Source organism: Pseudomonas sp. MCal1 (assembly GCF_026341415.1).
Classification (GTDB): domain Bacteria; phylum Pseudomonadota; class Gammaproteobacteria; order Pseudomonadales; family Pseudomonadaceae; genus Aquipseudomonas.
In genome coordinates, this window is record NZ_JAKUMP010000011.1 from 56,330 (window position 1) to 112,971 (window position 56,642).

Genomic DNA, 56,642 nt, shown 5'->3' on the forward strand with positions numbered 1-56,642 from the left:
GAAAAAACGCGTGGTGCTGATGGCCAGCCGCGAATCCCACTGCCTGGCTGACCTGCTGCACCGCTGGCACAGCGACGAGCTGGATTGCGAGATCTCCTGCGTGATCTCCAACCACGACGACCTGCGCAGCATGGTCGAGTGGCACGGCATTCCTTATTACCACGTGCCGGTCAATCCGCAGGACAAGCAACCGGCCTTCGACGAGGTGTCGCGTCTGGTCAAGCAGCACGATGCCGAAGTGGTGGTGCTGGCGCGCTACATGCAGATCCTGCCGCCGGACATGTGCCGCGAATACGCGCACAAGGTCATCAACATTCACCACAGCTTCCTGCCGTCGTTCGTCGGTGCCAAGCCGTACCACCAGGCTTCGATGCGCGGTGTGAAACTGATTGGTGCGACCTGCCACTACGTGACCGAAGAGCTGGACGCCGGCCCGATCATCGAACAGGACGTGGTGCGCGTGAGCCACAGCGACAGCATCGAAGACATGGTGCGTTTCGGTCGTGACGTCGAGAAGATGGTGCTGGCCCGTGGCCTGCGTTATCACCTGGAAGACCGCGTGCTGGTGCACGGCAACAAGACCGTGGTGTTCTGATTCAGGTTCGCTCCCGCGCAGAGCGCGGGAGCGATCCATGGACCGTGAGGAATGACCGATGAGCGATCCACTGGACAAAGCCACTTCCAAGGCCCCCGCCACCTTGGGTGAGGGCTGCCTGAGCCGCTATGACCCGGATGACCTGAGCCCGGAGGATGGCACGGAGTTTCCCGGCGCTGCCGAACTGTGGGAACAACTCAAGGACGAAGAGGATGACCTCAAGAAGCCTGTCTGACGCTCAGCAGCTTTTTCAGCAACGGCCGTCCCAGCATCAATAGAAACACCGGGCCACCGACCAGCAGATAGAAGTAATACGTCACCACCCGCCAGATCAGGATCGCCGCCGCGGCGGTCGATTTGCCGACCATCGGCGCCAGCAGTGCCGCCGAGGTCAACTCCGCCGCACCGGCACCGCCCGGCAACAGGCTGAATTGCCCCGCACCCAGCGAAAGCATCTGGATCAGAAAGGTCCAGGCCCATTGCACATCCGCCCCCAGACCGCGCAACGCCAGATAAAGCACGCTGTATCGCAACGACCAATGCACGCAGGTCAGGACGAACACCTTGATCAATGTCTGCCAGGGCAATTTCAGCGCATCGGTGAAAGCCGCCAGAAAGTGCAGCAACTGCCGCGCCCAGCGCCGTCGGGTACGCGGTTCGACGTTCATCCCCGCCAGCAGGCGCCCGCTCAGGCGGATCAATCGACGGTGATAGCGCGCGACCAGCACGCAACTGAACAGGCCGCCGGTCAACGACAGGGCACTGACGATCAACAGCCATTCCATGCGGTCGCTGAGATGCTGGAACAGCGCGTAGATCAAAATCCCGCTCAGGGCGCAGAGAAAGAACAGCAGATCGCTCAATTGATCCATCGCAAACACGGCGCTGCCCCGGGCCGGACGAACGCCGCTGCGCGCCAGCAGCGCCATGATTGTCAACGGCCCCCCGCTGCCGCCGGGCGTGGCGCACCAAGCGAATTCGGCAGCCATCACCACCCCGAGACTTTTGACGGGCGTGACCCGGTCACGCTGATCGCCGAGCAGCAGCCGCAGGCGCAAGGTGTTGATGCCCCAGCACAACAGAACCATGGCGAACATGATCAACAGCCAACGCAGTGGAAATGCCTGCAGGCGCTCCCAGGTTTCGCCGCCCCCGAGCAGGACGGGAACCGCCACGGCCACCAGCAGGCCGATCAGCAAAAGAATGCCGCGGCTCAAGCGGCACGCTCGGCTTGAGTGCGCTGGCGCGTCAGCCAGTCGATTTTGGTCATGGGCACGCGTCCCTCCGCCAGCAGTCGTTCAAGGGTGCGCCACCAGTAATCCCGGGAAAACCGGTGGCGCATGTCCACCGGGTGCAAGCCTAGACGAATCACCGGCGCCTGACGCCAGCGCTGCTCACGCTGTTCGCTGATGATCTTCGACACCCCGCGACGCCAGGCACTGCGCGCGCTCCACACCAGTCCGGGGGCCTCGACCGCGGAGAAATCCGGCAAGTGATAAAGATGCTGCGGATCGCTGGTGTAGCGCAGCGGCAATTCGCGCAGTGCCTGGCGGGTGCCGGCGCTCATCAACCAGGCCGGGGCCACGAAACCGTGCAGTGGCCAGCCGTGGCGTCGAAACAGATCGATGCCCGGGAGCAGGCGGGCGAGGGCGGCTTCACGGGACAACTGATAGAACTCGCCTTCATGAGTGTAGATCCGGCGCATGAACCAGTCGCGCGCCGTGTGCGGGCCAGGCTCGGTGTCTTCATGAAAGTGGCCGTGCAGGGCCAGTTCATCGCCGCGAGCGACCCGCTCGTCGAGCATCCGACAAAACGCCGGATCGGCTTCAAGTGCATCGTGTCGATGGAAGTCCGGGACCACCAGCCACGTGATCGGAACATTGCCCAGCCGGTCAACGGCTTCGACGACCCCCCGATAATCAGCCCACGTGGAGGGCGCCACGTCGTGCAGCACCAGCATCAGCGCCGGGCGCTCGCGAGATTCAGCCATTGGCCACCCACGGAGCCGAATCGCCGAGCACGGCGTGGTAATGGCCCAACAGGCTATCGACCACCGTGTCCCAGGCGTAATGTCGTTCGACGTGTTGGCGCGCCTGTTGACCGAGTACGCCAGTCCCGCGACTGAACAGTTCGCGCACCGCATTGGCCATGGCTTGCGCATTGTTCGGCGCGCAGAGCAGGCCGCAGGATTCGCTGACGATTTCCTCGAATGCCCCGGCCGCCACCGCCACCACCGGAATGCCGCAGGCCATGGCTTCCAGAATCACCAGGCCGAAGGTTTCCTGATCGCCGGCGTGCAGCAAAGCGTCGGCACTGGCCATCAGTCGCGCGACCTGTGCGGCCGGGCAGAACCGGTCGATCACGCTGACGTTGTCCGGGACGGACGCCGGCATCGACGAGCCGACCAGCAACAGGTGATAGCGCGGGCCCAGGCGTTTCATGCAATCGAGCAGCACCGGCAGATTTTTTTCCTTGGAACCGCGACCGGCAAAGATCAACAGGCGCGTGTCCTCGGCTATCCCCAGTTCGCTGCGCAACCCGGTATCGCGGGCATCAGGGTGGAAGGTGTGCAGGTCAACGCCCAGCGGTTGCACGTAGACGTTGCGCACACCCAGCCCGCTGAGCTTGTCGGCCATCACCTGGCTGGGCGCCAGCACCCGGTCGAAATTTCCGTACAACTTGCGCACATAGGCGTCGACATTCGGCGTGACCCAATGGCCCATGCGGTTTCCCACCAACAGCGGCAGGTCGGAATGGTAGAAACCGATCACCGGCACATCGAGTTGTCGACGCGCATCGAGTGCGGCCCAGGCGGTGAGGTACGGATCGCCGACTTCGATCAGATCCGGCTGCAGATCCTGCAGCACCTTGCGCCAGGGGGCCAGGCGCACGGGGAAGCGATAGCCTTTGCCGAAAGGCAGGGCGGGGGCAGGAACGGTGTAGACGCCGTCACGTTCGCCGAAATGCGCGCCGGGAATCAGCAGGCTGTGGCGGATGCCGGGTTTGACCGCCAACCGACGGTGCTTGGCATCCAGATAGGTGCGCACGCCGCCGCTGGCCGGGGCGTAGAACATGGTGATGTCGGCGATATGCACGGTGAACGGCCCTCCGCGTTGATCTCCCTTGGTTGACCCTTATCAAGAATAGATGTTCGGTCGGGGTTTCGCGGTGAGGCGCAAGGCCGGTTGCGGAGGGGTTGTTGGTCGTCTTCGTCAGATGGCAACGAACCGATGAAGACGACCGGCAGAACGGCTTTAAATACGGAAACTACCCACCAACTGCTTCAGTCGCGAAGCCTGCTGCTCCAGATCCGAGCAAGCACGCAACGTCGCCTGCAGGTTCTCGACACCTTCCTGGTTCAGCGTATTGATCTCGGTGATATCCACGTTGATCGATTCAACCACGGCAGTCTGTTCCTCGGTCGCGGTCGCCACCGACTGGTTCATCCCGTCGATTTCACCGATGCGCTGGGTCACGCTGTTCAAGCGCTCGCCGGCAAGGTTGGCGATGTCCACGCTGTCCTGGCTGTGGCGCTGGCTGTCGCTCATGGTGCTGACGGATTCGCGGGCGCCGACTTGCAACTCCTCGATCATGGTCTGCACCTGCTGCGCCGATTCCTGGGTGCGGTGGGCGAGGTTGCGCACCTCGTCCGCCACCACCGCAAAACCGCGCCCGGCTTCACCGGCCCGCGCTGCCTCGATGGCGGCGTTGAGCGCCAACAGGTTGGTCTGCTGGGAGATGCTGGTGATCACTTCCAGAATCTGGCCGATGTTCACGGTCTTGCTGTTCAGCGATTCGATATTGCTGCTCGATGCGCTGAGCATGCTCGACAGCTGATTCATCGCCTTGATGCTGCGATCCACCACTTGCTGACCGTCTTCGGCCAGGTTGCGGGCGTCGCTGGCCTGGGTCGAGGCCTGGGCTGCGTTGCGGGCGATTTCCTGGGCGGCGGCGCCGAGCTGGTTGATCGCCGCGGCCACGCTGTTGGTGCGCGAGGCTTGCTGGTCGGAGTTGTACATCGACGAGTTCGAGGCCGCGACCACGCGCAGGGCGACTTCGTTGACCTGGCCGGTGGCCGACGACACTTCGCGGATGGAGCCGTGGATACGCTCGACGAAACGGTTGAACGCGGTGCCGAGTACGCCGAATTCATCCTGGTTCTGGATGGTCAGGCGCTTGGTCAGGTCGCCTTCGCCGTCGGCGATGTCCTCCATGGCGCGGGTCATCACGTGCAGCGGCTGAATCAGGAAACGGATCAGCATGCCGAGCAGGGCGATGATGATCGCCACTGCAATTACGGTGGCAATCACGGCCGAGGTGCGGAATTCGCTGAGCATCGAGAAGGCTTTGTCTTTGTCCACCGACAGGCCGATGTACCAGTTCACCGACGGCAGGCCCTTGATCGGGGTGAAGTTGACGATGCGGGTCTTGCCGTCGACGGTGATTTCAGTGAAGTCGCTGCTGATGCGCGGGGTGTCCTGCGGATAGGCTTCCTTCAGTGACTTCATCACCAGGGCCTTGTCCGGGTGCACCAGAATCTTGCCGTCGGCGCTGACCAGGAACGCGTAACCCATGCCGGAGAAGTCCCGGGCGCTGAGGGTGTTGATCAGGGTCTGCAGGCTCAGGTCGCCGCCCACCACGCCCACGCTTTGGCCGGCCTTTTTCGCGGCGGTGGCGATGGAAATGATGGTCTGGCCGGTGGCCGCGTCGATGTACGGTTCGGTCAGGGTCGACGTGCTGCTGCTTTCCGCGCCTTTATACCAGGGGCGAACGCGTGGATCGAAACCGTCCGGCATCTTCGCATCCGGGCGGATGGTGAAGTGCCCGGTGGCATCGCCGAGGTAGGAGGCCATGAAAGTCGACGTCAGGGCTTTCTGTTCCAGCAGGCTGGCGACGGCGGACGGCTCGGGGTTGATGGCAATGTTCTGGGCAGCGTTCTCGATCAGCAGGATGCGGCCGCTCAGCCAGGTCTGGATGTTGTCGGCTGTAACCTCGCCCATCTCGTTGAGGTAATTGTCCAGGTCTTCGCGGATCGCATTGCGCTGCAACCAGTCGTTGTACAGCGTGAACGAAGCGAAGGCGGCAATGACAATGAGGGCCGCGGCAAGCAAAATTTTATGGCTGAAACGCAGATTTTTGTTCATGGCTTGGGGTTCCGCTAAGGTCTTAATGTCCAAGGCGTGCTTTTATAAACGCGCGCAGAATGGGCAGGGGTGAAAGCGCACTGATATTTCCTTCTCTCCTTAGGGAAATCTCAGACCGGACTTTTGATCGGGTCTCTCACTCTCTCTATCGGCCATGCTCGACAAAGATTAACCATTGGGTGACCAAATGCCTGACTCCTTGCAACTCGTAATCGGCGCCGATCTCGCCGGGCAACCGATCGCTCAGGCGATGCGCCTGGCCAACCGTCATGGACTGGTAGCCGGGGCCACCGGTACCGGCAAGACCGTTACTTTGCAGCGTCTGGCCGAGGCGTTCAGCGACGCTGGGGTCGCGGTGTTCGCCGCCGACGTCAAGGGCGACCTGTGTGGTCTCGGTGCCGCCGGCAATCCCCAGGGCAAGATCGCCGAGCGCATCGCCGGCATGCCGTGGCTCAAGCACACGCCTCAGGCGTATCCCGTGACCTTGTGGGACATCCACGGTCAGTCCGGTCATCCGTTGCGCACCACGTTGAGTGAAATGGGCCCTCTATTGATCGGGGCCTTGCTGGAACTGACCGACAGCCAGCAATCGGCGTTGTACGCGGCGTTCAAAGTGGCCGATCGCGAAGGGTTATTGCTGCTCGATCTCAAAGACCTGAAAGCGCTGCTCAACCACCTCAAGGACAATCCGCAGCTGCTGGGCGATGACGCCGCGCTGTTCACCACCGGCTCCAGCCAGGCGCTGTTGCGGCGTCTGGCGACGCTGGAACAGCAGGGCGCCGAAGCGTTGTTCGGCGAGCCGGCGCTGCAACTGGAAGACATTCTGCACCCGGCCGCCGATGGTCGCGGGCGGATTCATTTGCTGGATGCCAGTCGTCTGGTGCATGAGGCGCCGAAGGTCTACGCGACCTTCCTGCTGTGGCTGCTGGCCGAGCTGTTCGAGCAACTCCCGGAACGGGGCGATGCCGACAAGCCGCTCCTGGCGCTGTTTTTCGATGAGGCGCATTTGTTGTTCGGCGATACGCCGAAGGCTTTGCAGGAACGGCTGGAGCAAGTGGTGCGTTTGATCCGCTCCAAGGGCGTCGGCGTGTATTTCGTCACCCAGTCGCCGGGTGACCTGCCGGATGATGTGCTGGCGCAGCTGGGGCTGCGGATCCAGCACGGCCTGCGCGCGTTCACCGCCAAGGAACAGAAATCCCTGCGGGCGGTGGCGGACGGTTTCCGGCCGAATCCGGCGTTCGACACGTTGTCGGTGCTCACCGAACTCGGGATTGGCGAAGCGTTGGTTGGCACATTGCAGGAAAAGGGCACGCCGGAAATGGTTCAGCGTGTGCTGGTAGCACCGCCGCAATCGCGGATCGGGCCGTTGACCGAGACGGAACGCACGGTGCTGATCGCCGGTTCGCCGTTCAAGGGGCGGTACGACAAACCGATCGACCGCGAGTCGGCCTATGAAATTCTGATGGGCCGCAAGGGGCTGGCACCGGAGGCTGAAGCGGCGCCGGGTAAACCGGCGGTTGAGGAGCCAAGTCTGGCAGACAGGGCCGGAGAGTTCCTCGGCACGGCGGCGGGGCAGGCGCTCAAATCGGCGATGCGTCAGGCGGCGAATTCGCTGGGCAAACAGTTGGTGCGCGGTCTGATGGGGTCATTGCTGGGTGGCAGCAAGCGCCGCTGATCAATAAGGCTCAGGTTTTGGGTTTGGCGTGGGCGGCCAGTCGTTCCAGGGCCGCTCGCAGATTTGGATCGCTGATCCCTTCGGCGGTGGCCTGGATGGTCGCCGCCGCATCCGTCGACAGATCGATCGTGGATCCGCTCGTCTCGCGCTGGAGGGTCGGTGGCCGCACGGCGAACTTGATCCGCGTCAGATTGGCGAACTCGTCGAACATCTGCAGTTGTCGTTGCAGACGCTTTTGCTGATAGCGCAGACGCGTGGCCCAATGGCCGTCGGTGACAATCAGCAACAGCTCGCCTTCGCGCCACTTGGCCACGTGGCAGTGTTCACGGGCGGCGGGTTGCAGCTGGCTTTCGAGCAGACGTTGCAGATGGGCCAGACGTTGGGCATGACCGAGGATGGCTTTCAACGGCCTGGCTTCGCGTAGCAGAACGGCGGGCGCTCTGGCTGTGAGAGGGCGAAATGCCATGATCTAGGACCTGAAGTTGCAGAGGCGCCATGGTAGCAGATGGCACCCATTTCACTCGCCCATTGCTTTTGTCACTGCTTTGCCCATTAAATCAACGACTAACTTCTTCGCTGTACGGCTTGAAGTTGAGCAAAACGCCCCTATTTTAAGTGAGCCCCGTCAAAGCGCAGTGCCAGCATCGTGGAATATCCCCACTTTCCTCACCACCGTTTCCGGGTAGAATGCTCGTTCGCATGCGGCCATGAGGGCTGCACGGGCGACTCACGGGGCCGCCCTCCATCCCTTTAGTGTGGAAGATCCTGCCGATATGTTTGCGCCTTTGTTAAAGAAACTTTTTGGAAGCAAGAACGAGCGTGAAGTCAAGCGCATGCTCAAGACGGTGCAGCTCGTCAATGCCTTCGAAGAGAAGATGGTCGCCCTCTCGGACGATCAACTGCGCGCCAAGACCGCAGAGTTCAAGGACCGCATTGCCAAGGGGGAGACCCTCGACAAGCTGTTGCCGGAAGCCTTTGCGGTCGCCCGCGAAGCCGGCAAGCGTGTCATGGGCATGCGCCACTTCGACGTCCAGCTGATCGGCGGCATGACCCTGCACGAAGGCAAGATTGCCGAAATGCGCACCGGTGAAGGCAAGACCCTGGTGGGTACCCTGGGCGTTTACCTCAACGCGTTGTCCGGCAAGGGCGTGCACGTTGTGACCGTGAACGATTACCTGGCCCGCCGCGACGCCAACTGGATGCGTCCGCTGTATGAATTCCTCGGTCTGAGCGTCGGCATCGTGACGCCGTTCCAGCCGCCGGAAGAGAAGCGCGCCGCCTACGCTGCCGATATCACCTACGGCACCAACAACGAATTCGGGTTCGACTACCTGCGCGACAACATGGCGTTCAGCATGGAAGAGAAATTCCAGCGCGAACTCAACTTTGCCGTGATCGACGAAGTCGACTCCATCCTCATCGACGAAGCGCGTACCCCGCTGATCATTTCCGGTCAGGCCGAGGACAGCTCCAAGCTGTACATCGAGATCAACAAGCTGATCCCGAAACTCAAGCTGCACGTCGAAGAAGTCGAAGGCGAAGTCACCCAGGAAGGCCATTACACCGTCGACGAAAAGACCCGTCAGGTCGAACTCAACGAAGCCGGTCACCAGTTCATCGAAGACCAACTGACCAGCATCGGCCTGCTGGCCGAGGGCGAGAGCCTGTACTCGGCGCATAACCTGAGCCTGCTGACTCACGTTTACGCCGGTCTGCGTGCGCACAAGCTGTTCCACCGCAACGTCGAATACATCGTGCAGGACGGTCAGGTCGTACTGGTCGACGAACACACCGGCCGTACCATGCCCGGCCGTCGTTTGTCCGAAGGCCTGCACCAGGCCATCGAAGCCAAGGAAAACCTGAACATTCAGGCCGAGAGCCAGACCCTGGCATCGACCACGTTCCAGAACTACTTCCGCCTGTACGAAAAACTGGCCGGCATGACCGGTACCGCCGACACCGAAGCGTTCGAATTCCATCAGATCTATGGTCTGCAGGTCGTCGTGATCCCGACCAACAAGCCATTGGCCCGTAAGGACTACAACGACCTGGTGTTCCTGACCGCCGAAGAGAAATACGCGGCGATCGTCAATGACATCAAGGAAAGCATGGCTGCCGGCCGTCCGGTGCTGGTGGGTACTGCGACCATCGAAACCTCCGAGCACATGTCCGCATTGCTCGTGAAGGAAGGCATCGAACACAAGGTCCTGAACGCCAAGTTCCACGAAAAAGAAGCTGAAATCATCGCGCAGGCCGGTCGTCCGGGCGCACTGACCATCGCTACCAACATGGCCGGTCGTGGTACCGACATCCTGTTGGGCGGCAACTGGGAAGTTGAAGTCGCGTCGCTGGAAAACCCGACGCCTGAGCAGATTGCCCAGATCAAGGCCGACTGGCAGAAGCGTCACCAGCAAGTGCTGGAGTCCGGCGGTCTGCAGGTGATCGCGTCCGAGCGTCACGAATCCCGTCGTATCGACAACCAGCTGCGTGGCCGTGCCGGCCGTCAGGGTGACGCCGGTTCCAGCCGCTTCTACCTGTCGCTGGAAGACAGCCTGATGCGCATCTTCGCCTCTGACCGGGTGAAGAACTTCATGAAGGCCCTGGGCATGCAATCCGGTGAAGCGATCGAGCACCGCATGGTGACCAATGCCATCGAGAAGGCGCAGCGCAAGGTTGAAGGCCGCAACTTCGACATCCGCAAGCAACTGCTCGAGTTCGACGACGTCAACAACGAGCAGCGTAAAGTGATCTATCACATGCGCAACACGTTGCTGGCTGCGGACAACATCGGCGAAACCATCGCTGATTTCCGTCAGGATGTCCTGAACGCTACCGTCAGCGCGCACATTCCGCCGCAATCGCTGCCAGAGCAGTGGGACGTGGCGGGTCTGGAAGCGTCGATCGCCAGCGACTTCGGCGTGAAGCTGCCGATCCAGCAATGGCTCGACGAAGACGATCACCTGTACGAAGAAACCCTGCGCGAGAAGCTGATGAACGAGCTGATCGCCGCCTACAACGAAAAAGAAGACCAGGCGGGTGCCGAAGCCCTGCGCTCGTTCGAGAAGCAGATCGTGCTGCGCGTACTGGACGACCTGTGGAAAGACCACCTGTCGACCATGGATCACCTGCGTCACGGCATCCACTTGCGTGGTTATGCGCAGAAGAACCCGAAGCAGGAATACAAGCGCGAGTCCTTCACGCTGTTCTCCGAGCTGCTGGATTCGATCAAGCGCGACTCGATCCGCGTGCTGTCCCACGTTCAGGTTCGCCGCGAAGATCCGGCCGAAGAAGAACAACGCCTGCGTCAGGAAGCCGAAGCACTGGCCGCCCGCATGCAGTTCGAACACGCCGAGGCTCCTGGCCTGGAAGCGCAACCGGAACTGGTCGGTGAAGAGGTCGATGTGGCCCTTGCCGCCGCCCCGGTTCGCAACGAGCAGAAGCTGGGCCGCAACGAACTGTGCTACTGCGGTTCGGGCAAGAAATTCAAGCATTGCCACGGGCAGATCCAGTAAACCCCGTTTCAATCGCTGAAATACCCGCGCCGCGACCGGCACCAGCCGTCGCGGCGTTTTGCCATTTACACCACCGCCACTACGCTTGGCGGTGCTGACATCATTGAGTAAGGAGCGCATTCATGGCTGTTGGTCTTGGTCCTTTGCCAACGTTGCACCCGGTTGCCGGTTTTGAACTCGGTATCGCTTCGGCCGGCATCAAGCGCCCGGGGCGCAAGGATGTCGTCGTGATGCGTTGCGCCGAAGGTTCCACCGTGGCGGGCGTGTTTACGTTGAACGCTTTCTGCGCAGCGCCGGTGATCCTGGCCAAGAAGCGCGTGCAGAACCCGGTGCGCTACCTGTTGACCAACACCGGCAATGCCAACGCCGGCACCGGCGAACCGGGCCTGGCAGCCGCCGAGCGAACCACCGCCAAACTGGCTGAACTGACCGGTGTGGATGCCAGCCAGATCCTGCCGTACTCCACCGGCGTGATCGGCGAGCCGCTGCCGGTCGAGAAGATCGAGGGCGCCTTGCAGGCCGCGCTGGACGATCTGTCGGAAAACAACTGGGAAGCTGCCGCCACTGGCATCATGACCACCGACACGCTGCCCAAAGGCGCCAGCCGCCAGTTCCAGCATGACGGCGTGACCATCACCGTCACCGGCATCAGCAAAGGCGCGGGGATGATCCGTCCGAACATGGCGACCATGCTCGGCTACATCGCCACCGACGCCAAAGTCTCCCGCGACGTGCTGCAAAACCTGATGCTGGACGGCGCCAACAAGTCGTTCAACCGCATCACCATCGACGGCGACACTTCGACCAACGACTGCTGCATGCTGATCGCCACCGGCAAGGCTGCGCTGCCGGAAATCACCCGTGCCGAAGGCGAGCTGTTCGCCAAGCTGAAACAGGCCGTGTTCGAAGTGTGCATGGATGTGGCCCAGGCCATCGTGCGTGACGGCGAAGGCGCGACCAAGTTCGTGACCGTTGAAGTCAACGGCGGCGGCAATCACCAGGAATGCCTGGATGTCGGCTACACCGTGGCCCACTCGCCGCTGATCAAGACGGCACTGTTTGCGTCCGACCCGAACTGGGGCCGCATTCTCGCCGCCGTTGGCCGTGCCGGCGTGCCGGATCTGGACGTGAGCAAGATCGACGTGTTCCTCGGTGACGTGTGCATCGCCAGCCGTGGCGCCCGCGCCGCGACCTACACCGAAGCCCAGGGCTCGGCGGTGATGCAGCAGGAAGAAATCACCATCCGGATCGAGCTGGGTCGCGGCGATTGCAGCGAAACCATCTGGACCACCGACCTGTCCCACGAGTACGTGAAGATCAACGCCGAATACCGCACCTGATCCCTGCCGAAGAGGGAGGTCTGCGGACCTCCTTTTCTTCTGTCCCATGAAAGGACCCGAACATGAGCCTTCACCTGATCATTGGCGACAAACTGCTTTCCTCCTGGTCCCTGCGCGCGGCGCTGGCGCTTGAACTGACCGGCGCGCCCTACACCGAAGAACTGGTCAAACTCGGCAAGCCCGACACTCGTGAGCGGCTGCTGGCGCACTCGCCGACCGCCAAGGTGCCGCTGCTGAAAACTGCCCGTGGCACCATCGCCGATTCTCTGGCGATTGCCGAATACCTGGCCGAACAGTTTCCTTCCGAACAACTCTGGCCGACCGATATCGCCGCCCGTGCCCAGGCCCGCTCCGCCTGCGCGCAGATGCACAGCGGCTTCTTCGCGATGCGCAATCACATGCCGTTCAACCTGAGCCACGATGCGCCACTCAATCCGGTGCCGCCTGAGGTGAAGGTCGACATCGAGCGCATGCTCGCGCTATGGGCCGAATGCCGCGCCGTTGCGACTGAGTCTGGACCTTACCTGTTTGGTCGGGTGTCGCTGGCCGATGCGTTCTTTGCACCGATTGCCGTGCGCCTGCGTACCTATCAGGTAAAGCTGCCCGCCGAAGATGAAGCCTATGTTGAAACCGTCTACCAATGGCCGGCCTTCAAGGCCTGGCAAAAGGCTGGACTGGAGGAATTGCAGTCGTGAAACGTGTACACGTCGCCGCCGCCGTCATTCGTGACGACAGCGGCAAGATTCTGATCGCCCGGCGTGCCGATACCCAGCATCAGGGCGGCCTCTGGGAATTTCCCGGTGGCAAGGTCGAAGCCGACGAGTCGGTGCAAACCGCGCTGGCCCGTGAGCTGCACGAAGAATTGGGCATCGTCGTCGGCGCCGCGCGGCCGCTGATCAAGGTGCGCCACGATTATCCGGACAAGCAGGTGTTGCTGGATGTCTGGGAAGTCTCGAGCTTCACCGGCGAACCCCATGGCGCCGAAGGCCAGCCATTGGCCTGGGTTTCGGCCAAGGAGCTGACGGATTACGAATTTCCGGCGGCGAACCAGCCGATCGTCGCGGCGGCGCGTCTGCCTGCCGAATACCTGATCACCCCGGAAGATCTGGAAACTCCGGCCTTGCTGCGCGGTATCCAGAAGGCGATCGCCGGTGGGATCAAGCTGATCCAGTTGCGTGCGCCCAATGGTTATGACCCGAAGTACCGCGATCTGGCGGTAGATGCGGTCGGCCTCTGTGCCGGCAAGGCGCAGTTGATGATCAAAGGCCCGTTCGAGTGGCTGGGCGATTTCCCGGCCGCCGGCTGGCACATCACCTCGGCGCAACTGCGCAAGTACGCTGCTGCGGGGCGGCCGCTGCCGGCGGAGCGCTGGTTGGCGGCGTCCTGCCACAACGCTGAAGAACTGGCGCTGGCCGAGCAGATGGGCGTGGATTTTGTCACCCTGTCGCCGGTGCAGCCGACCCTGACTCACCCGGATGCCCAGCCGTTGGGCTGGGAGCAGGCTTCGACGCTGATCGAAGGCTTCAGCAAACCGGTATTTCTATTGGGCGGTGTCGGCCCGGCGGAGCGCGAAAAAGCGTGGGATGCCGGGGCTCAAGGTGTAGCGGGGATTCGGGCGTTCTGGCCTGAGGCTTGATTCTTTACTGAGGCTGATGTCCCCTTCGCGGGCAAGCCCGCTCCCACATTTGATTGCATTCCAACTGTAGGAATACATTTCCCTGTGGGAGCGGGCTTGCTCGGGGCGGCGTTCCGACGAAGGCGTCCTGACAGTCGCTACTGCTGTGAAGGATTCGCCGCCGGTTGCCACAGAATCTCGGCAATACCCTGGCGCCGCGCAATCAACCTCGCCGCGACAAACAACAGATCCGACAAGCGATTGATGTACGCCAGGCCAACCCCGGCCAACGGTTCGATCGCATTCAAATGCTGACAACGACGTTCGGCACTGCGCGCCAGGCTACGGCAGACATGCGCTTGGGCAATCAGCATTGAACCACCCGGCAGAATGAAGTTCTCCAGCGGCCCCAATTCCTCGTTCCACACATCGATGGCCGATTCCAGCCGTTCGATTTCCGCTGTGTTCAGCGCCTGATATTCCGGCATCGCCAACTCGCCACCGAGATCGAACAGTCGGTGCTGGCAGGGCGCCAACACGTCGATCAACTCATTCAGCCCAGGACAGGTTTCGCGTTCAGCGAGCAATCCGGCCAGCAGCACGCCGACCTGACTGTTCAGCGTATCGACCTCGCCAATGGCCTCGATGCGCGGATGATCCTTGGGCACGCGGCGGCCGTCGCCAAGTCCGGTTTCGCCCCTGTCGCCAGTGCGGGTGTAGATCTTCGACAAGCGAAAGCCCATGGTTTACCTCGGTAGTTGATTGGTTTCGGCGGCGATGGGCGCCGGTTGTGCCAGTGGCAGACGCAGGGTGAAGCAGGTACCTTGCCCCGGCGCTGACTGCACTTCCATCTGCCCTTTGTGGTTGTTGGTGATGATGAAGTACGACACTGACAAACCGAGTCCCGTGCCCTGGCCGATTTCCTTGGTGGTGAAGAACGGCTCGAAGGTGCGCTTGCGCACGTTCTCGCTCATGCCGATGCCGTTGTCCTCGACCTGGATCTCGGCCCAGGGTGGATTGAGCCGGGTACGCAGAGTGATCCGCCCCGGCTCGCTGTCATCTTCACGCTGGTGAATTGCCTGCGCGGCGTTTTTCAGCAGATTGAGCAGCACCTGCTCAAGTTCGTTGGCGGTGCCGGGCACCGGGCCCAGCGCCGGGTCGAACTGGCGAATGATCGCCTGACCCTTGAAGTCGAAGCCGATGGCCAGATCGAAGTCGTTACCGGCGATTTCCACCGCTTGATCGATCAATGCCGGCAAATCGCACGGCGCCATCTGGCGGTTGCTGCGACGACTGAAGCTGAGCATGTGGGTGACGATTTTTGCCGCCCGGGCGCCGGCCTGCTGGATGCCATCCAGCAATTGCGGGACTTCCCGGCCTTGCAGGTAGCGGTTGACTGCGTCCAGCTCGATGCCCAGTTGCTCGGCCTGTTCGAGGTTTTTCGGCAGGTCTGGCGACAGACGTCGGCGAATGTTCTGCACGTTGTGCAGGATCGCCCCCAGCGGGTTGTTGATCTCGTGGGCCATGCCGGCGGCGAGGCCGCCGACCGACAGCATTTTCTCCGACTGCACCATCATTTCTTCCAGCGACAGGCGCTGGGTGATGTCGTCGATCCGGATCACCACGCCGCGTCCGGCACCGCCCATCAACGGGTAGAAGGTGAGGGCGTAGTGTTTGGGCTCGTCGTCCTTGAACCATGTCACCCGCTCGATTTTCGCCACCGTGTGTTGCTCGACGGTCTGCTTGAGTTGCGGCAGGAACGGCTTGAGCGGCGCGAAGGCGAGGAAGATCGGCTGATTCAGCGCTTCGTCCAGCCGTGTACCGGAGAGGGCGCTGGCTTCCTGGTTCCATTGAGTGACGTAGAGCTGTTCGTCAAGTGCGATCAGCGCCGAGGGCATGGAGTCGATGATGCTGTTGAGGTAGTTCTGGAAACCGGTGAGCTTCTTCTCGATCTTGCTGCGCACCTGGACTTCCAGTTCCAGCTTGCGGTTGGTGTGGCGGGTTTCTTCGGCCAGACCCTGGGCCTGATCGTAGGCTGCCTGGGAATCGTCACGGGCGCGTTTGAGTTGCTGCTCCCGGGCCTCGATGCGCGAGAGCATGGTGTTGAACGCCTCGGCCAGACTGCCGATTTCGTCACGGTTGCCCCGTGAGGCGCGCAGGGCGTAATTCTCTTCGCGGGTCACCTGGCGGGACAGTTCTTCGAGTTGATGGATCGGCCGGGTAATCAGGCGCTTGATCTGCCGCGCGATGACCAGCCACAGCAGCACACTGAAAATCAGGATCCCCAGACTGGCCGTGAGTGTGCCGGTATAGAACGCTACTGGCAGTTCGCTGCTGGCCACTAAAAGCAGGTGGCCTGGTGCAGTGCCGGGACGGGGCAGGGTGATGAGTTGATTGCTGCGAAATTCGGTCAGTTGCCAGGCTTCGATGTGTCGATAGCGCTCTGGCAATTTGAGTTTGTCGCCGTGTTGCAACTGCGCCAGACGTTCGCCTTTGCCGTCGTATAAAGCGGCGGCGCGCAGCGGGGAATAGCTGTCGAGTTCCTTGAGCAGCCGCTCGGCGCTTTGCGGCGACTGCAAGGCTTCGGCCACCAGGCTCGGGTTGGATACCAGCCGGCCGATGGTCTGCAACGCCTGAGGCGCCATGCTTTCCTGGGAGATGTAATAGGCGGCGCTGATAAAGGTCAGGTTGGCGACCAGCAGCACGGTGGTCAACAGCACCAGCAGGGCAGCCAGCAGTTTCTGGCCGACCGGCAGGTTTTCAAGACGCTGGCGCAATGGCATCAGGTTTATCGCAGAAAAGGAACAAGTGGCCAGCGTAGCCGCTGCTCAGTCGACGGGCAATCCGAGACTGTTCAGATGGGCGCTCAGGCGCTGCTGCAATTGCTTCAAATGCGGCAGGTTCAACTGATGACGCTCGGCTACCTTGCAGGCATGCCCGAGCAGATAGCTGATTTCGGTGCGGCGTTTATTGGCCACATCCTGATACATCGACGAGAAGTTCGCCGCCGTGGCCTGGATCACCCGTTCAACTTCCTGTTGCAGGTTGTCCGCCGCTGCCGGTTGCCCGCAGCATTCGAGCAGTTCGGTCAGTTCGCCGCACAGCGTCGCGACTTCGCAGTGATGTTGCTGGAGGTCACCGTTGCGGCAATTGTGCAGCACCGTCAGCGGATTGATCGCACAGTTGAGCGCCAGTTTTCGCCACAGGCGGGTGAGGATATCGGCGCTCCATTCATGGGGGATTTTCGCTGCCTCAAGATCGTCCAGCCAGATGGGGGCCACGGGATGACCGGCGTCGCCGAGCCAGGTGTAACCATGACCGGCAAACACCACGCGCCAGTCGCCATCGCGAAACGCGCCCTCGGTGCTGGAGGCGCTGATGCAGCGGGCTTGCGGGACACGCGCGGCGACCGCTTCCTGGCTGCCGAGGCCGTTCTGCAAAAGAATCAGTTCGGCGTCCGGCGCCAGACGATGGGCAAGTGCGGCCACGGCTGCTTCGGCGTCGTAGGCCTTGCAGGCCACCAGCAGGCGGCGAATCGGCCCGGGACTGTCCGGCGTTTCGCCGGGGATCGTGTAACGGCTGGCCACGCCTTGTTCGACGAGGGTGAGGCCGCCCGCCGTTGCATAGTCATGCAGACGGTCGACGTCGCGCAGGATCAACCGGACCGGCAACCCGGCCCGGGCCAGACGCGTGGCCCAGAGCGTGCCGAGACTTCCGGCGCCGAGGATGTGCCAAGGGGTGGACATCAGTTTTTCACTCGGTAAGGTACAGGCATGCAAGGCTCGCGGTGTCGGTGGGAAAAGACCCGTTATAATGAGCCCGATTTTAACCGCAAGCCAAGCGCGCCACGTCCTGAACGAGCGCGCCTTTTTATTGGAGAGATTACATGCCGTCGTTCGACGTGGTATCCGAACTGGACAAACACGAGCTCACCAACGCGGTCGAGAACGCCGCGAAGGATCTCGATCGTCGTTATGACCTGAAAGGCAAGGGCAGCTACGAGTACAAGGAAAAGGAACTGACCGTCAACCTGACCGCTGAAGCCGAGTTTCAGCTGGAAGCGATGATCGAAATCCTCAAGCTGGCACTGGTCAAGCGCAAGATTGATGTGCAATGCCTTGAGGTCAAGGACGCTTACGCATCGGGCAAAGTGATGAAACAGGATGCCGTACTTCGGGAAGGCATCGACAAGGAGCTGGCGAAGAAGATCGTCGCTCATATCAAGGACGCCAAGCTCAAGGTGCAGGCCGCCATTCAGGGCGAGCAGGTACGTGTAACCGGCAAGAAGCGTGACGACCTGCAGGAAGCCATCGCGGCCCTGCGTGCCAAGGAATTCGGCATGCCACTGCAGTTCAACAACTTCCGCGACTAAGCTTTCCGGTCGGGAACCTCTCGGCGTTTACAGCGTCCGAGGCCCAAGCAACGGCAGAAACGATTGAGCCATTTACGGCCCGGTCTTTCTGCCGCTGGTTTTTTTACAGCCCGGGAAGCCGGTAATCAGGAGATAAAAGATGGATTTGAATGCTGAGGTAGACAACCTGGTCAAGGCATCCCAGGCGTGGATTCCGATGATCATGGAATACGGCAGCCGTGTGCTGCTGGCGGTGATCACCCTGGCCATCGGCTGGTGGCTGATCAACAAGGTCACGCAAAAGCTCGGCGGCCTGTTGGCTCTGCGCAACGCCGACCTGGCCCTGCAAGGTTTCATCAGCAGCCTGGCCAACATCATTCTCAAGGTGCTGCTGATCGTCAGCGTGGCGTCGATGATTGGCGTCGAGACCACTTCGTTCGTCGCGGCGATCGGTGCGGCGGGTCTGGCCATCGGTCTGGCGTTGCAGGGCAGCCTGGCGAACTTCGCCGGCGGCGTGCTGATTCTGCTGTTCCGTCCGTTCCGCATTGGTGACTGGATCGAAGCCCAGGGTGTGGCGGGTACCGTCGACAGCATCCAGATCTTCCACACCGTGCTGCGCACCGGCGACAACAAGACCATCATCGTCCCGAACGGCAATCTGTCGAACGGCATCATTACCAACACCAACCGTCAGCCAACCCGCAAGGTTGTGTTCGACGTAGGTGTGGATTACGAAGCTGATCTGCAAAAGGCCCGTCAGGTGCTGCTGGATCTGGCCAAGGATGAGCGCGTTCTGCAGGATCCGGCGCCGCAGGCCGTTATTTCGACACTGGGTGACAGCTCGATCACTGTTTCCCTGCGCGTGTGGGTTAAAACGGCGGATTATTGGGATGTGATGTTCATGTTTAACGAACAGTCGCGTGATCGTTTAAAGACTGCAGGCATTGATATTCCTTTCCCGCAACGAGTGATTCGTGTGGTTCAGGAATCGGCGGTGTAATGATAGGTTGCTAATTAATTGGCTGACTTATCGGTCAGGCATCTATTACAAGTGACAGGCAATAAAAAAGGCCCATCGGAATATGGGCCTTTTTGTTGTTACCGCAAACTAAATGTTGGCGATTACAAGATCGACAGTGGGTAGTCGACGATCAGACGGAACTCGTTGATATCACCTTCAGCCTGGTCGGTGTTGCCACGGTGCCATGCCTGACGAATACGGAAGGACAGATCTTTGGCCGGGCCGGTCTGAACTACGTATTTGGCTTCCAGGTTGGTTTCATGATGTTTGCCATCTTCACCGTAACCGTACGAGCGGTAAGGGCTGTCAGCATCCATTTTGGTACCGTCGATGTCCCAGCCTTTCACGTAACGGGTCATGAAGCTCAGGCCCGGAATGCCGTACTCGGCCATTTTCAGGTCATAACGAATCTGTGCAGATTTCTCGTTAGGACCGTTGAAGTCGGAGTACTGGATGGAGTTGGCGAGGAAGATCGAGTCGCCACCGCGGTTGTTGTCACCTACGCCGACGTAGTCGAACGGGGTGTCGCCGTCGACTTTCTGGAAGGCCAGAGTCACGGTGTGTGCTTTCAGGAACGACAGTGCGGTTGCCAGGGAGAACGTGGTGTTGCTGATGTCGCCGGCTTTGGCACTACCGGTGTCGTTGGTGCGGTAGATGTTGAAGTCGGTGTTCAGCGAAGTGTCACCACTGATTGGGGTGGTGAGGTTCACGTTGGCGTAGTACTGGTTCCAGATGTCCTTGAACTTCGAACCGTAGAGCGAGACGCTCAGATTGTCGGTGATGCCGTATTTACCACCGGCGAAGTCCATGGTTCTGCCAGTGACAGGATTATCGGTGGTGCTGGCGTACTGCGAGTGCAGTTCACCGTTGCTATTCATCTCGTCCTGGCTGGAGGCCGAGTAGAAGTGGCCTGCTTCCAGATCCAGATTCTGGATTTCGCTGCTCTGCAGTTGGAAACCGGTAGCAGTCTGAGGGATCAGACGGGAGCCGCCGACGGCGAAGACTGGAGCTGTGCTTGGCTGGAACTCACCGAATTTCAGCTCGGTTTTGGAGATGCGGGCCTTGATCGCTGCGCCTGCTTTACCGAGGGAGTCGTGGGCATGGCCTTGGGAGTCGAGGCTGGTGTTGCCCGAACCGGTGGTGCCGTCGCCGCCATCCAGTTTGATACCCAGGTAACCGAATGCATCAACACCAACACCCACGGTGCCTTGGGTGTAGCCGGAGCTGAAGTTGCTCAGGAAACCCTGGGTCCAGTCTTTCTGGTCATTGGAGGTGGTGTTCTTCTTGTCGCGGTTGAAGTAATAGTTGCGCAGCAACACATCAAACTTCGCGTCTTCAACAAAGCCTTTCGCTTCAGCCTGGTCACTTACAAACGGTGCGGCCGTAGCCACTTGAGTACTGGCTGCTGCTGCAACTGCCAGTGCGATCATGCTCCACTTCATCACGCGCATCGTGATTTGCTCCTTTGGTTTTAGAAGAGTACTGCCGTCCCACCTGTTTTATTATCTGGGCGGCTCTTTCTTTTTGTGTCGGCGCAAACTTATATCACGCCGACCATGTTGGCGATACTTGCGAATCCAACCTTTCAGCTTCTTTACGAGCGTGTCGCAATCGGCTTGGTAGATGTCGCAAATTTACAGTCCAAATGCAATGGGACTGACAACTTCAGCGCTGTTTTACAGAGCTTGAGCATCGGTAAAAAAGAGTCCCTTGGCAAAACGCTTGAATCTCCATCGGGCAACCCTGCCACTGTTTTTATGGGGCTCAAGGCATCCACTTCGTGTGGTGCGCTTATAGCCCATATGGGTATGAATGCAACAAGCGTGCACAAACCGCTGAATTGTTCCGGTTTTTTTCAAGGTGCTCGTCTGACGCCGTGAAAACCTCATAAAACCGGGGGCCTCGAGGGCCTTTCATACAGGCTTGACGCCATCCTTCGCATGGTGTTGCTCCTTCAGTTTCGCTGCGCGACAACCAAAAACGTTACCGGTTCACCCCGTGAGTGAGTATTCGGCGGATGCCCGACGCATTGAGCGTAGACGCACTGTGCGGTTTTGGTGCAAAAAAATTCAAAGGCTGTACTGAATTCATACAGTTGGGACGCTGGATGAACGTGAACACTGAGGTGTGTGCGGGTCATTTTGCTCTGCTCATTCGCACTCCCGGTTCCGTCCTGGTGCGCTCAAGTCATAAATGTCACATCTCGGGGCGTGGAGGAATTCTTTCGGCAATGCTGTTCGCCGTGAAGGTCTCTCCAATCGCAGGTATGCTGCCATCCAGTCGCTTGGCTCGCCGCGTTCGTGGCGGGGCGCTAAGCTGAAAAAACAGGTCATTCGCCGGGAGTGCGCGCAGTGTTTGCTTTAGATTCACGACTTCAACAGGACACGCTGACCATCGGCGATTTCCCGCTTTGCCGACTGCTGTTGTCCAACGACGCCAACTACCCATGGTTCATCCTGGTGCCACGCCGCGACGATATCAGCGAGTTGTTTCAGTTGGATGTCGCCGACCAGCAGCGCCTGTGGCAGGAAACCACCGCCCTGGCCGAAGTGCTCAAGGATTCCTTCGACGCCGACAAAATGAATGTTGCGACCCTGGGTAACGTGGTCAGCCAACTGCATATGCATGTGATCGTACGTAAACGCGACGATGCCGCCTGGCCGGCACCGGTCTGGGGCAAACATCCCGCCAAGTCTTACAGTGCCGGGCAAGTGGCTGCGATTCGCGAGCGCCTGCGTCTGGTGCTGGACGAAGACTTCACTTTTCTGGAGGGCTGAGTCATGAGTTTCGAACAACGTGTTACCGAACTGGAAAGCCGCCTGGCGTTTCAGGACGACACCATTCAGGCATTGAACGATGTGCTGGTGGAACAGCAGCGAGTGGTCGAGCGCCTGCAATTGCAGATGGCAGCCGTACTCAAGCGCCAGGAAGAGATGGTGGGGCAGATCGGATCGTTTGAAGAAGATGCGCCACCGCCACACTATTGAAATGTGTGCGGGCATGCTTCCGTGCTCCCATTAAAAAACCGCGAACAGCCAGGCTGTTCGCGGTTTTTTTTAGTGCGGGGACGTGGATCAGCGGCGCGGCAGGGCAGCGATCACGTCTTCGGCCTGCAGGCCCTTGTCACGGTTCATCACCGAGAACTCCACGCGCTGGCCTTCGACCAGGACGCGGTGGCCTTCGCCACGGATGGCGCGAAAGTGCACGAAAATATCATCGCCGGAATCCCGGGAGATAAAGCCGAAGCCCTTGGAGGTGTTGAACCACTTGACGGTGCCGGTATCGCGATTGCTCATGTCGTAGCTGGTGGGAGCGGCGGCCGGGGAGGACTTGTAGAAGCTGATGGCCAGGTGCAGGACCACGGCAACCAGAGCGATCACCAGGCTGAACAGCACGGCTGGCTGGCCGGCGATGACAGGCATCGGCGCGATCAGGGTCAGGGTTTGCAGGACGACGGTCAGAACCAGCAAGGCGCTGACCAGATTTTGCAGATGCTGGCGCGGACCTTTGTTCCAGTAGGGAATAACTGGCGCAAGGATCAGGTTCAGCAGGCCGAAAAAGGCCAGGTAAAGTGCATCGGGTTGTTGCAGGTAAGGTACCGCTTCGGACTTCAGGCTAGGTATGAAGGACAGCAGCAAGGCTGCTGCGCCCATTAGCAGGTGGACGATTTTCAACATTTTTATTGACTCACGTTATGACGGCTCACAAGGAAGAGCTGAGAGCGCACGGTTCGCTTCGGAACAATAAGAGGCGTTGGACACGTGCACGGCATCAGCCTATGCGCAGGCCCGGAAAACGGGGCGTAGCGACACACTGCCTATTTAACAGTAAAGCCTGCGGCTACTCAAATCACGCCGGCCAGCGGCAGGTACCGGACGATTTGTCGCGTCTATCGGGCCCATGCGGGGGCTGCGGGGCGGGGGTGGCCTTGCTACAGTGAACCGACACCTGCTGGATGAATTTCAATCGCCGTTAGGGGGTAAGCATGGCAATCGATATCGGTATCAGTGAAGAAGACCGCAAATCCATCGTCGAAGGGCTCTCGCGCCTGCTGTCGGACACTTACGTGTTGTATCTGAAGACCCACAACTTCCACTGGAACGTCACCGGGCCGATGTTTCGGACCCTGCATCTGATGTTCGAGGAGCAATACAACGAACTGGCCCTGGCAGTCGACTTGATTGCCGAGCGCATCCGGGCGCTGGGCTTTCCGGCGCCGGGCGCGTACGCGACCTACGCTCGCCTGTCTTCCATTAAAGAGGAGGAGGGCGTGCCGAGTGCCGAGGACATGATCAAACAACTGGTCGAGGGGCAGGAGGCGGTCACGCGCACGGCGCGGGGGATTTTCCCTCTGCTGGACAAGGTCAGTGACGAACCGACTGCCGACCTGCTGACCCAACGCATGCAGGTTCACGAGAAAACCGCGTGGATGCTGCGTGCATTGCTCGAGGCCTGATGACGGGAGGCGCACGGATGTTCATGGTTCGTGCGCTCTTCTTTCCCCTCGGAAACTTCACCCGTGACGGTAGGAAACCAGGAAGACGACCCGCCGCTCCATGATCCTCCGTATCGTGTTGGCTTATCCTACGTGGATGGTCAATAAGTCGTCTGGATCCGCCTTTGCACCTGCGCTTTTAATGAGGTCACAGGATTTCGCCTTGAACACAGGCGCAAAATGGCAAAGGAGTGTCAGCTATATGGAAGGTGGAGGCAGGCGACGAGATATTGCAGTCGATTTGCAGCAGGAAAAGTTCGGGGAGCCGTTTCTCGGCGGGTTCGACATGGAGTTGATCCGGCCACTGTCCCGATCGGTACGCTTGAACGGGTTCGCGACCTGCATGCGGCTGGAGCAGGTTTACTGGAATATTCTAGGCCGGATGGCCGAAGACAATTGCTGTTCGGTCGGCGCGCTGTTGTCCCGTGTCGATCGTGAAGTGCACCTGCGCCATGGCGGGGTGAAAAACTTCAGCGGTCTGGTGCGGGTGGTGTGCGTGGTGCATGGCCTGCGGGATTCTCCGGGGACGCCCGCCGCGGGTTGTCACTGACAAGACGGCCTGTGCAGTCTTCCGGCTGCACAGGCCGCATTTAATGGATATAATCCCGCTCTTTCGCCGCACAGCCCTGCGTGTGCTGGCAATCTGATTGCCGAGACAACCCCATGCCGATGTACGATTACCAATGTGCTTCCTGTGGTCATCAGTTGGAAGCCATTCAAAAGATCAGTGACGCCCCATTGGTCGATTGCCCTGCCTGCCAGGCGCCGGAACTCAAGAAGCAACTGTCGATGCCGGGCTTTCGCCTCAGTGGCAGCGGCTGGTACGAAACCGATTTCAAGACCGGCGCGAAGAAGAATCTGGCCGGTGGCGACAAATCTGACTAGGGTTCAAACCCAGGTCGAACGACACGCGCGAGTTTCCACAGATTGCACATTGCTTGAGTGCAACCGGATCTCCACCGAATTTCGAATTACGAGAAGCGAACCACTACCATGATGCGCAGCCATTATTGCGGCCAACTGAACGAAAGCCTGGAAGGCCAGGAAATTACCCTTTGCGGATGGGTTCACCGTCGTCGCGACCACGGCGGGGTGATTTTCCTCGATATCCGTGATCGTGACGGTCTGGCCCAGGTAGTGTTCGATCCGGATCGCGCCGAGAGCTTCGCCGCTGCCGATCGCGTGCGCAGCGAATACGTCGTGAAGATCACCGGCAAGGTTCGCCTGCGTCCGGCCGGTGCCACCAACGCCAACATGGCGTCGGGCATGATCGAAGTGCTGGGCTACGAGCTGGAAGTGCTGAACGAGTCGGAAACCCCGCCGTTCCCGCTGAACGAGTTCTCCGACGTCGGCGAAGAAACCCGCCTGCGTTATCGCTTCCTGGACCTGCGTCGTCCGGAAATGGCCGAGAAGCTGCGTCTGCGTTCGCGCATGACCACCAGCATTCGTCGCTACCTGGACGAAAACGGCTTCCTCGACGTCGAAACGCCGATCCTGACCCGTGCCACTCCGGAAGGCGCGCGTGACTATCTCGTGCCGAGCCGTACCCACGCTGGTTCGTTCTTCGCGCTGCCGCAATCGCCACAGCTGTTCAAGCAACTGCTGATGGTCGCCGGCTTCGACCGCTACTACCAGATCGCCAAGTGCTTCCGCGACGAAGACCTGCGTGCCGACCGTCAGCCTGAGTTCACTCAGATCGACATCGAGACCAGCTTCCTCGACGAAAAGGACATCATGGGCCTGACCGAAGGCATGATCCGCAACCTGTTCAAGGAAGTGCTGGATCTGGAATTCGGCGAATTCCCTCACATGACTTTTGAAGAAGCCATGCGCCGTTACGGTTCCGACAAGCCGGACCTGCGTAACCCGCTGGAACTGGTCGATGTGGCCGATCAGCTGAAAGAAGTTGATTTCAAGGTCTTCAGCGGTCCTGCCAACGATCCGAAATGCCGTATCGCCGCGCTGCGAGTTCCAGGCGGGGCGAGCATGCCGCGCAAGCAGATCGACGACTACACCAAGTTCGTCGGCATCTACGGTGCCAAGGGCCTGGCGTACATCAAGGTCAACGAGCGCGCTGCCGGTGTTGAAGGTTTGCAATCGCCGATCGTGAAAAACATCCCGGAAGCCAACCTGAACGTGATCCTCGATCGCGTCGGCGCAGTCGATGGCGATATCGTGTTCTTCGGTGCCGACAAGGCCAAGATCGTCAGCGAAGCCCTGGGCGCGCTGCGTATCAAGCTCGGTCACGACCTGAAGCTGCTGACTTGCGAATGGGCTCCGATGTGGGTCGTTGACTTCCCGATGTTCGAAGAGAACGACGACGGCAGCTTCTCGGCTCTGCACCACCCGTTCACCGCGCCGAAGTGCTCGCCTGAAGAGCTGGAAGCCAACCCGGCAGGCGCTTTGTCCCGTGCCTATGACATGGTGCTGAACGGCACCGAACTGGGTGGCGGTTCGATCCGTATCCACCGTAAAGAGATGCAACAGGCGGTGTTCCGTCAGCTGGGCATCAACGAAGCGGAACAGGAAGAGAAGTTCGGCTTCCTGCTCGACGCCCTGAAATACGGCGCGCCGCCGCACGGTGGCCTGGCCTTCGGTCTGGACCGTCTGGTAATGCTGATGACCGGCGCCCAGTCGATCCGTGAAGTGATCGCCTTCCCGAAAACCCAGAGTGCTGCCGATGTGATGACGCAGGCGCCGGGTGTTGTGGATGCGAAGGCATTGCGCGAATTGCACATTCGTTTGCGCGAGACGCCAAAGGCCGAGTAAGACGGGCCTGAAGGCGCATCTTCGGATGCGCCTTTTTTCTTTCTGCAGTGATTGAAAACAAGTTTTTTTGCTGGCCGATGCACCTGCATGGCGGGCATTGTTCAAGAGAATTCGGAGCGAGTTATGGCAGGTCATTCCAAGTGGGCGAACATCAAGCACCGCAAAGAACGCCAGGATGCCAAGAGAGGCAAGATCTTCACCAAGTGGATCCGCGAACTGACCGTGGCGGCCCGTCAGGGCGGCGGTGATCCGGGCTCCAACCCGCGTCTGCGTCTGGCCCTGGACAAGGCGCTGGGCGCCAACATGAGCCGGGACATCATCGACCGTGCCGTTGCCCGTGGCGCCGGTGCGACCGAAGCCGACAACGTTGAAGAGCTGACCTACGAAGGTTACGGCCCGGGTGGCGTGGCGGTGATGGTCGAGTGCATGACCGACAACCGCAACCGTACCGCAGCGGCTGTGCGCCATGCGTTCAGCAAGTGTGGCGGCAACCTAGGTACCGACGGTTCGGTAGCCTACCTGTTCGAACGCAAGGGCCAGATCAGCTTTGCGCCAGGCGTCGACGAAGACGCGCTGACGGAAGCGGCGCTGGAAGCCGATGCCGACGACGTGGTCAGCCACGAAGACGGCTCGATCGACGTGTTCACCTCGTTCACCAGTTTCTATGCGGTGCGCACTGCCCTGGAAGCCGCAGGTTTCAAGGGTGATGACGCGGAAATCGTCATGCAGCCGACCACCAGCGCCGAACTGGATCTGGAGGGGGCCGAGAAGGTGCTCAAGCTGATCGATATGCTGGAAGACCTGGACGACGTGCAGAACGTCTACTCCAACGCGGACATTCCGGAAGACGTGGCCGCTCAGCTCGGTTAAGAGCGGCTAGGCTGCAATGTGGGAGCTGGCTCGCCAGCGATGGCGTCGGCACATCAGGTAATGATGGTGCCTGACACACCGCCATCGCTGGCAAGCCAGCTCCCACATTTGTTATGCGTTATCTCGAATTCAGTGCTTTTACCGAACCTGCAGGCGTTATGACTTTAATTCTTGGTATCGACCCCGGTTCGCGCATTACCGGTTACGGCATTGTTCGCGATACCGGACGCGGCGGTTGCATCTATGTCGCCTCGGGTTGCATCCGCACTGGTGCCGGCGAGCTGCACGAGCGCCTGCAGATCGTCTATCGCGGCGTGCGGGAAATCATTCAGACCTACGGCCCGGTGACCATGGGCATCGAAAAGGTGTTCATGGCGAAAAACGCCGATTCGGCGCTCAAGCTCGGGCAGGCCCGTGGGGCCGCTATCGTTGCCGGCGCCGAAGAGAGCCTGGAGATTGCCGAGTACACAGCTACTCAGGTCAAGCAGGCCGTGGTCGGCACCGGCGCCGCCAATAAAGAGCAGGTGCAGATGATGGTCATGCATATGCTCAAGCTCACCAGCAAACCGCAAATCGACGCATCGGACGCCCTGGCCATCGCCATTTGTCACGCTCACACCCGCTCCAGTCTGTTGCCGCACGGCCTGGGAACGGCACGCAGTCGTGGCGGGCGCCTGCGTCTCTGATAGCATCAGCAGTCAATTTCACGGAATTTGGATTTCGCGCCTGGGTCGTCGGCCGTAAATCCATGTTCTGTCGGTCGCCAGCCCACGGCTGGCCAACGCTCAAGGATCTGAAACGTGATTGGACGCTTGCGCGGCACTCTGGCTGAGAAACAGCCGCCGCACCTGATTCTGGATGTAAATGGCCTCGGGTATGAGCTGGAAGTGCCCATGACCACCCTTTATCGTCTGCCGTCGGTCGGTGAACCGCTGACCTTGCACACCCATTTGGTCGTACGCGAAGACGCGCAGTTACTCTATGGTTTTGCCGGCAAGCGTGAGCGAGACTTTTTTCGCGAGTTGATCCGTCTCAATGGTGTGGGGCCGAAACTGGCCCTGGCCTTGATGTCGAGTCTGGAAGTCGATGAGCTGATCCGCTGCGTGCAGTCCCAGGACACCTCGGCGCTGACCAAGGTGCCGGGCGTGGGCAAGAAAACCGCCGAGCGTCTGCTGGTCGAGCTCAAGGATCGCTTCAAGGCCTGGGAAACCTCGCCGGCCATGTTTGCGCTGGTTCCGAACCAGCCGGACGGCCCGGCGCCGGTCAATACCGCCGAGAATGATGCGGTCAGCGCGCTGATTTCTCTGGGTTACAAGCCACAGGAAGCGAGCAAGGCGATTTCCGCAATCAAAGAGAAAGGCCTGAGCAGCGAAGACATGATTCGACGCGCCCTGAAGGGAATGATTTAAGTGATTGAAGCTGATCGTCTGATCGCCGCCACGCACAGTCCGCGTGAGCGCGAAGAAGTCCAGGATCGGGCGATACGTCCCGTCAGTCTGGCCGAATACATCGGCCAGCCGACCGTTCGCGAGCAGATGGAACTGTTTATCCAGGCCGCTCGTGGTCGTAGCGAATCCCTCGACCACACCCTGATCTTCGGTCCGCCGGGGCTGGGTAAAACCACCCTGGCGAACATCATCGCCGAGGAAATGGGCGTATCGATCAAGAGCACTTCCGGTCCGGTGCTTGAGCGTCCGGGGGACCTAGCGGCGCTGTTGACCAATCTTGAACCGCACGATGTGCTGTTCATCGATGAAATCCATCGTCTGTCGCCGATTGTTGAAGAAGTGCTGTACCCGGCCATGGAAGATTTCCAGCTCGATATCATGATCGGTGAAGGGCCGGCGGCGCGTTCGATCAAACTCGATCTGCCGCCGTTCACCCTGGTCGGTGCAACCACGCGGGCAGGTATGCTGACCAACCCGTTGCGCGACCGTTTCGGCATCGTCCAGCGCCTCGAGTTCTACAGCACAGCTGATCTGGCGACGATTGTCAGCCGTTCGGCGAGCATTCTCGGTCTGCCGCTGGATCCGGAAGGGTCTTTCGAGATCGCTCGCCGCGCTCGGGGCACGCCGCGAATCGCCAACCGATTGTTGCGCCGGGTGCGGGATTTCGCCGAAGTCCGGGCCAAGGGGCACATCACCAAGTCCGTCGCGGATCTGGCGCTGAACCTGCTGGATGTCGACGAGCACGGTTTCGATCATCAGGACCGGCGTCTGCTGTTGACCATGATCGAAAAGTTCGATGGCGGCCCGGTGGGCATCGACAGTCTGGCGGCGGCGATCAGTGAAGAACGCCACACCATCGAGGACGTGCTCGAGCCGTACCTCATTCAGCAGGGGTACATCATGCGGACGCCGCGCGGCAGGGTGGTTACTCGCCACGCGTACCTGCATTTTGGTTTAAACATTCCGACACGAATGGGCGAAATGCCCGTGGCAGACGAGTTTCTTGATGCCGTGGACGATTGATACACATTTAATGGCGATTTATTCAGCGTTTGTACTGTCTCAGGACGGTACTTTTGCGGTAAAGCCTTTGAACATTGAAAAACAGTTGCCTGGCCGGATTGGCAACCCGAGGAGTAAGCACTAGAGTATGCGCGCGCAAAACGGGCTTGAGCCGTTCGCACATCGTTGTCGCGTTTATTACGAGGACACCGATGCGGGCGGCATCGTGTATTACGTTAATTACCTCAAGTTTATGGAACGGGCTCGAACCGAGCGGCTCCGGGAGCTGGGCTTTGCCCAGTCGGCGCTGGCAGGGGAGGACCTGTTGTTCGTCGTGCATTCCAGCGAAGCGCGTTATCACGCGCCGGCGCGACTGGACGACGAGCTTCTGGTAAGCGCTGATGTAATCGAATTGAACCGTGCCAGCCTGCGCTTTCGACAGCAGGTCAGGCGGGCAACGGATAATGTGCTGCTCTGCGAAGGGCAGTTTCTGGTGGCCTGTGTGCGCACTAACAGTTTGAAACCCCGGGCCCTTCCCGAAGACCTGCGTGCGGCCTTTGCCGACGCGGTCGGCACGGGTACACACTCAAAGCAGGAGATAAAGCGTGGAAGCTAACGTCGTCGACCATTCCTCCATGTGGAGCCTGGTCAGCAATGCCAGCATCGTGGTGCAGTTGGTAATGTTGACCCTGGTGGCCGCATCGGTGACCTCATGGATCATGATCTTTCAGCGCAGCAATCTGCTGCGCGCCGGTCGACGCGCCCTGGAGAGCTTCGAGGAGCGCTTCTGGTCGGGTATCGACCTGTCCAAGCTCTATCGTCAGGCCGGCAGCAACCCGGATCCGGATTCGGGCGTCGAGCAGATCTTCCGCGCCGGCTTCAAGGAGTTTTCCCGTCTGCGTCAGCAGCCAGGTGTCGATCCTGAAGCGGTGATGGAAGGTGTGGCCCGTGCCATGCGCGTCGCCATCTCCCGCGAAGAAGAAAAGCTCGAGCAGAGCCTGCCGTTCCTCGCTACCGTGGGTTCCGTCAGTCCGTACATCGGTCTGTTCGGTACCGTCTGGGGGATCATGAACTCCTTCCGTGGTCTGGCCAGCGCACAACAGGCCACCCTGGCCACTGTGGCACCCGGCATCGCCGAAGCCCTGATCGCCACTGCGATCGGTCTGTTCGCCGCAATCCCGGCCGTTATCGCTTACAACCGTTTCTCTGCCCGCAGCGAAACCTTGCTGAGCCGCTACTACACCTTCGCCGATGAATTCCAGGCGATCCTGCACCGCAAAGTGCACACCAGCGAAGAATAAGCAGGTATTTCCCGATGGCTTTAATCACTCGAGCCCGACACAAGCGCAAGCCGGTCGCCGAGATGAACGTAGTGCCTTACATCGACGTGATGCTGGTGCTGCTGGTCATCTTCATGGTGACTGCGCCGATGCTCAATCAGGGCGTGAAGGTGGATCTGCCCAAGGTTTCCAGCGAAGCCTTGCCGCAGGACAACAACACCCAGGTGCTGACCATTTCGATCAAGGCTGACAAGACCTACTACTGGAACCTTGGCAGCGAAGTCGACACCGAGAAGCAACAGGACCGGGCCATGACCCTGCCACAGATGACCGACGCGGTGACCAAGATCATTCGCGCCGGCACTGAAGGCGGCAAGCGTACCCAGGTCTTCATCCGTGGCGACAAGTCCGTCGATTATGGCTCCGTCATGGGCGCCATGGGCGGGTTGCAGAAAGCCGGGGTCGGTAACGTTGGCTTGATCACCGAGGCGCCCTGATGCAGCAACAGCGAGAGCCGTCCGCCTCGGAAAGCTACTTCTGGCCCAGCGTCTGGGCGATTGGCTTGCACGTGCTGGTGTTCGGCATGCTGTTTGTCAGTTTCGCCATGACGCCTGAGCTGCCGCCGGCCAAGCCGATTGTCCAGGCGACCCTGTACCAGCTGAAATCGAAAAGTCAGGCGACCACCCAGACCAATCAGAAGATTGCGGGTGAGGCGAAGAAATCCGCCGCGCGCCAGACCGAAGTCGAGCAGATGGAGCAGAAAAGGGTCGAGCAGGAAGCGGTGAAAGCTGCGGAACAAAAGAAAGAAGAAGCGGCTCAAAAGGCCGAGGAAGCCAAGAAGGCCGATGAGGCGAAGAAAGCGAACGAGGCGAAGAAGGCTGATGAAGCCAAGAAAGCCGAAGACGCGAAGAAAGCCGCTGAGGCCAAGAAGGCAGAAGAGAAACAATTGGCTGATATAGCCAAGAAGAAAGCCGAAGAAGAAGCCAAGAAGGCTGCTGAAGAAGAGGCCAAGAAAGCGGCCGCTGAAGAAGCCAAGAAGAAGATCGTCGAAGACGCGAAAAAGAAAGCCGCCGAAGACGCCAAGAAGAAAGCTGAAGCTGAAGAGGCGAAGAAGAAAGTCGCCGAAGACGCGAAGAAGAAAGCTGCTGCCGATGCTGCGAAGAAGAAAGCGCAGGAAGCGGCACGTAAATCCGCCGAAGACAAAAAGGCTCAGGCCCTGGCAGATTTGCTTTCCGACACGCCGCAGCGCCAGCAGGCCTTGGCCGATGAGCAGGGCGATGAAGTCGCGGGCAGTTTCGATGACCTGATTCGTGCGCGGGCAGCGGAAGGCTGGGCACGTCCACCTTCGGCACGCAAAGGCATGACGGTTGTGCTGCAGATCGGCATGTTGCCGGACGGTACGGTGACTTCGGTCAGCGTGGCGAAGTCCAGTGGCGACGGTCCGTTCGATGCGTCTGCAGTGGCAGCGGTCAAGAATATTGGACGTTTGACGGAAATGCAGGGAATGAAGCCGAGCGATTTCGCTCCGTATCGTTCATTCAAGATGACATTCACACCTGAGGATCTAGCCTTGTGAGAAACCTTCTTCGAGGAATGCTGGTCGTGATCTGCTGCATGGCAGGGATCGCGATGGCGGATGAAAAGAACATTCTGGTCACCAGCGGCAGCGATCGGGCGACTCCGATCGCCGTCGTGCCGTTCGGTTTCCAGGGCGGTGCCGTCCTGCCGGATGACATGGCTGAAATCATTGGTAACGATTTGCGCAACTCGGGCTACTACTCGCCGATTCCGAAGCAAAACATGATCAGCCAGCCAAGCCAGCCGAGCGAAATCATCTTCCGCGACTGGAAGGCGGTGGGCGCGCAATACATGATGGTCGGCAGCATCGTGCCGGCCGGCGGCCGTCTGCAGGTGCAGTGGGCTTTGTTCAACGTCGCCACCGAGCAGAAAGTGGCTGACGGCAGTGTGTCCGGCACCACCGAACAGCTGCGCGACATGGCGCACTACATCTCCGATCAGTCCTTCGAAAAACTGACCGGCATTAAAGGTGCATTCTCGACTCGCCTGCTGTACGTCACAGCCGAGCGTTTCTCCGAGAAGAACACCCGTTACACCCTGCAGCGCTCGGACTATGACGGCGCCCGCGCCGTGACCTTGCTGCAATCGCGTGAGCCGATCCTGTCGCCGCGTTTTGCACCGGACGGCAAGCGTATCGCCTACGTGTCGTTCGAGCAGAAGCGTCCGCGCATCTTCATGCAGAACATCGACACCGGTCGCCGCGAGCAGATCACCAACTTCGAAGGCCTGAACGGCGCGCCAGCCTGGTCGCCGGACGGCAATCGCCTGGCGTTCGTATTGTCGAAGGACGGTAACCCGGACATCTACGTGATGAACCTCGGTTCGCGTCAGATCACCCGCGTGACCGCAGGTCCTGGCATCAACACCGAACCGTACTGGGGCAAGGATGGCTCGACCATCTACTTCACCTCCGACCGTGGCGGCAAGCCGCAGATCTACAAGACCAGCGCCGGTGGCGGCGGTGCCGAGCGCGTGACGTTCGTGGGCAACTACAACGCCAACCCCAAGCTTTCGGCAGATGAAAAGACCCTGGTGATGATCCATCGTCAGGACGGTTTCACCAATTTCAAAGTGGCGGCCCAGGATTTGCAGCGCGGAAGTGTAAAAATCCTCACTGATAGCACTCTGGACGAGTCGCCTACTGTTGCGCCCAACGGCACCATGGTAATCTACGCCACCCGCCAGCAGGGCCGGGGAGTCTTGATGCTCGTGTCCATTAATGGACGCGTGAGGCTCCCGCTTCCTACCGCTCAAGGCGAAGTCAGAGAACCGTCCTGGTCCCCTTACCTGAACTGACGCGGCGCTTTACGTTTTACTTAACACACTGGGGTTCATTAGGAGTTTCACGATGGAAATGCTGAAGTTTGGTAAATTTGCTGCGCTGGCTCTGGCCATGGCTGTAGCTGTAGGTTGCTCGTCCAAAGGCGGCGACAACGCCGGTGAAGGCGCTGTTGATCCAAACGCTGGTTACGGCGCAAACACTGGTGCAGTTGACGGTTCCCTGAGCGAAGAAGCTGCTCTGCGCGCAATCACCACCTTCTACTTCGAATACGACAGCTCGGACCTGAAGCCAGAAGCCATGCGCGCTCTGGACGTTCACGCCAAAGACCTGAAAGCAAACGGCGCTCGCGTTGTTCTGGAAGGCAACACCGACGAACGTGGTACTCGTGAGTACAACATGGCACTGGGCGAGCGTCGTGCGAAAGCCGTTCAGCGCTACCTGGTACTGCAAGGTGTTTCCCCAGCTCAGCTGGAACTGGTTTCCTACGGCGAAGAGCGTCCAGTTGCTACCGGCAACGACGAGCAGTCCTGGGCTCAAAACCGTCGCGTCGAACTGCGTAAGTAATTCGATATGCGAACGTGCCGTCGTGCTGTAACTGTTCTGGCTCTCAGCCTCGCGCCGCTTGTGGCGTGGGCTGCGGTTCCTGTGGTCGATGACAACTCCGGTTATAACAATAGCGGGAGCAGTTATCCGCCTGCAGGTTACGGTACGAACGGCGCCTATGCCGGGGGAGCGGCTTCGGCCCCTGCCTCGGCACAAGGCATGCTGTTCAACCAACTGCAACAAATGCAGGATCAACTGTCGCGCCAGCAAGGCGTGATCGAAGAACTGCAGAACCAGGTTTCGCGCATGAAACAGGAATCCCTGGAGCGATACCAGGATCTCGATCGGCGCATAGGGTCCGGCGTTGCACCTGCCGCGAATCCCGAGAATTCTTCTGCCGGTGGCGATGCAAGTGCTGCTGCCGGTGCCGCCGCTGGAGCCGGGGCCGCTGCTGCCGCCCAGGCACCTGCTGCGGGTGGCGAACCGGCTGATCCGGCCAAGGAAAAGCTGTATTACGATGCAGCTTTCGACCTGATCAAGGCCAAGGATTTCGACAAGGCCAGCCAGGCGTTTGCCGCTTTCCTGCGTAAGTACCCGAACAGCCAATACGCGGGCAACGCCCAGTACTGGCTGGGTGAAGTGAACCTGGCCAAGGGGGATCTGCAAGGCGCAGGTCAAGCTTTCGCCAAGGTTTCGCAGCTGTATCCCAAGCACGCCAAAGTGCCGGATTCGCTGTACAAGCTGGCTGACGTAGAACGCCGCCTCGGTCATACCGACAAGGTCAAAGGCATTCTGCAGCAGGTGGTGGCCCAGTATCCGGGCACATCCGCCGCTCAGTTGGCCCAGCGCGACTTGCAACGCATGTAACAGCGTTTGACCCGTTTGGAAGAAACCCGCGCTTGTCGCGGGTTTTTTCGTTAGAATTCACGCCCTTTTATGAAACACGCTTCTGGTGATCTACGCGTTGGCGGGGTTGCCTGAAGTGCCTGACGGAGGCGGACAGCCTGTTTAGCTGTTACGCCCGTGGCGACTATGCAAGACACATTGAGAATCACCGAAGTTTTCTACTCGTTGCAGGGGGAAACGCGGACTGCCGGGCTGCCCACGGTTTTTGTGCGCCTGACCGGTTGCCCATTGCGTTGCCAATACTGCGACAGCGCCTACGCATTCAGCGGTGGCACGATCCGCACCCTCGACGACATCCTCGAGCAAGTGGCCGGCTTTCGCCCGCGCTACGTCTGTGTCACTGGCGGTGAGCCGCTGGCTCAGCCCAACGCCATCCCTTTGCTCAAGCAATTGTCCGATGCCGGCTACGAAGTCTCGCTGGAAACCAGCGGCGCCCTCGACATCTCGGCGGTCGATCCGCGGGTCAGTCGGGTGGTCGACCTGAAGACGCCTGACTCCAAAGAAGCCCATCGCAACCGTTACGAGAACATCGAACTGCTGACGCCCAACGATCAGGTGAAGTTTGTCATCTGCTCGCGGGAGGACTATGACTGGGCGGTATCGAAGCTGATCCAGTACGGTCTCGAGCGACGTGCAGGTGAAGTGCTGTTTTCCCCAAGTCACCACGACCTGAATGCTCGGGATCTGGCGGACTGGGTGGTGGCGGATAACCTGCCAGTGCGCCTGCAACTGCAGCTGCATAAATATCTATGGAATGATGAGCCGGGGCGCTGAGATGACTGAACAACTGAATACTAGCCAAAAACGTGCGGTAATCCTGCTTTCGGGTGGGCTGGACTCGGCCACGGTCGTGGCGATGGCGCGCGCTGAAGGCTACGCCTGCTACACCATGAGTTTCGATTACGGTCAGCGTTCCCACGCTGAACTGCATGCTGCTGCTCGCGTTGCTCGCGATCTGGGTGTGGTCGAGCACAAGGTGATCGGCCTGAACCTGAATGGCATGGGGGGGTCGGCCTTGACCGACACCAGCATCGATATTCCGGAAGAGTTGGGCGAAGGCATTCCGGTGACCTACGTGCCGGCGCGCAACACGGTTTTCCTTTCGCTGGCCTTGGGCTGGGCTGAAGTGCTCGGCGCCAGTGACATCTTTATCGGCGTCAACGCAGTGGATTACTCCGGATACCCGGATTGCCGTCCCGAGTTCATCGAGTCGTTTGAGCGCATGGCCAATCTGGCGACCAAGGCTGGTGTGGAAGGCAATGGTTTCCGCATCCAGGCACCACTGCAGAACCTGAGCAAGGCGCAGATCGTCCAGGCTGGCGTGAAGCTGGGCGTCGATTACGCGCTGACCGTTTCCTGCTATCAGGCCGACGATGACGGCCGCGCTTGTGGCAAATGCGACAGCTGCCGACTGCGTGCAGAAGGCTTCGCGGCGGCCGGAATCAGCGACCCGACACCTTATTTTTGATTTTTTTCAAATTAGGTGTTGAATAGTCCTTAAAAATCAGTATTATACGCGCCACCACACAGCGGGTCGTTAGCTCAGTTGGTAGAGCAGTTGGCTTTTAACCAATTGGTCGTAGGTTCGAATCCCACACGACCCACCATTTTTGCTGTTTTTAAAAGTCTGGAAGGCCCACGAAAGTGAGGATTTCCGGATTTTTTTTTGCCTGCGATTCAGGCATCCGACCCTTCGTTTCTTCCCGCCGTGACGCAGGTCAGAATCATCTTTTGTATCACCGGGATATTCTGTAGCCTTGCGCAGCTCCAACGCTGTCCGTGCCTGATAATACTCACTTTCCCGGCGGTACCCTCAAGCGGTCCGGAGCCGGGTGTATACTCGACTTTCGCGCGAATGCGCCTGCAGGTCTTGCGAACATGACGCAGATTTCCGAACGCCTTCTGGTACAAGCCCACCTCGACGCCAAGCAGCCCAAGCCGCTGACGGCCGAGGAAGAGGCCTATTACCGTTCCGCCATCGCCGCCGAGCTCAAGGCTCAGGACGCGGTGCTGGTTGCCCACTTTTATTGCGATCCGATCATCCAGGCCCTCGCCGAAGAAACCGGCGGTTGCGTTTCTGACTCCCTGGAAATGGCCCGCTTCGGCAACGCCCATCCGGCCAAGACCGTGGTGGTCGCCGGCGTGAAATTCATGGGTGAGACCGCGAAGATTCTCAACCCTGAAAAACGCGTGCTGATGCCGACCCTGGAAGCGACCTGCTCGCTGGATCTGGGTTGCCCGGTGGACGAGTTCTCGGCGTTCTGCGATCAGCATCCGGAACGCACCGTGGTGGTGTATGCCAACACCTCGGCTGCCGTCAAAGCCCGGGCCGATTGGGTAGTGACCTCCAGCTGCGCACTGGAAATCGTCGAAAGCCTGATGGATAACGGCGAAACCATTATCTGGGGCCCGGACAAGCACCTGGGCACCTATATCCAGCGTCAGACCGGCGCCGACATGCTGCTGTGGGACGGTGCCTGCATCGTCCACGAAGAGTTCAAGTCCAAGCAGCTGGAAGACATGAAGGCGCTGTACCCGGACGCTGCCATTCTGGTGCACCCGGAGTCGCCGACCTCGGTGATCGAACTGGCGGACGCCGTCGGCTCCACCAGCCAGCTCATCGCCGCCGCTCAATCGCTGCCGAACAAGACCCTGATCGTCGCCACCGATCGCGGCATCTTCTACAAGATGCAGCAGCTGTGCCCTGACAAGGTCTTCATCGAAGCGCCAACCGCCGGTAACGGCGCAGCGTGCCGCAGTTGCGCACATTGCCCGTGGATGGCCATGAACACCCTTGAGCGCACCCTCAAGTGCCTGAAGGAAGGCTCGAACGAGATCTTCGTCGACCCGGCCCTGATCCCACAGGCGATCCGCCCGCTCAAGCGCATGCTCGATTTCACTCAGGCCGCGCGGATGAAGCTGGCCGGCAACGCCTGACTCTGAGCTGCAAACTAAAACGCCCCGATTGGATCGGGGCGTTTTTGCATCTGGAGGATTATTTGGTCTTTTTCGGGATTCGCACGAGCTGCGTGTCGGAGTAGATGTCATGCCAGGCGCGTTTCTGTTTGTCGAACAGCGACCAGAAGAACCCAAGGCCCAGGCACAGCCACGACGCAATCGATACCATGAACCGCAGCAACGCCTGCCACAGGCTGATCGCAGTGCCATCAGCGTTCTGCACGCGAATGCCCCAGACCTGCATGCCCAGGGTCTGCCCGGCGTGAGTCCAGAACTTGGCGAAGAAGCCGAACAGCACCAGCAGCAGCACTGTGGAGTACAGCGGATCGCCATCCAGCTGCCCGGCGTCAGTCAGAACCCGCAGACGCTCCTCGCCGATGATTGCCGCCTGAATCATCTTGTAGACGCCACCCGTCACGATCAGCAGGGCGGTGCACAATAGAAAGTCATAGAACATCGCTGCCAGACGACGACCCAGGCCGACGGTGGGGAAATCGCCCTGGGGAGTGAGCAGGTGTTTCGACATGGCAGCCTCTGGACGGAAAGTGAAGCGCCATTTTACGGATTTGCGCCCACAAAAAAGCCCCTGATATCAATATCAGGGGCTTTTTCGTAACAGAAAATCAGGCTTCTGCGATAACTTCGTCAGCCTGCATGCCTTTCTGGCCTTGCACTGCAACGAAGGTCACTTTCTGGCCTTCTTTCAGGCTCTTGAAGCCGTTGCCCTGAATGGCACGGAAATGCACGAACAGATCCGGACCGCTTTCTGGAGTGATAAAACCAAAACCTTTCTCGTCGTTAAACCACTTGACGGTACCGCTCTGACGTTGGGACATTTCTTATTTCCTTTGACGCAAAAATTGATGACAGTCTCTTCCTCATGAAAGAGTACTGGGGCTGGTTGCAGGAGAGTAAGAAGACGTCGAACGGGATGTAGCTAACTTGTAGGCTACTGCCCAGGTCACGATTCCAAGCTGACCCATGCAAACACAGTGGACAAACTCTACGCCAACTACGGGAGGAAAAACAAGCCCCGTGAAGACCCCGAGTTTCCTGCGCTTGCCGGCACTTTGGTAGGTCCACTAGACCGGCTTATACGATTAGCTCGTTCAATTGTTTTCGAACGTTATAAACCAAGTTCATATTCGAAACGAAAGTAAACTGAGTGCACTGTTTTATGGCGATTGCGTTACACATTAGTGCACGCATAACGCAATCGCGTTACTTATAGAAACAGTCAATCAACCGCGATAGTAGCGTTGTGGAACAAATGGCATTTTGCTTACAAGCAATGGCACCTTTTTCCCACGAACAATTGCCCAAACTGGCGTATCGAGTGCAACGTAGGCGCTGTCCAGGTAACCCATGGCCAACGGGCCGCCCAAGGTCGGGCCGAAGCCGCCGCTGCACACGCTGCCGACGATCTCGCCCGCTTCGTTGACGATCTCTGCACCTTCACGGACCGGCGTACGCTCTTGCGGCAGCAGGCCGACACGTTTGCGCTGAACACCATTGTGCTGTTGAGCGAAGACTTGCTCCGCGCCGGGGAAACCACCGGCGCGCGCACCGTCGGCACGCCGAGGCTTGGAGATTGCCCACAGCAGGCTGGCTTCGATCGGGGTGGTCTCGGTGTTCATGTCGTGGCCGTACAGGCACAGACCGGCTTCCAGGCGCAGCGAGTCACGGGCGCCGAGGCCGATGGCGGCGACTTCCGGTTCGGCCAGCAGGGCGCGGGCGAGTTTTTCCGCGTCGGCTGCCGGAACCGAGATTTCGAAACCGTCTTCACCGGTGTAGCCCGAACGGCTGACAAAGCAATCCACACCCAGCAGAGTCACGCGGGCGAATTGCATGAAAGTCATTTTCGCCACTTGCGGCGCCAGGCGTGCCAGTACGGTCACGGCGGCCGGGCCTTGCAGGGCGAGCAGGGCGCGTGCTTCGAAGAGCTCGGTAATGGTGCATTGATCGCCGATGTGTTTTTGCAGATGGGCCAGGTCCTGATCCTTGCACGCGGCGTTGACCACCAGGAACAGTTCGTCATTGCCCAGATTGGCAACCATCAGGTCGTCGAGGATGCCGCCGGTTTCGTTGGTGAACATCGCGTAGCGCTGCATGCCCACTGGCAGGTCGATGATGTCCACCGGTACCAGGGTTTCCAGAGCTTTGGCGGCATTGGCGCCGGTCAGGCGGATCTGGCCCATGTGCGAGACATCGAACAGCCCGGCCTGCTCACGGGTGTGCTGGTGTTCTTTCATCACGCCCAGCGGGTATTGCACCGGCATGTCGTAGCCGGCAAACGGCACCATGCGGGCGCCGAGTTCGATGTGCAGAGCGTGCAGCGGGGTTTTCGACAGTTGTTCGGTGGACATGCGTGACTCCTTGATTCACACCAACCCTATCCCGGAGGGAGAGGGAGCTCATTACGACCCTCTCCCGTCGGGAGAGGAAATTTATTCATCCCTTTCCCATCGGGAGAGGGCGTCTGTCAGCACTCGATAATGTTGACCGCCAGACCGCCACGGGCGGTCTCTTTGTATTTGCTTTTCATGTCGGCGCCGGTCTGGCGCATGGTGCGGATGACCTTGTCGAGGGAGACGAAGTGCTGCCCGTCTCCGCGCATGGCCATGCGCACGGCATTGATCGCCTTGACCGAGCCCATGGCGTTGCGCTCGATACACGGCACTTGCACCAGTCCGCCAATCGGGTCGCAGGTCAGGCCGAGGTTGTGTTCCATGCCGATTTCGGCAGCGTTTTCCACTTGCTGCACGCTGCCACCGAGCACTTCGCACAACGCGCCGGCCGCCATCGAACAGGCCACACCGACCTCGCCCTGACAGCCGACTTCGGCGCCGGAAATCGAGGCGTTTTCCTTGTACAGAATGCCGATGGCCGCCGCAGTCAGCAGGAAGCGCACCACGCCGTCATCGTTCGCGCCGGGAATGAAGCGCATGTAGTAATGCAATACGGCGGGAATAATCCCCGCCGCGCCGTTGGTCGGTGCCGTAACCACGCGCCCGCCATTGGCGTTTTCTTCGTTGACGGCGAGGGCGTAGAGGTTGACCCAGTCCAGCACCGACAGCGGGTCGCGCAGCGACGATTCCGGGTTCTTGCACAGTTGCCGGTGCAGCGCCGCCGCCCTTCGCTTGACCTTCAGGCCGCCTGGCAAGATGCCTTCGTTGCGACAGCCGGCAGCCACGCAGTCCTGCATCACTTGCCAGATCTTCAGCAGACCGGCGCGGGTTTCCGCTTCCGGGCGCCAGGCGCTTTCGTTGGTCAGCATCACCTGGCTGATCGACAGGCCGTAGGTGGTGCAGTGACCGAGCAAGTCCTTGGCACTTTTGAACGGGAAGGTCAGCGGGGTGGCGTCCTCGACGATGCGGTCGGCACCGGCCGCATCTTCGTCGACCACAAAACCACCGCCGACCGAGTAGTACTCGCGGCTGCGGATCTGCAATCCCGCCGCATCGAAGGCACGGAAAATCATGCCGTTGGGGTGATAGGCCAACGGTTTGCGGATCATTGCCAGGTGTTCTTTCTCGTTGAACGCAATGCTGTGTTCGCCGAGCAGATTCAAACGCCCGCTGCCACGAATCTGCGTGAGACGTGCGGCGACGGTTTCAGTATCCACGGTGTCCGGGTGTTCACCTTCCAGGCCCAGCAGCACGGCCTTGTCGCTGCCGTGACCCTTGCCGGTGGCGCCGAGGGATCCATACAACTCGACCCTGACGCTGGTAGTGGCCGACAACAGGTTTTCCCGACGCAGGCCTTCGACGAAACGCGCAGCTGCGCGCATCGGGCCGACGGTGTGGGAGCTGGAGGGGCCGATGCCAATCTTGAACAGGTCGAACACGCTTAACGACATGGTTGTTCTCCGGTTTCTTGTTATAGGCACATCAGGCACGCATGAAAGGGGCGGGCGAACCCGCCCCCTCACAGGTCAAGCGTAGCTTTCGATCGACGGGCAGGCGCAGACCAGGTTGCGGTCGCCGAACACGTTGTCGACGCGACCGACCGGCGGCCAGTACTTGCCTTCGATCAACGACGCCACCGGGTACACTGCTTGTTCGCGGCTGTACGGATGAGTCCACTCGCCGACCAGCTCGGCAGCCGTGTGCGGAGCGTTCTTCAGCGGGTTGTCGTCCTTGTCCAGGGTGCCGTTTTCCACTGCGCGTATTTCTTCGCGGATGCGGATCATGGCGTCGCAGAAGCGGTCCAGTTCTTCCTTGGATTCGCTTTCGGTCGGCTCGATCATCAGCGTGCCGGCCACCGGGAACGACATGGTCGGGGCGTGGAAGCCGAAGTCGATCAGGCGCTTGGCGACGTCATCGACGCTGATGCCGCTGCTGTCTTTCAATGGACGCAGATCCAGGATGCACTCGTGCGCCACCAGACCGTTGCTGCCGGTGTACAGCACCGGGTAGTGCTCTTCCAGGCGACGGGAAATGTAGTTGGCATTGAGGATCGCCAGTTGCGAAGCGCGCTTGAGACCTGCGCCACCCATCATGCGAATGTACATCCAGGTGATCGGCAGAATGCTCGCGCTGCCGAACGGTGCTGCGCAGACCGCGCCTTCCTTGCGTTCCATGTGGCCGTGGCCCGGCAGGAACGGAGTCAGGTGCGATTTCACGCCGATCGGGCCGACGCCCGGACCGCCACCGCCGTGCGGGATGCAGAAGGTTTTGTGCAGGTTCAGGTGCGAGACGTCGCCGCCGAACTTGCCCGGTGCGCAGAGGCCGACCATCGCGTTCATGTTGGCGCCGTCGATGTACACCTGGCCGCCGTTGTCATGAATGATGCCGCAGATTTCGCGGATGCCTTCTTCGAATACGCCGTGAGTCGACGGGTAAGTGATCATCAGCGCGGCGAGGTGTTCGCGGTGCTCGATGGCCTTGGCGCGCAGGTCTTCGATGTCCACGTTGCCACGGGCGTCGCAGGCGGTCACGACCACGCGCATGCCGGCCATGTTCGCGGTCGCCGGGTTGGTGCCGTGAGCGGACGACGGGATCAGGCAGATGTCGCGACGGTCTTCGCCACGGCTCTGGTGGTAGGCGCGGATTGCCAGCAGACCTGCGTACTCACCCTGGGAACCGGCGTTCGGTTGCAGGGAGATCGAGTCGTAACCGGTGGCGGCGCAGAGCATCGCTTCCAGTTCGTCGGTCAGTTGCTGGTAACCGGCGCTTTGCTCGGCCGGGGCGAACGGGTGCAGGGCGCCGAACTCGGCCCAGGTCACCGGAATCATTTCGCTGGCGGCGTTGAGTTTCATGGTGCAGGAGCCCAGCGGGATCATGGTGCGATCGAGGGCCAGGTCCTTGTCCGCCAGCTTGCGCAGGTAGCGCATCAGCTCGGTTTCCGAGTGATAACGGTTGAACACAGGGTGGCTGAGGATCGGTGACTGGCGAACCAGCGCGGCAGGAATGGTGCTTTGCGCGGCAGCGGCCAGAGCAGCGAAGTCCGGCAGGGTCTTGCCGTCGGCGAACAGGCCCCACAGGGTTTCGATATCAGCCTGGGTGGTGGTTTCGTCGACCGACAGGCCAAGACGCTGGGCATCGATCACGCGCAGGTTGATCTGTTGAGCGCGAGCCTTGTCGTGCAACGCAGCAGTTTGCGCGCCGGTGGCCAGGGTCAGTGTGTCGAAGAAGCTGACTTGCTCGACGGTCACGCCCAGGGCGCTCAGGCCCTTGGCCAGGATCGCGGTCAGGTGATGCACGCGGTTGGCGATCTGGGTCAGGCCTTTCGGGCCGTGGTACACGGCGTACATGCTGGCGATGTTGGCCAGCAGCACTTGTGCGGTGCAGATGTTCGACGTGGCCTTCTCGCGGCGGATATGTTGCTCGCGGGTCTGCATCGCCAGACGCAGGGCCGGCTTGCCGAAGCGGTCAACCGAGACACCGACCAGACGGCCCGGCATGTCGCGCTTGAACGCATCCTTGGTGGAGAAGTAAGCAGCGTGCGGGCCGCCGAAGCCCAGCGGTACGCCGAAGCGTTGGGCGCTGCCGATGGCCACGTCCGCGCCGAATTCGCCCGGTGGAGTCAGCAGGGTCAGGGCCAGCAGGTCGGCAGCCACGGCCACCAGTGCGTTGGCGGCATGGAAGCGTTCGGTCAGTTCGCGGTAGTCGAACACATCACCGTTGCTGGCCGGGTATTGCAGCAGCGCGCCGAAGAAAGGCGTCACGTCGGTCAGTTCACGCTCATCGCCCACGACCACGTCGATGCCCAGTGGCTCGGCACGGGTGCGCAGCACGTCGAGGGTTTGCGGGTGGCTGTGGACCGAGGCGAAGAACTGGTGGCTGCCCTTGTTCTTGCTCAGGCGTTTGCAGAAGGTCATGGCTTCGGCAGCGGCGGTGGCTTCGTCGAGCAGGGAAGCGTTGGCGATCGGCAGACCGGTCAGGTCGCTGATCAGGGTCTGGAAGTTCAGCAGCGCTTCGAGACGGCCCTGGGAAATTTCTGGCTGATACGGGGTGTAAGCGGTGTACCAGGCCGGGTTTTCCAGCAGGTTGCGCAGGATCGGCGACGGCGTGTGGCAGTTGTAGTAGCCCTGACCGATGTAGGTCTTGAACAACTGGTTCTTGCCGGCGATGCCTTTGATCATTGCCAGGGCGTCGGCTTCGCTCAGGCCGTCGTCGAGGCCGAGCACGCTGGTGCCCTTGATGCTTTCCGGGATGACGCTGGCGCTCAGGGCTTCGAGCGAGTCGAAGCCGAGGCTGTTGAGCATGGCTTGCTCGTCACCGGCGCGCGGGCCGATGTGACGGGTGATGAATTCGTTGGCGGTGCCGAGATTAACTTGGGTCATGTCAGGTTCCTCAGGCTTCGGCTTGGGCTTTGATCAGGCGGTCGTAGGCGTCTTGATCCAGCAGCTTGGCGACGGCCGATGCGTCGGCCGGCTTGAAACGGAAGAACCAGCCTTCGCCCAGCGGATCTTCGTTGACCAGTTCAGGGCTGTCTTCCAGGGCCGGGTTGGTGGCCAGGACTTCGCCGTCCAGTGGCATGTAAACGCCGCTGGCGGCTTTTACCGATTCCACGGTGGCGGCTTCGGCGCCTTTCTCGTACGCCTGCAATTCAGGCAGTTGCACGAACACCACGTCGCCCAAGGCGTTCTGCGCGAAAGCGGTGATGCCAACAGTGACAGAGCCATCGGCTTCGGCGCGCAGCCATTCGTGATCTTCAGTAAAACGCAACTCGCTCATGGAATCTCCTAGGGGCCAGACTCGTCTGGTGGACGCGGTGGAATACTCGGGCGGCAATGCCCTGATTTTATGAGCGGTTACTTAGCAAGAACGCGGCCAACGTAAAAATATCGTTATAAATCAATGAGTTGATATTTTGCCGAGAGGCTTTGAGGGTGGGGCTTGTAGCGAAATCGCTACAGCTCGGGGCGAAGAAAAAAGCTGAAGCGGATCAAAGCCTTGCACGGCGGTGATCGGAGAAGGGTGTAGCGATATCGTTCCGCTGTAGCGCTTTCAGTACAGATGGAGGTCGCTTTTGGGCTGGGACCCTCAACTGGATGGAGAGCCGGCTGGATGGAAAACCCCGTGGGAGCGAGCTTGCTCGCGATGAGGGCGTGTCAGTCGACAGCTTTTTGGATGTCGCACCGCCATCGCGAGCAAGCTCGCTCCCACAGGGGATTTGCGGTCAGATCAGGGTTTGTTGGGAATGCCGTATTTGCGCAATCGGTGGGCGATCGCGGTGTGCGAGGTCTGCAGGCGGCTGGCCAGTTGGCGGGTCGAGGGGTAGCTGACGTAGAGCTTTTCCAGCAAGGATTTCTCGAAAGCTTCCACGGCTTCTTCCAGGCTGTCGACGTCGGTGTCGGTCTGACGCGCCACGGAGGTGCCGGCGATGTCGAGGTCGCCGATGTCCACCAGGCTGCTTTCGCAGATCGCGGCGGCGCGGAAGATCACGTTCTGCAATTGCCGCACGTTGCCCGGCCAGCGATTGCCGAGCAGCGCCGGGTAAGTGCCCGGGGCGAGGCGGCAGACCGGGCGCTGGATCTGCGCGCAGGCCTGCTGCATGAAATAGCGCGCCAGCAGGAGAATGTCCTGGCCGCGTTCGCGCAGCGGCGGCACTTCGACGTTGAGCACGTTGAGGCGGTAGAAAAGGTCTTCGCGGAACAGGCCTTCGCTGACCATTTTTTCCAGGTCGCGATGGGTCGCGCTGAGAATCCGCACGTTGACCTTTACTTCGCGATCACCGCCGACCCGGCGGAAGCTGCCGTCATTGAGGAAGCGCAGCAGCTTGGCCTGCAAGTACGGCGACATCTCGCCGATCTCATCGAGGAATACCGTGCCCTGGTTGGCCAGTTCCATCAGCCCCGGTTTACCGCCGCGTTGTGCACCAGTGAAGGCACCGGGGGCGTAGCCGAACAGTTCGCTCTCGGCGAGGTTCTCCGGCAGGGCCGCGCAGTTCAGCGCCAGAAACGGTGCGTTGTGCCGGGCGCTGATGGCGTGACAGGCGCGGGCCACCAGTTCCTTGCCGGTACCGGTTTCGCCCTGGATCAGCAGCGGTGCATCGAGGGCCGCGACGCGTTGCGCGCGGGCCTTGAGGGTACGGATCGGCGGCGATTCGCCAAGCAGCGCATCGAAACCTTCGGCATGGTCGTGGTGCAGCGCCGAGAGTTGTTCGCCGATGCGGTTCGGCTGATACAGGGTAAGCAGGGCGCCGGCGTCGGTGATCGGTGTGGCGTCCAGCAACAGGGTCTGGCCGTTGACGGTGATCTCCCGCAGCGGCAGGCGGAAGCCCTGCTCCAGCAACGTTTCCAGCAGGAGCGGATCATTGAACAGTTCCGAAACGCTTTCGCCTGCCGGCTCGCGGCCGTACAAGGCGATCAGCGCCGGGTTGGCCAGCAGCACCTTGCCGGCGCTGTCCAGTGCCAGTACCGGGTCGGTCATTGCCGCGAGCAAGGCGTCGAGCTGCAAGTGCCGGCGCTGGCCGGGGAGAATGTCGACCACGGTCACTGCTTCTACGCCACGCACGCGAAACAGCGCATCTTTCAGTTCTTCGAGCACTTGCGGGCTCAAGGTCGGGGCGTCGATGTAGACGTTGGGCGGGATCATCTCCACCGCATCCAGATTGAGATTGCGTCCGCCGAGGATCGCCAGGACTTCCTGGGTGATGCCGACGCGGTCGATGAAGCTGACGTGGATACGCATGGGGTGGTTCTGGGTTCTGGAGTGCGGAGGGTGGCAAGTATGCCTTGGGGCGGGGAAATGGTGAAACCGGGCGCGTTCTTCCGCTGGCTACATACCCTTGTGGGAGCGAGCTTGCTCGCGAATGCGGTGTATCAGCAATGAAGATATGGACTGACAGAGCGCTTTCGCAAGCAAGCTCGCCCACAGGGGGTATGGGGTGAGTTCGAGTTACTCGAAATGCTCGAGATTGACCGGATCCCCGGATTGCATGTTCAACTGCTTGCGGATGTCTTCAAACATCAGGTCGTAATGCTTGTGCACCGAGCCGAGCTGGCTGTGGCTTTTGGGGATGCCGTATTTTTCGGCGATCTGCGTCACGTTGCGAGCGAAGTTGTAGGCTTCCTCCTTGGGCAGAAAGAACGGTTCGTTGACCTCTTTGCCCTGCATGCTGCCGTGAAGGGTGAACTGTATCCCTTTGCCTTTCTGAGGGTCGGTGAACACTTCATAGTCGAGGTGCACGTTGTAATTGACGTCATCGTCAGTCAACGCATGCCGCTCAATATGCAAATGACCGGGTTCGAACTGGGCCATGGTTTTCTCCTTTCAAGGCATGGGAGAAGGGCAGACCTGAGGTCTGCCCCCGGAGTTTCTTTTTATCGATAGGTGATGCCCGGCGCTGCCGTGCTGACCCGCGTACCGGCGGTGCCCTGGACGATGGCTTCGATGTCCGAGAGCGAACCGATCACCGCGACCTTGCCAGTATGGCGCGCAAATTCGCAAGCTGTCTGCACCTTCGGCCCCATGGAACCGGCGGCGAAACCCAGGCGGTCGAGTTCGTCCGGATGGGCCTGGGCGATGGCTTTCTCGGTCGGTTTCTTGAAGTCGACGTACGCCGCGTTGACGTCGGTGGCGATCACCAGCAAGTCCGCCTCCAATTGTTCGGCCAGCAGCGCCGAGCACAGGTCCTTGTCGATCACCGCTTCGATGCCTTGCAGCTTGCCATGAGCGCCATACATGGTCGGAATGCCGCCACCGCCGGCGCAGATCACGATGCTGCCCCTGTCCAGCAGCCATTTGATCGGGCGGATCTCGAAGATGCGCTTGGGTTTCGGGCTGGCCACCACGCGACGGTATTTGTCACCGTCGGCCTTGACCACCCAACCTTTCTCTTTGGCCAGGCGCTCGGCTTCTTCTTTGGCGTAGACCGGGCCGATGAATTTGGTCGGGTCTTTGAAGGCCGGATCTTTGGGATCGACTTCGACCTGGGTGAGCAGGGTGGCGAACGGCACTTCGAAGTCCAGCAGATTGCCCAGTTCCTGTTCGATGATGTAACCGATCATGCCTTCGGTTTCGGCACCGAGCACGTCCAGAGGGTAGGCTTCATCGGGTTTATAGGAGAGGCCCTGCAGCGACAGCAGGCCGACTTGCGGGCCATTGCCGTGGGCGATGACCAGTTGATTGCCGGAGTGAATCTTGGCGATTTGCTCGGTGGCGATGCGGATGTTGGCGCGCTGGTTGTCAGCGGTCATCGGCTCACCACGGCGGAGCAGGGCGTTACCGCCCAGAGCTACGACGATACGCATGGTGCATGTCCTTTTCGTGTTGATCGCTGATCGTTCCCACGCTCCCGCGTGGGAATGCATCCCGTGACGCTCTGCGTCACAGCGGACGCGGAGCGTCCGGGGGCGGCGTTACCACGCGGAGCGTGGGAACGATCAGTGCCAAAGCCGGGTTACAGATCAGCCAGAGTCGACACCAGAATCGCCTTGATGGTGTGCATGCGGTTTTCCGCTTGCTCGAAGGCGATGCAGGCAGGCGACTCGAACACGTCGTCGGTCACTTCGATGCCGTTGGCCAGGTGCGGATACTGCTCGGCGATCTGTTTGCCGACCTTGGTATCGCTGTTGTGGAACGCCGGCAGGCAGTGCATGAACTTGGTGCGCGGGTTGCCGGTGGCTTTCATCAGCTCGGCGTTGACCTGATACGGCAGCAGTTGCTTGATCCGCTCGGCCCAGGCTTCAACCGGCTCGCCCATCGATACCCAGACGTCGGTGTGGATGAAATCCACGCCCTTGACCGCCGCTTTCGGGTCTTCGGTCAGGGTGATGCGAGCGCCGCTTTCCTCTGCGTATTGCTTGCAGCGATCGACCAGGTCATCGTGCGGCCACAGGGCTTTCGGCGCGCAGATGCGCACGTCCATACCCAGTTTGGAGCCGACCAGCAGCAGCGAGTTGCCCATGTTGTTGCGCGCGTCGCCCAGGTAGGCATAGCTGATTTCGTGGATCGGCTTGTCGGCGTGCTCACGCATGGTCAGCACGTCGGCGATCATCTGGGTCGGGTGATATTCATCGGTCAGGCCGTTGAACACCGGCACGCCAGCGAACTTGGCCAGTTCTTCGACGATTTCCTGCTTGAAGCCACGGTACTCGATGGCGTCGTACATGCGACCCAGCACGCGGGCTGTGTCCTTCATGCTTTCCTTGTGGCCGATCTGCGAAGAGTTCGGATCGATGTAGGTGACGTTGGCGCCCTGGTCATAGGCGGCGACTTCGAACGCGCAGCGGGTGCGGGTCGAGGTTTTTTCGAAGATCAGGGCAATGTTGTTGCCCTTGAGGTGTTGCTGCTCGGTGCCGGTGTACTTGGCGCGCTTGAGGTCGCGGGACAGGTCGAGCAGGTAGCGCAGCTCACGTGGGGTGTGGTGTTCCAGGCTGAGCAGGTTACGGTTGTGAATGTTGAACGCCATGATGATTCTCCTTGGATTCGGTAATCGGCCCGGCCGCGACAGGGGCAGTGCGGCCGGGGAGATGGTCGTTTAGTAGTCGATTGGGTCGCGCACGATCGGGCAGGTCATGCAGTGGCCGCCGCCACGGCCACGGCCCAGTTCGCCGGCGCTGATGGTGATGACCTCGACCCCGGCCTTGCGCAGCAGGGTGTTGGTGTAGGTGTTGCGGTCGTAGCCGATAACGACCCCGGGCTCCAGAGCCACCACGTTGTTGCCGTCATCCCATTGCTCGCGCTCGGCGGCGAAGCTGTTGCCGCCGGTTTCCACGACGCGCAGATTCGGCAGGTTCAGCGAGTTGGCCACGACTTCGAGGAACGTTTTGTTCTCCCGTCGTACGTCCAGACCGTAAGGTTTGCTTTCGTCAGGACGGATGATGAACGGCACGATTTCCTTGACCACTTCCGGGAAGACCGTCACCAGGTCGCGGTCGCAGAAGCTGAACACGGTATCCAGGTGCATTGCCGCGCGGGATTTCGGCAGGCCGGCGACCACGACTTTGTCGGCCGCGCCTTTGGCGAACAGCGATTGGGCCAGTTGACCGATGGCCTGGCGCGAGGAGCGCTCGCCCATGCCGATCAACACCACGCCGTTGCCGATCGGCATCACGTCGCCGCCCTCGAGAGTGGCTTTGCCGTGGTCCTTGTCCGGATCGCCGTACCAGACTTCGAAGTCGGCACCGGTGAAGTCGGGGTGAAACTTGTAGATGGCGGTGGTCAACAGGGTTTCCTGGCGACGGGCCGGCCAGTACATCGGGTTGAGCGTCACGCCGCCGTAGATCCAGCAAGTGGTGTCGCGGGTGAACTGGGTGTTGGGCAGCGGGTCGAGCAGGAAGCTGGAATGGCCCAGGTAGTCGCGATACATCTTGATCACGCTGGCGCCTTCGCTGTCCGGCAGATCCTCGCCGGCCACGCCACCAATCAGGAACTCGGCGAGCTTGCGTGGCTCCAGGCCTTCGAGCCAGCTGCGCACTTCGTTGGTCAGGCCGACGCCGACGGTGTCGGGGGTGATCTTGCGATCCAGAATCCATTTCAGCGCTTCGGGGTTGCCGACGATGTCGGTCAGCAGGTTGTGCATTTCCAGCACTTCGATCCCGCGCTCGCGCATTTTGGTGACGAAGTCGAAGTGGTCGCGCTTGGCCTGATTGACCCAGATGACGTCGTCGAACAGCAGTTCGTCGCAGTTGCTCGGGGTCAGCCGCTGATGGGCCAGACCTGGGGAGCAAACCATGACTTTGCGCAGTTTGCCGGCTTCGGAATGGACGCCGTACTTAACTTTTTCCGTGGTCATTTCAGTGATCCTCCAGAGAGAAAACGTTGGGCAATTACAGAGTCAGGAAGCCGTCGTACAGTCCGTAGGCGGCCACGAGGGCACCCACGACCACTGCGGCGAAAATCAGCTTCTCGACGTTGGTGAAAACCGGTTGATTGAGTTCGAGCTTGGCCTTGGCGAACAGGATCGCGCCCGGGGCATAGAGCAGGGCCGACAGCAGCAGGTACTTCACGCCGCCGGCGTAGAGCAGCCAGATCGCGTAGATCAGGGCGATGGCGCCGATGATCAGATCCTTGCGCCGTTCGGCCGCGAAGCCTTCGTAGCTTTCGCCGCGCACCGCCAGTAGCAGGGCGTAGGCCGCCGACCACAGGTACGGCACCAGAATCATCGAAGTGGCGAGGTAGATCAGCGACAGGTAAGTGCTGGCCGAGAACAGGGTGATGATCAGGAACAGCTGCACCATCGCGTTGGTCAGCCACAGGGCGTTGACCGGCACTTGGTTGGCGTTCTCCTTGCGCAGGAACTCCGGCATGGTGTGGTCCTTGGCGGCGGCGAACATGATCTCCGCACACAACAGCACCCACGACAGCAACGCTCCCAGCAGCGAGATGACCAGACCGACGCTGATCAGCACCGCGCCCCAGTGACCGACCACATGTTCCAGCACGGCGGCCATCGACGGGTTCTGCAGTTTGGCCAGTTCCGGCTGAGTCATGATGCCCAGCGACAGCACGTTCACCAGCACCAGGAACAGCAACACGGTGATGAAGCCGAGCACGGTCGCCTTGCCGACATCCGAACGTTTTTCCGCCCGGGCCGAGAAGATGCTCGCGCCTTCGATGCCGATGAACACCCACACGGTGACCAGCATCATGTTGCGCACCTGGTTCATCACGCTGCCCAGGTCCGGGTTCTTCGCACCCCAGATGTCGGCGGTGAAGATGTCCAGTTTGAAGGCGAAAAGCGCGATCAAGACGAACAGCAGCAGCGGCACGACCTTGGCGACAGTGGTCACGAGGTTGATGAACGCCGCTTCCTTGATCCCGCGCAGCACCAGAAAGTGCACGGCCCATAGCAGGACAGAGGCGCCGATCACGGCGGCAACAGTGTTGCCTTCCCCGAAAATCGGAAAAAAATAACCGAGGGTACTGAACAGCAGAACGAAATAACCGACGTTACCCAGCCAGGCACTGATCCAGTAGCCCCAGGCCGAAGAGAAACCCATGTAGTCGCCGAAACCGGCCTTGGCGTAGGCGTAGACACCGCCATCAAGGTCAGGCTTTCGGTTGGCGAGGGTCTGGAAGACAAAAGCGAGGGTGAGCATGCCGACGGCAGTGATGGCCCAGCCAATCAATACCGCGCCGACGTCGGCGCTGGCGGCCATGTTTTGTGGCAAAGAGAATATCCCGCCACCGATCATTGAACCGACTACCAATGCAACCAGTGCACCTAGTCGTAGTTTTCCGGGAGCTTCAGACATTGCATGACTCCATTGCAGGAGAGAAGAGTTCACAGCGTAGTTCTGTTGGCTTTTCAAACAGCTGACTTAGATCAGTGCATAGTCACATTCCATTGTTAATGAATGACTTATGAAACGTCTGGAGGCATAAGGCTATTTTCTGGAAGGCCCGTCCTAGAGGCCTTTGTCCGAAGTGGTTAAGAATGGATCCTATTACTTTCGAATTATCACGCTAGTTCCTTTTCAGGTTTTGGCAAATTTTTCATCGCTGTTTTCAGTACAGAATTGATTTATCAGGATTCGCGCACAAAACTAACTGAACGTGCTATGCGTTAGTGCCGATGGCTATATATAACGGGTGTTGATTGGCGTTATTCAATAAACGTCATTACGCTTTATCCATTTAGTTAAAAGCCGGTTGCATAACGGTTTCGCGGCAGTTGCCGCTCTGGAACTTGGAGACGCTGGAATGTCGCAACCGACGCAAAAGCTGCGCCTTGGCGCACTGATCGCCCTGGTGGTGGGGTCGATGATTGGCGGGGGGATTTTCTCTCTGCCGCAGAACATGGCGGCCCGGGCCGATGCCGGGGCCATCCTGATCGGCTGGGGGATCACGGCGATCGGCATGCTCACCCTGGCCTTCGTGTTCCAGACCCTGGCCAACCGCAAACCGGAACTGGACTCCGGCGTCTATGCCTACGCCAAGGCCGGGTTCGGCGATTACATGGGCTTTTCTTCGGCGTGGGGTTACTGGATCAGCGCCTGGCTGGGCAACGTCGGGTATTTCGTGTTGCTGTTCAGCACCCTCGGCTACTTCTTTCCGGTGTTCGGCCAGGGCAACACGCCAATCGCCATCGGTTGTGCCTCGGTGTTGCTGTGGGCCGTGCACTTTCTGGTGATGCGCGGGATCAAGGAAGCAGCGCTGATCAATCAGTTGACCACCGTGGCCAAGATCATTCCGTTGATCATGTTTGTGATCATCGCCGCCGTGGCGTTCAAGGCCGACGTTTTTACCCGCGATATCTGGGGCCGCAGCAATCCGAATTTCGGCGGCGTGATGGATCAGGTGCGCAACATGATGCTGGTCACCGTGTTTGTATTTATCGGTATCGAAGGCGCGAGCGTTTACTCGGCGCGGGCGGAGAAACGCACGGACGTCGGCCGCGCCACGGTGATCGGTTTCCTCGGTGTGCTGGCGCTGCTGGTGCTGGTCAATGTGTTGTCGCTGGGGATCATGAGTCAGCCGGAACTGGCGATCTTGCAGAACCCGTCGCTGGCCGCCGTGCTGGAACACATCGTCGGACCATGGGGCGCGTTGCTGATCAGCGTGGGCCTGGCCATTTCGTTGCTCGGTGCGTTGTTGTCGTGGGCGCTGTTGTGCGCGGAGATCCTGTTCGCCACCGCCAGGGACAATACGATGCCGGCGTTCCTGAAAAAGGAAAACGCCAACCATGTGCCGGTCAACGCGTTGTGGCTGACCAACGTGATGATCCAGATTTTCCTGCTGATCACGCTGTTTTCCGCCGGCACTTACACCAGCCTGATCTACCTCGCCTCGTCGATGATTCTGGTGCCGTATCTGTGGTCGGCGGCCTACGCCGTGTTGCTCAGCGGACGGGGTGAAACCTATGAACATGCCTCCGCCGAACGCACCAAGGATCTGCTGATCGGCGGCATCGCGCTGTGTTACGCGGTGTGGCTGTTGTATGCCGGCGGGGTGAAATACCTGCTGCTGTCGGCGCTGCTGTATGCGCCGGGGGTGATCCTGTTCGCCAAGGCCAAACATGAGCAGGGCGAGCCACTGTTCACCACGCTCGAGAAAGGGATTTTCACCTGCGTCATCGCCGGGGCCGGGCTTGCGGCCTACGGGTTGTACAGCGGCGTGTTGTCACTGTGAGATTGCGACTGCGGCGGGATGCGGCGCAGGGGTTGTGGACAGCCTTGCGTCGTGCGGATTGATACCCGCACTCCTTCAAAACCATTGCGCTGGATGTGAGCCCAACTCGGTTGCCGGCAAAGCCCACTGCAACGGCGTTCCAGCAATACGAAGCGGCACTTGCAGCCGATGCGCCGGCCCCCACGGCGTCTGTTCCGTTTGCAAACTCTGATCCTTTGCATCCTCCGGACGCAGCACTTCGTCCGTCCCCGGCCCATGCTCGATCAACAGCTTCGCCGTCCGCGCCAGCGACAACCGCCCCGAGCCACCCCGACCACTGCGTAACCGTTCAGCCAGCAACCGAATCACACTCGCCGCCATCAGATACCCCGTCGCATGATCCAGCGCCTGTACCGGCAGCGGTGTCGGTTTGTCTGCCTGCTTCCAGCGCTGCCCGGCCTCGGCGATGCCGCTGCTCATCTGCACCAGACTGTCGAAACCCCGACGGTTCTGCCACGGGCCGCTCCAGCCGTAGGCATTGAGGCAGACATCGATCAGACCCGGTGCCAGTTGCCGGCGACGTTCGACGCCGAAGCCAAGATGTTCAAGAGCGTCGGCGCGATAGCCGTGCAACAGGATGTCAGCGTCCTGGAGTAACCCTTCAAACACCGCACGATCCGCCGGTTGATGGAGATCCAGCCGCGCACAACGTTTGCCGAGGGTCATTTCCGGCACCACGCCGGGTTCGTTCCAGGTCGGCGGGTCGATGCGCAACACATTGGCGCCGAGCCCTGCAAGAAAACGGCTGGCAGTCGGCCCGGCGAGTACGCGAGTCAGATCGAGCACCTTGAGCCCGGCCAATGGTTGCGCCACCGAGCCTTGCCAGGGTTGATGACTTTCGTCTTTCCCGTCACTGAAATGCACCAAGGGTTCGGCATTCACCGCCAACCCCTGCGAATGTTTTTGCCACTGCGCCCAACTGCGCATTTCGGCAGCACAACCCTTGGCATCGACCACCGCTAGCTCCAGATCGGCACTGGCCCATTGCGCGACTTTCGCCGCCATCGCCGCCCGGTCGGCGCAAGCGCCGAGCACGCTTTCAGCGGCGGCGCGGTGATGCGGGGCGTTGGTGTGCAGGCGGATCCAGCCGTCGTTGGTCGCGTAGTCGCCGGCCACCGGATCCCACAGGGGCGGCACTGCCCAGCCGATCGGTCGCAGCGAGGTGGCGAACCAGAACGACGCAAGACGTCGGTCGACTTCTACAGTGGGCAAGTCGCCGGTCTGCTGCTGAAGGAGTTCGGCAACCGCTTGCCCGGCAGCGGCAATGCTGGCGCAGGCAAGGTCGGTGACGGCGAACACCGAGGGCAGGGCGCCCTCGGCGGTAAATGCAATCGGCGTGGGGGACAAGCCGAGTGCGGCTTGAATGGACGTGAGCAGATCGGTCATCGAAGGCCCTCCTGAACGAGAGGGCAGAATAGTGCAAAACACTATCGACCTCGATGAAACACTCTGTCCCCTGTGGGAGTCAGGGCGAGCGATTACACGCGGAACTGATCCATCAATTTCATCTGCTGGCTGGCCAGGGCGTTGAGCTGGCTGCTGATCGCCGCCGATTCGGTGGCCTGTTCGGTCAGGGTTTCGGTGACGGTACGGATCGCCGAGACGTTGCGGTTGACCTCTTCGGCCACGGCGCTCTGCTGTTCGGCGGCGCTGGCGATTTGCAGGTTCATGTCGCTGATCACAGTGACTGCAT

General features: G+C 60.3%; 55 protein-coding genes, 1 tRNA gene and 1 pseudogene (2 of these 57 running past the window's edge). 32 read left to right on the top strand and 25 right to left on the bottom strand.

Going from position 1 to position 56,642, the window contains the following annotated elements; all coding sequences use genetic code 11:
* On the top strand, window positions 1–595 hold the 3' portion of the coding sequence (gene purU / locus MKZ87_RS18885) for a formyltetrahydrofolate deformylase (protein WP_011335666.1). 254 nt of this gene lie to the left of the window's left edge; 595 of the gene's 849 nt are visible here — the last part of the coding sequence; its start codon lies off the left edge, out of view; it ends in the stop codon at window positions 593–595.
* 58 nt (window positions 596–653) lie between these two features.
* On the top strand, window positions 654–830 hold the full coding sequence (locus tag MKZ87_RS18890) for a hypothetical protein (protein ID WP_007951232.1): 177 nt from the start codon (window positions 654–656) through the stop codon (window positions 828–830).
* Here the strand turns inward: MKZ87_RS18890 and MKZ87_RS18895 are convergent.
* From MKZ87_RS18895 to MKZ87_RS29080, 5 genes and pseudogenes are all read right to left on the bottom strand, one after another.
* Window positions 814–1,812 carry a lysylphosphatidylglycerol synthase transmembrane domain-containing protein gene (locus MKZ87_RS18895; protein ID WP_085701661.1) on the bottom strand — a complete coding sequence of 333 codons (999 nt, stop codon included), beginning with the start codon at window positions 1,810–1,812 and terminating at the stop codon, window positions 814–816. The genes MKZ87_RS18890 and MKZ87_RS18895 overlap by 17 nt on opposite strands.
* The gene (locus tag MKZ87_RS18900) at window positions 1,809–2,585 is read right to left on the bottom strand and encodes a DUF2334 domain-containing protein (RefSeq protein WP_266201619.1); all 777 of its coding nucleotides are present in this window, start codon (window positions 2,583–2,585) and stop codon (window positions 1,809–1,811) included. The genes MKZ87_RS18895 and MKZ87_RS18900 overlap by 4 nt, the downstream gene beginning before the upstream one ends.
* Entirely contained in the window at window positions 2,578–3,690 is a 1,113-nt protein-coding gene (locus tag MKZ87_RS18905) for a glycosyltransferase family 4 protein (RefSeq protein WP_085697187.1), read from the bottom strand. The genes MKZ87_RS18900 and MKZ87_RS18905 overlap by 8 nt, the downstream gene beginning before the upstream one ends.
* Before the next feature lie 159 nt (window positions 3,691–3,849).
* The gene (locus MKZ87_RS29075; RefSeq protein ID WP_371917915.1) at window positions 3,850–4,614 is read right to left on the bottom strand and encodes a methyl-accepting chemotaxis protein; all 765 of its coding nucleotides are present in this window, start codon (window positions 4,612–4,614) and stop codon (window positions 3,850–3,852) included.
* A 93-nt stretch (window positions 4,615–4,707) separates the two neighbouring features.
* Window positions 4,708–5,739: pseudogene (locus MKZ87_RS29080) on the bottom strand (cache domain-containing protein); the annotation flags it as partial.
* Between the two features lie 187 nt (window positions 5,740–5,926).
* Here MKZ87_RS29080 and MKZ87_RS18915 point away from each other — a divergent pair.
* Window positions 5,927–7,414: a helicase HerA-like domain-containing protein gene (locus tag MKZ87_RS18915; protein ID WP_266201621.1), complete on the top strand. Its 1,488-nt coding sequence runs from the start codon at window positions 5,927–5,929 to the stop codon at window positions 7,412–7,414.
* A gap of 10 nt (window positions 7,415–7,424) precedes the next feature.
* On the opposite strand, the gene MKZ87_RS18920 is transcribed toward MKZ87_RS18915, so the two are convergent.
* Window positions 7,425–7,880 (bottom strand): DUF721 domain-containing protein, encoded by a 456-nt coding sequence (locus tag MKZ87_RS18920; protein ID WP_085697185.1) that lies wholly within the window; start codon window positions 7,878–7,880, stop codon window positions 7,425–7,427.
* A 307-nt stretch (window positions 7,881–8,187) separates the two neighbouring features.
* Between MKZ87_RS18920 and secA the strand changes: the two genes are divergently transcribed.
* The 4 genes from secA to MKZ87_RS18940 all read left to right on the top strand — a co-directional run bounded on the left by secA (window position 8,188) and on the right by MKZ87_RS18940 (window position 13,902).
* A complete protein-coding gene (secA, locus tag MKZ87_RS18925; RefSeq protein ID WP_085697184.1) occupies window positions 8,188–10,926 on the top strand; it encodes a preprotein translocase subunit SecA in 2,739 nt (912 codons plus the stop codon).
* A gap of 122 nt (window positions 10,927–11,048) precedes the next feature.
* Entirely contained in the window at window positions 11,049–12,266 is a 1,218-nt protein-coding gene (argJ, locus tag MKZ87_RS18930; RefSeq protein ID WP_064383762.1) for a bifunctional glutamate N-acetyltransferase/amino-acid acetyltransferase ArgJ, read from the top strand.
* Between the two features lie 62 nt (window positions 12,267–12,328).
* A complete protein-coding gene (locus MKZ87_RS18935; protein WP_266201625.1) occupies window positions 12,329–12,961 on the top strand; it encodes a glutathione S-transferase family protein in 633 nt (210 codons plus the stop codon).
* A complete protein-coding gene (locus tag MKZ87_RS18940; RefSeq protein ID WP_085701658.1) occupies window positions 12,958–13,902 on the top strand; it encodes a Nudix family hydrolase in 945 nt (314 codons plus the stop codon). The genes MKZ87_RS18935 and MKZ87_RS18940 overlap by 4 nt, the downstream gene beginning before the upstream one ends.
* A 137-nt stretch (window positions 13,903–14,039) precedes the next feature.
* Here the strand turns inward: MKZ87_RS18940 and MKZ87_RS18945 are convergent, their stop codons facing one another.
* The 3 genes from MKZ87_RS18945 to MKZ87_RS18955 are packed head-to-tail and all read right to left on the bottom strand — an operon-like array spanning window position 14,040 to window position 17,627.
* Entirely contained in the window at window positions 14,040–14,624 is a 585-nt protein-coding gene (locus tag MKZ87_RS18945; RefSeq protein ID WP_085701657.1) for a cob(I)yrinic acid a,c-diamide adenosyltransferase, read from the bottom strand.
* A gap of 3 nt (window positions 14,625–14,627) precedes the next feature.
* Window positions 14,628–16,664 carry a HAMP domain-containing sensor histidine kinase gene (locus tag MKZ87_RS18950; protein ID WP_085697180.1) on the bottom strand — a complete coding sequence of 679 codons (2,037 nt, stop codon included), beginning with the start codon at window positions 16,662–16,664 and terminating at the stop codon, window positions 14,628–14,630.
* 45 nt (window positions 16,665–16,709) lie between these two features.
* Window positions 16,710–17,627, bottom strand: a complete 918-nt coding sequence (locus tag MKZ87_RS18955; RefSeq protein WP_085697179.1) for a putative 2-dehydropantoate 2-reductase — start codon at window positions 17,625–17,627, stop codon at window positions 16,710–16,712.
* A gap of 140 nt (window positions 17,628–17,767) precedes the next feature.
* Between MKZ87_RS18955 and MKZ87_RS18960 the strand changes: the two genes are divergently transcribed.
* Entirely contained in the window at window positions 17,768–18,253 is a 486-nt protein-coding gene (locus MKZ87_RS18960) for a YajQ family cyclic di-GMP-binding protein (protein WP_065258535.1), read from the top strand.
* Between the two features lie 139 nt (window positions 18,254–18,392).
* Complete coding sequence (locus MKZ87_RS18965; RefSeq protein WP_064599011.1) at window positions 18,393–19,232, top strand: mechanosensitive ion channel family protein; 840 nt, start codon at window positions 18,393–18,395, stop codon at window positions 19,230–19,232.
* Between the two features lie 122 nt (window positions 19,233–19,354).
* On the opposite strand, the gene MKZ87_RS18970 is transcribed toward MKZ87_RS18965, so the two are convergent.
* Entirely contained in the window at window positions 19,355–20,704 is a 1,350-nt protein-coding gene (locus tag MKZ87_RS18970; RefSeq protein ID WP_085701655.1) for an OprD family porin, read from the bottom strand.
* A 75-nt stretch (window positions 20,705–20,779) separates the two neighbouring features.
* On the opposite strand from MKZ87_RS18970, the gene MKZ87_RS18975 reads away from it, so the two are divergent.
* The 3 genes from MKZ87_RS18975 (at window position 20,780) to MKZ87_RS18985 (ending at window position 22,240) form a co-directional block, all read left to right on the top strand.
* The gene (locus MKZ87_RS18975; RefSeq protein ID WP_139834792.1) at window positions 20,780–21,133 is read left to right on the top strand and encodes a hypothetical protein; all 354 of its coding nucleotides are present in this window, start codon (window positions 20,780–20,782) and stop codon (window positions 21,131–21,133) included.
* Between the two features lie 471 nt (window positions 21,134–21,604).
* Window positions 21,605–22,030, top strand: a complete 426-nt coding sequence (locus MKZ87_RS18980) for an HIT family protein (protein WP_085701654.1) — start codon at window positions 21,605–21,607, stop codon at window positions 22,028–22,030.
* Window positions 22,031–22,033: 3 nt separating this feature from the next.
* Window positions 22,034–22,240: a SlyX family protein gene (locus tag MKZ87_RS18985; RefSeq protein ID WP_085689409.1), complete on the top strand. Its 207-nt coding sequence runs from the start codon at window positions 22,034–22,036 to the stop codon at window positions 22,238–22,240.
* 87 nt (window positions 22,241–22,327) lie between these two features.
* On the opposite strand, the gene MKZ87_RS28955 is transcribed toward MKZ87_RS18985, so the two are convergent.
* On the bottom strand, window positions 22,328–22,930 hold the full coding sequence (locus tag MKZ87_RS28955) for a cold-shock protein (RefSeq protein WP_085697175.1): 603 nt from the start codon (window positions 22,928–22,930) through the stop codon (window positions 22,328–22,330).
* A 308-nt stretch (window positions 22,931–23,238) separates the two neighbouring features.
* On the opposite strand from MKZ87_RS28955, the gene MKZ87_RS18995 reads away from it, so the two are divergent.
* The 19 genes from MKZ87_RS18995 to nadA all read left to right on the top strand — a co-directional run bounded on the left by MKZ87_RS18995 (window position 23,239) and on the right by nadA (window position 38,363).
* Window positions 23,239–23,709: a Dps family protein gene (locus MKZ87_RS18995; protein ID WP_085697174.1), complete on the top strand. Its 471-nt coding sequence runs from the start codon at window positions 23,239–23,241 to the stop codon at window positions 23,707–23,709.
* Window positions 23,710–23,950: 241 nt separating this feature from the next.
* Window positions 23,951–24,298: a ribbon-helix-helix domain-containing protein gene (locus MKZ87_RS19000; RefSeq protein ID WP_085697236.1), complete on the top strand. Its 348-nt coding sequence runs from the start codon at window positions 23,951–23,953 to the stop codon at window positions 24,296–24,298.
* A 113-nt stretch (window positions 24,299–24,411) separates the two neighbouring features.
* A complete protein-coding gene (locus MKZ87_RS19005; RefSeq protein WP_007951210.1) occupies window positions 24,412–24,633 on the top strand; it encodes an FmdB family zinc ribbon protein in 222 nt (73 codons plus the stop codon).
* 108 nt (window positions 24,634–24,741) lie between these two features.
* Window positions 24,742–26,517 (top strand): aspartate--tRNA ligase, encoded by a 1,776-nt coding sequence (gene aspS, locus MKZ87_RS19010; protein ID WP_085697173.1) that lies wholly within the window; start codon window positions 24,742–24,744, stop codon window positions 26,515–26,517.
* Window positions 26,518–26,640: 123 nt separating this feature from the next.
* Window positions 26,641–27,387 (top strand): YebC/PmpR family DNA-binding transcriptional regulator, encoded by a 747-nt coding sequence (locus MKZ87_RS19015; RefSeq protein ID WP_085697172.1) that lies wholly within the window; start codon window positions 26,641–26,643, stop codon window positions 27,385–27,387.
* Between the two features lie 158 nt (window positions 27,388–27,545).
* Window positions 27,546–28,073, top strand: coding sequence for a crossover junction endodeoxyribonuclease RuvC (ruvC, locus tag MKZ87_RS19020; RefSeq protein WP_007951206.1), 528 nt, complete (start codon window positions 27,546–27,548; stop codon window positions 28,071–28,073).
* A 114-nt stretch (window positions 28,074–28,187) separates the two neighbouring features.
* A complete protein-coding gene (gene ruvA, locus MKZ87_RS19025; protein ID WP_007951205.1) occupies window positions 28,188–28,796 on the top strand; it encodes a Holliday junction branch migration protein RuvA in 609 nt (202 codons plus the stop codon).
* Entirely contained in the window at window positions 28,797–29,858 is a 1,062-nt protein-coding gene (ruvB, locus tag MKZ87_RS19030) for a Holliday junction branch migration DNA helicase RuvB (protein WP_085689401.1), read from the top strand.
* 127 nt (window positions 29,859–29,985) lie between these two features.
* Window positions 29,986–30,453: a tol-pal system-associated acyl-CoA thioesterase gene (gene ybgC / locus MKZ87_RS19035; RefSeq protein ID WP_007951203.1), complete on the top strand. Its 468-nt coding sequence runs from the start codon at window positions 29,986–29,988 to the stop codon at window positions 30,451–30,453.
* Window positions 30,443–31,138 (top strand): protein TolQ, encoded by a 696-nt coding sequence (gene tolQ / locus MKZ87_RS19040; RefSeq protein ID WP_007912733.1) that lies wholly within the window; start codon window positions 30,443–30,445, stop codon window positions 31,136–31,138. Before ybgC ends, tolQ begins: the two co-directional genes overlap by 11 nt.
* A gap of 23 nt (window positions 31,139–31,161) precedes the next feature.
* Window positions 31,162–31,614 carry a protein TolR gene (tolR, locus tag MKZ87_RS19045; RefSeq protein ID WP_162803534.1) on the top strand — a complete coding sequence of 151 codons (453 nt, stop codon included), beginning with the start codon at window positions 31,162–31,164 and terminating at the stop codon, window positions 31,612–31,614.
* Window positions 31,614–32,693 (top strand): cell envelope integrity protein TolA, encoded by a 1,080-nt coding sequence (tolA, locus tag MKZ87_RS19050; protein ID WP_085701653.1) that lies wholly within the window; start codon window positions 31,614–31,616, stop codon window positions 32,691–32,693. The genes tolR and tolA overlap by 1 nt, the downstream gene beginning before the upstream one ends.
* A 17-nt stretch (window positions 32,694–32,710) precedes the next feature.
* Complete coding sequence (tolB, locus tag MKZ87_RS19055) at window positions 32,711–33,991, top strand: Tol-Pal system beta propeller repeat protein TolB (RefSeq protein ID WP_166742344.1); 1,281 nt, start codon at window positions 32,711–32,713, stop codon at window positions 33,989–33,991.
* Between the two features lie 52 nt (window positions 33,992–34,043).
* Entirely contained in the window at window positions 34,044–34,541 is a 498-nt protein-coding gene (pal, locus tag MKZ87_RS19060; RefSeq protein ID WP_003178634.1) for a peptidoglycan-associated lipoprotein Pal, read from the top strand.
* 6 nt (window positions 34,542–34,547) lie between these two features.
* Complete coding sequence (gene ybgF / locus MKZ87_RS19065; RefSeq protein WP_266201689.1) at window positions 34,548–35,387, top strand: tol-pal system protein YbgF; 840 nt, start codon at window positions 34,548–34,550, stop codon at window positions 35,385–35,387.
* A gap of 165 nt (window positions 35,388–35,552) precedes the next feature.
* Window positions 35,553–36,200, top strand: a complete 648-nt coding sequence (gene queE / locus MKZ87_RS19070; protein ID WP_085701651.1) for a 7-carboxy-7-deazaguanine synthase QueE — start codon at window positions 35,553–35,555, stop codon at window positions 36,198–36,200.
* Between the two features lies 1 nt (window position 36,201).
* Window positions 36,202–36,894: a 7-cyano-7-deazaguanine synthase QueC gene (queC, locus tag MKZ87_RS19075; protein WP_085701650.1), complete on the top strand. Its 693-nt coding sequence runs from the start codon at window positions 36,202–36,204 to the stop codon at window positions 36,892–36,894.
* Between the two features lie 63 nt (window positions 36,895–36,957).
* Window positions 36,958–37,033: transfer RNA gene (locus MKZ87_RS19080), tRNA-Lys, on the top strand.
* A 271-nt stretch (window positions 37,034–37,304) separates the two neighbouring features.
* Window positions 37,305–38,363, top strand: a complete 1,059-nt coding sequence (nadA, locus tag MKZ87_RS19085; protein ID WP_039766022.1) for a quinolinate synthase NadA — start codon at window positions 37,305–37,307, stop codon at window positions 38,361–38,363.
* A 58-nt stretch (window positions 38,364–38,421) separates the two neighbouring features.
* Here the strand turns inward: nadA and MKZ87_RS19090 are convergent, their stop codons facing one another.
* The 12 genes from MKZ87_RS19090 to arcD (MKZ87_RS19145) form a co-directional block, all read right to left on the bottom strand.
* Window positions 38,422–38,910: an RDD family protein gene (locus MKZ87_RS19090; RefSeq protein WP_085697167.1), complete on the bottom strand. Its 489-nt coding sequence runs from the start codon at window positions 38,908–38,910 to the stop codon at window positions 38,422–38,424.
* A gap of 97 nt (window positions 38,911–39,007) precedes the next feature.
* Entirely contained in the window at window positions 39,008–39,220 is a 213-nt protein-coding gene (locus MKZ87_RS19095) for a cold-shock protein (RefSeq protein WP_011335634.1), read from the bottom strand.
* Between the two features lie 405 nt (window positions 39,221–39,625).
* Window positions 39,626–40,750 (bottom strand): glycine cleavage system aminomethyltransferase GcvT, encoded by a 1,125-nt coding sequence (gcvT, locus tag MKZ87_RS19100; RefSeq protein WP_085697166.1) that lies wholly within the window; start codon window positions 40,748–40,750, stop codon window positions 39,626–39,628.
* Between the two features lie 116 nt (window positions 40,751–40,866).
* Entirely contained in the window at window positions 40,867–42,243 is a 1,377-nt protein-coding gene (locus MKZ87_RS19105; protein WP_266201697.1) for an L-serine ammonia-lyase, read from the bottom strand.
* 75 nt (window positions 42,244–42,318) lie between these two features.
* Window positions 42,319–45,171 (bottom strand): aminomethyl-transferring glycine dehydrogenase, encoded by a 2,853-nt coding sequence (gcvP, locus tag MKZ87_RS19110; RefSeq protein WP_266201698.1) that lies wholly within the window; start codon window positions 45,169–45,171, stop codon window positions 42,319–42,321.
* Window positions 45,172–45,181: 10 nt separating this feature from the next.
* Entirely contained in the window at window positions 45,182–45,565 is a 384-nt protein-coding gene (gene gcvH / locus MKZ87_RS19115) for a glycine cleavage system protein GcvH (RefSeq protein ID WP_007951190.1), read from the bottom strand.
* 450 nt (window positions 45,566–46,015) lie between these two features.
* Window positions 46,016–47,524 carry a sigma-54-dependent transcriptional regulator gene (locus MKZ87_RS19120; protein ID WP_266201699.1) on the bottom strand — a complete coding sequence of 503 codons (1,509 nt, stop codon included), beginning with the start codon at window positions 47,522–47,524 and terminating at the stop codon, window positions 46,016–46,018.
* Window positions 47,525–47,731: 207 nt separating this feature from the next.
* Window positions 47,732–48,094 (bottom strand): DUF5064 family protein, encoded by a 363-nt coding sequence (locus MKZ87_RS19125; RefSeq protein ID WP_085697162.1) that lies wholly within the window; start codon window positions 48,092–48,094, stop codon window positions 47,732–47,734.
* Between the two features lie 62 nt (window positions 48,095–48,156).
* Window positions 48,157–49,086: a carbamate kinase gene (gene arcC, locus MKZ87_RS19130; RefSeq protein WP_266201700.1), complete on the bottom strand. Its 930-nt coding sequence runs from the start codon at window positions 49,084–49,086 to the stop codon at window positions 48,157–48,159.
* A 149-nt stretch (window positions 49,087–49,235) separates the two neighbouring features.
* Window positions 49,236–50,246, bottom strand: a complete 1,011-nt coding sequence (locus MKZ87_RS19135; RefSeq protein WP_085697160.1) for an ornithine carbamoyltransferase — start codon at window positions 50,244–50,246, stop codon at window positions 49,236–49,238.
* A gap of 69 nt (window positions 50,247–50,315) precedes the next feature.
* A complete protein-coding gene (gene arcA, locus MKZ87_RS19140) occupies window positions 50,316–51,572 on the bottom strand; it encodes an arginine deiminase (protein ID WP_085697159.1) in 1,257 nt (418 codons plus the stop codon).
* Between the two features lie 34 nt (window positions 51,573–51,606).
* A complete protein-coding gene (gene arcD / locus MKZ87_RS19145) occupies window positions 51,607–53,034 on the bottom strand; it encodes an arginine-ornithine antiporter (protein WP_085697158.1) in 1,428 nt (475 codons plus the stop codon).
* Between the two features lie 448 nt (window positions 53,035–53,482).
* Between arcD (MKZ87_RS19145) and arcD (MKZ87_RS19150) the strand changes: the two genes are divergently transcribed.
* On the top strand, window positions 53,483–54,910 hold the full coding sequence (arcD, locus tag MKZ87_RS19150) for an arginine-ornithine antiporter (protein ID WP_085701644.1): 1,428 nt from the start codon (window positions 53,483–53,485) through the stop codon (window positions 54,908–54,910).
* A 75-nt stretch (window positions 54,911–54,985) separates the two neighbouring features.
* On the opposite strand, the gene MKZ87_RS19155 is transcribed toward arcD (MKZ87_RS19150), so the two are convergent.
* On the bottom strand, window positions 54,986–56,335 hold the full coding sequence (locus tag MKZ87_RS19155; RefSeq protein ID WP_085701643.1) for a CoA transferase: 1,350 nt from the start codon (window positions 56,333–56,335) through the stop codon (window positions 54,986–54,988).
* 92 nt (window positions 56,336–56,427) lie between these two features.
* Window positions 56,428–56,642 carry the final stretch of a methyl-accepting chemotaxis protein gene (locus MKZ87_RS29085; RefSeq protein WP_371320921.1) on the bottom strand. Its footprint extends 541 nt past the window's final position, so the window shows 215 of its 756 coding nt (coding positions 542–756); its start codon lies off the right edge, out of view — the gene reads right to left on this strand; the stop codon is at window positions 56,428–56,430.

Excerpts from the sequence above, each read along its gene's own strand:
- MKZ87_RS18890 (WP_007951232.1), top strand. The coding sequence starts at position 654 with ATGAGCGATCCACTGGACAAAGCCACTTCCAAGGCCCCCGCCACCTTG.
- MKZ87_RS18900 (WP_266201619.1), bottom strand. The coding sequence starts at position 2,585 with ATGGCTGAATCTCGCGAGCGCCCGGCGCTGATGCTGGTGCTGCACGAC.
- MKZ87_RS29075 (WP_371917915.1), bottom strand. The coding sequence starts at position 4,614 with ATGTACAACTCCGACCAGCAAGCCTCGCGCACCAACAGCGTGGCCGCG.
- MKZ87_RS18915 (WP_266201621.1), top strand. The coding sequence starts at position 5,927 with ATGCCTGACTCCTTGCAACTCGTAATCGGCGCCGATCTCGCCGGGCAA.
- MKZ87_RS18920 (WP_085697185.1), bottom strand. The coding sequence starts at position 7,880 with ATGGCATTTCGCCCTCTCACAGCCAGAGCGCCCGCCGTTCTGCTACGC.
- secA (WP_085697184.1), top strand. The coding sequence starts at position 8,188 with ATGTTTGCGCCTTTGTTAAAGAAACTTTTTGGAAGCAAGAACGAGCGT.
- argJ (WP_064383762.1), top strand. The coding sequence starts at position 11,049 with ATGGCTGTTGGTCTTGGTCCTTTGCCAACGTTGCACCCGGTTGCCGGT.
- MKZ87_RS18935 (WP_266201625.1), top strand. The coding sequence starts at position 12,329 with ATGAGCCTTCACCTGATCATTGGCGACAAACTGCTTTCCTCCTGGTCC.
- MKZ87_RS18945 (WP_085701657.1), bottom strand. The coding sequence starts at position 14,624 with ATGGGCTTTCGCTTGTCGAAGATCTACACCCGCACTGGCGACAGGGGC.
- MKZ87_RS18950 (WP_085697180.1), bottom strand. The coding sequence starts at position 16,664 with ATGCCATTGCGCCAGCGTCTTGAAAACCTGCCGGTCGGCCAGAAACTG.
- MKZ87_RS18955 (WP_085697179.1), bottom strand. The coding sequence starts at position 17,627 with ATGTCCACCCCTTGGCACATCCTCGGCGCCGGAAGTCTCGGCACGCTC.
- MKZ87_RS18960 (WP_065258535.1), top strand. The coding sequence starts at position 17,768 with ATGCCGTCGTTCGACGTGGTATCCGAACTGGACAAACACGAGCTCACC.
- MKZ87_RS18965 (WP_064599011.1), top strand. The coding sequence starts at position 18,393 with ATGGATTTGAATGCTGAGGTAGACAACCTGGTCAAGGCATCCCAGGCG.
- MKZ87_RS18970 (WP_085701655.1), bottom strand. The coding sequence starts at position 20,704 with ATGCGCGTGATGAAGTGGAGCATGATCGCACTGGCAGTTGCAGCAGCA.
- MKZ87_RS18985 (WP_085689409.1), top strand. The coding sequence starts at position 22,034 with ATGAGTTTCGAACAACGTGTTACCGAACTGGAAAGCCGCCTGGCGTTT.
- MKZ87_RS28955 (WP_085697175.1), bottom strand. The coding sequence starts at position 22,930 with ATGTTGAAAATCGTCCACCTGCTAATGGGCGCAGCAGCCTTGCTGCTG.
- MKZ87_RS18995 (WP_085697174.1), top strand. The coding sequence starts at position 23,239 with ATGGCAATCGATATCGGTATCAGTGAAGAAGACCGCAAATCCATCGTC.
- MKZ87_RS19000 (WP_085697236.1), top strand. The coding sequence starts at position 23,951 with ATGGAAGGTGGAGGCAGGCGACGAGATATTGCAGTCGATTTGCAGCAG.
- MKZ87_RS19005 (WP_007951210.1), top strand. The coding sequence starts at position 24,412 with ATGCCGATGTACGATTACCAATGTGCTTCCTGTGGTCATCAGTTGGAA.
- aspS (WP_085697173.1), top strand. The coding sequence starts at position 24,742 with ATGATGCGCAGCCATTATTGCGGCCAACTGAACGAAAGCCTGGAAGGC.
- MKZ87_RS19015 (WP_085697172.1), top strand. The coding sequence starts at position 26,641 with ATGGCAGGTCATTCCAAGTGGGCGAACATCAAGCACCGCAAAGAACGC.
- ruvC (WP_007951206.1), top strand. The coding sequence starts at position 27,546 with ATGACTTTAATTCTTGGTATCGACCCCGGTTCGCGCATTACCGGTTAC.
- ybgC (WP_007951203.1), top strand. The coding sequence starts at position 29,986 with ATGCGCGCGCAAAACGGGCTTGAGCCGTTCGCACATCGTTGTCGCGTT.
- tolA (WP_085701653.1), top strand. The coding sequence starts at position 31,614 with ATGCAGCAACAGCGAGAGCCGTCCGCCTCGGAAAGCTACTTCTGGCCC.
- tolB (WP_166742344.1), top strand. The coding sequence starts at position 32,711 with ATGCTGGTCGTGATCTGCTGCATGGCAGGGATCGCGATGGCGGATGAA.
- pal (WP_003178634.1), top strand. The coding sequence starts at position 34,044 with ATGGAAATGCTGAAGTTTGGTAAATTTGCTGCGCTGGCTCTGGCCATG.
- ybgF (WP_266201689.1), top strand. The coding sequence starts at position 34,548 with ATGCGAACGTGCCGTCGTGCTGTAACTGTTCTGGCTCTCAGCCTCGCG.
- queE (WP_085701651.1), top strand. The coding sequence starts at position 35,553 with ATGCAAGACACATTGAGAATCACCGAAGTTTTCTACTCGTTGCAGGGG.
- queC (WP_085701650.1), top strand. The coding sequence starts at position 36,202 with ATGACTGAACAACTGAATACTAGCCAAAAACGTGCGGTAATCCTGCTT.
- nadA (WP_039766022.1), top strand. The coding sequence starts at position 37,305 with ATGACGCAGATTTCCGAACGCCTTCTGGTACAAGCCCACCTCGACGCC.
- MKZ87_RS19090 (WP_085697167.1), bottom strand. The coding sequence starts at position 38,910 with ATGTCGAAACACCTGCTCACTCCCCAGGGCGATTTCCCCACCGTCGGC.
- MKZ87_RS19095 (WP_011335634.1), bottom strand. The coding sequence starts at position 39,220 with ATGTCCCAACGTCAGAGCGGTACCGTCAAGTGGTTTAACGACGAGAAA.
- gcvT (WP_085697166.1), bottom strand. The coding sequence starts at position 40,750 with ATGTCCACCGAACAACTGTCGAAAACCCCGCTGCACGCTCTGCACATC.
- MKZ87_RS19105 (WP_266201697.1), bottom strand. The coding sequence starts at position 42,243 with ATGTCGTTAAGCGTGTTCGACCTGTTCAAGATTGGCATCGGCCCCTCC.
- gcvP (WP_266201698.1), bottom strand. The coding sequence starts at position 45,171 with ATGACCCAAGTTAATCTCGGCACCGCCAACGAATTCATCACCCGTCAC.
- gcvH (WP_007951190.1), bottom strand. The coding sequence starts at position 45,565 with ATGAGCGAGTTGCGTTTTACTGAAGATCACGAATGGCTGCGCGCCGAA.
- MKZ87_RS19120 (WP_266201699.1), bottom strand. The coding sequence starts at position 47,524 with ATGCGTATCCACGTCAGCTTCATCGACCGCGTCGGCATCACCCAGGAA.
- MKZ87_RS19125 (WP_085697162.1), bottom strand. The coding sequence starts at position 48,094 with ATGGCCCAGTTCGAACCCGGTCATTTGCATATTGAGCGGCATGCGTTG.
- arcC (WP_266201700.1), bottom strand. The coding sequence starts at position 49,086 with ATGCGTATCGTCGTAGCTCTGGGCGGTAACGCCCTGCTCCGCCGTGGT.
- MKZ87_RS19135 (WP_085697160.1), bottom strand. The coding sequence starts at position 50,246 with ATGGCGTTCAACATTCACAACCGTAACCTGCTCAGCCTGGAACACCAC.
- arcA (WP_085697159.1), bottom strand. The coding sequence starts at position 51,572 with ATGACCACGGAAAAAGTTAAGTACGGCGTCCATTCCGAAGCCGGCAAA.
- arcD (WP_085697158.1), bottom strand. The coding sequence starts at position 53,034 with ATGTCTGAAGCTCCCGGAAAACTACGACTAGGTGCACTGGTTGCATTG.
- arcD (WP_085701644.1), top strand. The coding sequence starts at position 53,483 with ATGTCGCAACCGACGCAAAAGCTGCGCCTTGGCGCACTGATCGCCCTG.
- MKZ87_RS19155 (WP_085701643.1), bottom strand. The coding sequence starts at position 56,335 with ATGACCGATCTGCTCACGTCCATTCAAGCCGCACTCGGCTTGTCCCCC.